This is a genomic window from Streptococcus mitis, from assembly GCF_001074635.1.
In the GTDB taxonomy this organism is placed as follows: Bacteria; Bacillota; Bacilli; order Lactobacillales; family Streptococcaceae; genus Streptococcus; species Streptococcus mitis_E.
Genome location: NZ_JUQO01000195.1, coordinates 1 through 42,559, shown reverse-complemented (window position 1 = coordinate 42,559; position 42,559 = coordinate 1). Strand labels below are relative to the sequence as shown.

The 42,559-nt window shown below is 41.2% G+C and carries 48 protein-coding genes, 1 pseudogene and 1 other annotated feature; of the genes and pseudogenes, 45 read left to right on the top strand and 4 right to left on the bottom strand.

All coding sequences use genetic code 11. The features are described from left to right. Positions 1-378 precede the first annotated feature (378 nt). Together ADI58_RS08355 and ADI58_RS08350 are read right to left on the bottom strand one after the other, a co-directional pair. Entirely contained in the window at positions 379-1,461 is a 1,083-nt protein-coding gene (locus tag ADI58_RS08355; RefSeq protein WP_049522195.1) for a DEAD/DEAH box helicase, read from the bottom strand. Next, positions 1,458-2,435 carry a Gfo/Idh/MocA family protein gene (locus ADI58_RS08350; protein ID WP_049522192.1) on the bottom strand — a complete coding sequence of 326 codons (978 nt, stop codon included), beginning with the start codon at positions 2,433-2,435 and terminating at the stop codon, positions 1,458-1,460. The genes ADI58_RS08355 and ADI58_RS08350 overlap by 4 nt, the downstream gene beginning before the upstream one ends. A 141-nt stretch (positions 2,436-2,576) precedes the next feature. Here ADI58_RS08350 and ADI58_RS08345 point away from each other — a divergent pair, with 141 nt between their 5' ends. The 4 genes from ADI58_RS08345 to rpmA all read left to right on the top strand — a co-directional run bounded on the left by ADI58_RS08345 (position 2,577) and on the right by rpmA (position 4,540). Beyond that, positions 2,577-3,281: a YoaK family protein gene (locus tag ADI58_RS08345; RefSeq protein ID WP_080982513.1), complete on the top strand. Its 705-nt coding sequence runs from the start codon at positions 2,577-2,579 to the stop codon at positions 3,279-3,281. Between the two features lie 274 nt (positions 3,282-3,555). Further along, positions 3,556-3,870 carry a 50S ribosomal protein L21 gene (rplU, locus tag ADI58_RS08340; protein ID WP_000109141.1) on the top strand — a complete coding sequence of 105 codons (315 nt, stop codon included), beginning with the start codon at positions 3,556-3,558 and terminating at the stop codon, positions 3,868-3,870. Between the two features lie 15 nt (positions 3,871-3,885). Continuing rightward, a complete protein-coding gene (locus ADI58_RS08335; RefSeq protein ID WP_000613699.1) occupies positions 3,886-4,230 on the top strand; it encodes a ribosomal-processing cysteine protease Prp in 345 nt (114 codons plus the stop codon). A 16-nt stretch (positions 4,231-4,246) separates the two neighbouring features. Next, entirely contained in the window at positions 4,247-4,540 is a 294-nt protein-coding gene (rpmA, locus tag ADI58_RS08330) for a 50S ribosomal protein L27 (RefSeq protein ID WP_000916509.1), read from the top strand. Positions 4,541-4,707: 167 nt separating this feature from the next. On the opposite strand, the pseudogene ADI58_RS11575 reads toward rpmA, so the two are convergent. Beyond that, positions 4,708-4,779 (bottom strand): annotated as a pseudogene (locus ADI58_RS11575) (AraC family transcriptional regulator); the annotation flags it as partial. On the opposite strand from ADI58_RS11575, the gene ADI58_RS08325 reads away from it, so the two are divergent. The 29 genes from ADI58_RS08325 (at position 4,772) to ADI58_RS08185 (ending at position 31,739) form a co-directional block, all read left to right on the top strand. After that, positions 4,772-5,680, top strand: coding sequence for a LysR family transcriptional regulator (locus ADI58_RS08325; RefSeq protein WP_001025694.1), 909 nt, complete (start codon positions 4,772-4,774; stop codon positions 5,678-5,680). The pseudogene ADI58_RS11575 and the gene ADI58_RS08325 overlap by 8 nt on opposite strands. Further along, positions 5,677-6,138, top strand: a complete 462-nt coding sequence (lspA, locus tag ADI58_RS08320) for a signal peptidase II (protein ID WP_049522191.1) — start codon at positions 5,677-5,679, stop codon at positions 6,136-6,138. The genes ADI58_RS08325 and lspA overlap by 4 nt, the downstream gene beginning before the upstream one ends. After that, positions 6,128-7,015: an RluA family pseudouridine synthase gene (locus tag ADI58_RS08315; protein ID WP_049522190.1), complete on the top strand. Its 888-nt coding sequence runs from the start codon at positions 6,128-6,130 to the stop codon at positions 7,013-7,015. The genes lspA and ADI58_RS08315 overlap by 11 nt, the downstream gene beginning before the upstream one ends. 2 nt (positions 7,016-7,017) lie before the next feature. After that, positions 7,018-8,868 carry a phosphorylcholine esterase CbpE gene (gene cbpE / locus ADI58_RS08310; protein ID WP_049522189.1) on the top strand — a complete coding sequence of 617 codons (1,851 nt, stop codon included), beginning with the start codon at positions 7,018-7,020 and terminating at the stop codon, positions 8,866-8,868. A gap of 133 nt (positions 8,869-9,001) precedes the next feature. After that, positions 9,002-10,111: a glutamate 5-kinase gene (proB, locus tag ADI58_RS08305; protein WP_049522187.1), complete on the top strand. Its 1,110-nt coding sequence runs from the start codon at positions 9,002-9,004 to the stop codon at positions 10,109-10,111. A gap of 9 nt (positions 10,112-10,120) precedes the next feature. Further along, positions 10,121-11,383, top strand: coding sequence for a glutamate-5-semialdehyde dehydrogenase (locus ADI58_RS08300; RefSeq protein ID WP_049522185.1), 1,263 nt, complete (start codon positions 10,121-10,123; stop codon positions 11,381-11,383). Between the two features lie 3 nt (positions 11,384-11,386). After that, positions 11,387-12,184 carry a pyrroline-5-carboxylate reductase gene (proC, locus tag ADI58_RS08295; protein ID WP_049522183.1) on the top strand — a complete coding sequence of 266 codons (798 nt, stop codon included), beginning with the start codon at positions 11,387-11,389 and terminating at the stop codon, positions 12,182-12,184. Between the two features lie 227 nt (positions 12,185-12,411). After that, on the top strand, positions 12,412-13,050 hold the full coding sequence (tmk, locus tag ADI58_RS08290; protein WP_049522181.1) for a dTMP kinase: 639 nt from the start codon (positions 12,412-12,414) through the stop codon (positions 13,048-13,050). Continuing rightward, positions 13,047-13,937 (top strand): DNA polymerase III subunit delta', encoded by an 891-nt coding sequence (locus ADI58_RS08285; protein ID WP_049522179.1) that lies wholly within the window; start codon positions 13,047-13,049, stop codon positions 13,935-13,937. The genes tmk and ADI58_RS08285 overlap by 4 nt, the downstream gene beginning before the upstream one ends. Before the next feature lie 39 nt (positions 13,938-13,976). Beyond that, complete coding sequence (gene yabA / locus ADI58_RS08280) at positions 13,977-14,294, top strand: DNA replication initiation control protein YabA (protein WP_000358228.1); 318 nt, start codon at positions 13,977-13,979, stop codon at positions 14,292-14,294. 2 nt (positions 14,295-14,296) lie between these two features. After that, positions 14,297-15,175, top strand: a complete 879-nt coding sequence (gene rsmI / locus ADI58_RS08275; RefSeq protein ID WP_049522178.1) for a 16S rRNA (cytidine(1402)-2'-O)-methyltransferase — start codon at positions 14,297-14,299, stop codon at positions 15,173-15,175. Between the two features lie 134 nt (positions 15,176-15,309). After that, a complete protein-coding gene (gene trmFO, locus ADI58_RS08270) occupies positions 15,310-16,644 on the top strand; it encodes a methylenetetrahydrofolate--tRNA-(uracil(54)-C(5))-methyltransferase (FADH(2)-oxidizing) TrmFO (protein ID WP_000083712.1) in 1,335 nt (444 codons plus the stop codon). 83 nt (positions 16,645-16,727) lie between these two features. Continuing rightward, positions 16,728-17,453, top strand: a complete 726-nt coding sequence (gene pyrH / locus ADI58_RS08265) for a UMP kinase (RefSeq protein ID WP_000002995.1) — start codon at positions 16,728-16,730, stop codon at positions 17,451-17,453. Positions 17,454-17,473: 20 nt separating this feature from the next. Further along, positions 17,474-18,031, top strand: a complete 558-nt coding sequence (gene frr, locus ADI58_RS08260) for a ribosome recycling factor (RefSeq protein ID WP_001262225.1) — start codon at positions 17,474-17,476, stop codon at positions 18,029-18,031. A gap of 59 nt (positions 18,032-18,090) precedes the next feature. Next, positions 18,091-18,945: an RNA-binding virulence regulatory protein CvfB gene (cvfB, locus tag ADI58_RS08255; protein ID WP_049522177.1), complete on the top strand. Its 855-nt coding sequence runs from the start codon at positions 18,091-18,093 to the stop codon at positions 18,943-18,945. Between the two features lie 8 nt (positions 18,946-18,953). Continuing rightward, the gene (locus ADI58_RS08250; protein ID WP_049522176.1) at positions 18,954-19,169 is read left to right on the top strand and encodes a YozE family protein; all 216 of its coding nucleotides are present in this window, start codon (positions 18,954-18,956) and stop codon (positions 19,167-19,169) included. A gap of 84 nt (positions 19,170-19,253) precedes the next feature. After that, positions 19,254-20,258 (top strand): PhoH family protein, encoded by a 1,005-nt coding sequence (locus ADI58_RS08245; protein WP_049522175.1) that lies wholly within the window; start codon positions 19,254-19,256, stop codon positions 20,256-20,258. 106 nt (positions 20,259-20,364) lie between these two features. Beyond that, positions 20,365-20,934, top strand: coding sequence for a GNAT family N-acetyltransferase (locus ADI58_RS08240; RefSeq protein ID WP_049522174.1), 570 nt, complete (start codon positions 20,365-20,367; stop codon positions 20,932-20,934). Positions 20,935-21,000: 66 nt separating this feature from the next. After that, on the top strand, positions 21,001-21,651 hold the full coding sequence (locus ADI58_RS08235; protein WP_049522173.1) for a helix-hairpin-helix domain-containing protein: 651 nt from the start codon (positions 21,001-21,003) through the stop codon (positions 21,649-21,651). Next, complete coding sequence (locus ADI58_RS08230; RefSeq protein WP_049522172.1) at positions 21,635-23,875, top strand: DNA internalization-related competence protein ComEC/Rec2; 2,241 nt, start codon at positions 21,635-21,637, stop codon at positions 23,873-23,875. Before ADI58_RS08235 ends, ADI58_RS08230 begins: the two co-directional genes overlap by 17 nt. 358 nt (positions 23,876-24,233) lie before the next feature. Beyond that, complete coding sequence (locus tag ADI58_RS08225) at positions 24,234-24,821, top strand: ATP-binding cassette domain-containing protein (RefSeq protein ID WP_049522171.1); 588 nt, start codon at positions 24,234-24,236, stop codon at positions 24,819-24,821. Positions 24,822-24,824: 3 nt separating this feature from the next. Continuing rightward, a complete protein-coding gene (locus ADI58_RS08220) occupies positions 24,825-26,009 on the top strand; it encodes a hypothetical protein (protein WP_049522170.1) in 1,185 nt (394 codons plus the stop codon). Positions 26,010-26,169: 160 nt separating this feature from the next. After that, positions 26,170-26,301, top strand: a sequence feature (ribosomal protein L20 leader region). A gap of 15 nt (positions 26,302-26,316) precedes the next feature. Continuing rightward, positions 26,317-26,847 (top strand): translation initiation factor IF-3, encoded by a 531-nt coding sequence (gene infC / locus ADI58_RS08215; RefSeq protein WP_000848180.1) that lies wholly within the window; start codon positions 26,317-26,319, stop codon positions 26,845-26,847. 32 nt (positions 26,848-26,879) lie between these two features. After that, positions 26,880-27,080, top strand: a complete 201-nt coding sequence (gene rpmI / locus ADI58_RS08210) for a 50S ribosomal protein L35 (protein WP_001125943.1) — start codon at positions 26,880-26,882, stop codon at positions 27,078-27,080. A 51-nt stretch (positions 27,081-27,131) separates the two neighbouring features. Beyond that, complete coding sequence (gene rplT / locus ADI58_RS08205) at positions 27,132-27,491, top strand: 50S ribosomal protein L20 (RefSeq protein ID WP_000124834.1); 360 nt, start codon at positions 27,132-27,134, stop codon at positions 27,489-27,491. 58 nt (positions 27,492-27,549) lie between these two features. Further along, positions 27,550-27,930 (top strand): lactoylglutathione lyase, encoded by a 381-nt coding sequence (gene gloA, locus ADI58_RS08200; RefSeq protein WP_000157153.1) that lies wholly within the window; start codon positions 27,550-27,552, stop codon positions 27,928-27,930. 248 nt (positions 27,931-28,178) lie between these two features. Next, positions 28,179-28,979, top strand: coding sequence for a dihydroorotate dehydrogenase electron transfer subunit (locus ADI58_RS08195; RefSeq protein ID WP_049522169.1), 801 nt, complete (start codon positions 28,179-28,181; stop codon positions 28,977-28,979). Next, positions 28,942-29,928: a dihydroorotate dehydrogenase gene (locus ADI58_RS08190; RefSeq protein WP_161800937.1), complete on the top strand. Its 987-nt coding sequence runs from the start codon at positions 28,942-28,944 to the stop codon at positions 29,926-29,928. The genes ADI58_RS08195 and ADI58_RS08190 overlap by 38 nt, the downstream gene beginning before the upstream one ends. A 98-nt stretch (positions 29,929-30,026) precedes the next feature. Next, positions 30,027-31,739 (top strand): glucosaminidase domain-containing protein, encoded by a 1,713-nt coding sequence (locus tag ADI58_RS08185; protein ID WP_049522166.1) that lies wholly within the window; start codon positions 30,027-30,029, stop codon positions 31,737-31,739. A 60-nt stretch (positions 31,740-31,799) separates the two neighbouring features. Here ADI58_RS08185 and pavA read toward each other — a convergent pair whose 3' ends face one another. Next, complete coding sequence (gene pavA / locus ADI58_RS08180; RefSeq protein ID WP_049522164.1) at positions 31,800-33,455, bottom strand: Rqc2 family fibronectin-binding protein PavA; 1,656 nt, start codon at positions 33,453-33,455, stop codon at positions 31,800-31,802. A 104-nt stretch (positions 33,456-33,559) separates the two neighbouring features. Here pavA and ybeY point away from each other — a divergent pair, with 104 nt between their 5' ends. From ybeY to ADI58_RS08120, 12 genes are all read left to right on the top strand, one after another. After that, on the top strand, positions 33,560-34,057 hold the full coding sequence (ybeY, locus tag ADI58_RS08175) for an rRNA maturation RNase YbeY (RefSeq protein WP_000275156.1): 498 nt from the start codon (positions 33,560-33,562) through the stop codon (positions 34,055-34,057). Beyond that, positions 34,038-34,433 carry a diacylglycerol kinase family protein gene (locus tag ADI58_RS08170; protein WP_049522162.1) on the top strand — a complete coding sequence of 132 codons (396 nt, stop codon included), beginning with the start codon at positions 34,038-34,040 and terminating at the stop codon, positions 34,431-34,433. Before ybeY ends, ADI58_RS08170 begins: the two co-directional genes overlap by 20 nt. 16 nt (positions 34,434-34,449) lie before the next feature. Further along, the gene (era, locus tag ADI58_RS08165) at positions 34,450-35,349 is read left to right on the top strand and encodes a GTPase Era (protein ID WP_000143264.1); all 900 of its coding nucleotides are present in this window, start codon (positions 34,450-34,452) and stop codon (positions 35,347-35,349) included. Positions 35,350-35,397: 48 nt separating this feature from the next. Beyond that, complete coding sequence (gene mutM / locus ADI58_RS08160) at positions 35,398-36,222, top strand: DNA-formamidopyrimidine glycosylase (RefSeq protein ID WP_049522161.1); 825 nt, start codon at positions 35,398-35,400, stop codon at positions 36,220-36,222. Next, positions 36,222-36,827, top strand: coding sequence for a dephospho-CoA kinase (gene coaE / locus ADI58_RS08155; protein WP_049522160.1), 606 nt, complete (start codon positions 36,222-36,224; stop codon positions 36,825-36,827). The genes mutM and coaE overlap by 1 nt, the downstream gene beginning before the upstream one ends. Then, a complete protein-coding gene (pmrA, locus tag ADI58_RS08150; RefSeq protein WP_049522158.1) occupies positions 36,814-38,013 on the top strand; it encodes a multidrug efflux MFS transporter PmrA in 1,200 nt (399 codons plus the stop codon). The genes coaE and pmrA overlap by 14 nt, the downstream gene beginning before the upstream one ends. Next, the gene (gene rpmG, locus ADI58_RS08145) at positions 38,013-38,162 is read left to right on the top strand and encodes a 50S ribosomal protein L33 (RefSeq protein WP_001809104.1); all 150 of its coding nucleotides are present in this window, start codon (positions 38,013-38,015) and stop codon (positions 38,160-38,162) included. Before pmrA ends, rpmG begins: the two co-directional genes overlap by 1 nt. Before the next feature lie 39 nt (positions 38,163-38,201). Next, positions 38,202-38,435, top strand: coding sequence for a preprotein translocase subunit SecG (secG, locus tag ADI58_RS08140; protein WP_000282517.1), 234 nt, complete (start codon positions 38,202-38,204; stop codon positions 38,433-38,435). 100 nt (positions 38,436-38,535) lie between these two features. Then, positions 38,536-40,890: a ribonuclease R gene (rnr, locus tag ADI58_RS08135; RefSeq protein WP_049522156.1), complete on the top strand. Its 2,355-nt coding sequence runs from the start codon at positions 38,536-38,538 to the stop codon at positions 40,888-40,890. Continuing rightward, positions 40,853-41,320 (top strand): SsrA-binding protein SmpB, encoded by a 468-nt coding sequence (smpB, locus tag ADI58_RS08130; protein WP_001051750.1) that lies wholly within the window; start codon positions 40,853-40,855, stop codon positions 41,318-41,320. The genes rnr and smpB overlap by 38 nt, the downstream gene beginning before the upstream one ends. A 14-nt stretch (positions 41,321-41,334) precedes the next feature. Continuing rightward, entirely contained in the window at positions 41,335-42,195 is an 861-nt protein-coding gene (tehB, locus tag ADI58_RS08125; RefSeq protein ID WP_049522155.1) for an SAM-dependent methyltransferase TehB, read from the top strand. A 119-nt stretch (positions 42,196-42,314) separates the two neighbouring features. Next, positions 42,315-42,503 (top strand): type II toxin-antitoxin system HicA family toxin, encoded by a 189-nt coding sequence (locus ADI58_RS08120; protein ID WP_049491803.1) that lies wholly within the window; start codon positions 42,315-42,317, stop codon positions 42,501-42,503. Positions 42,504-42,559 lie beyond the last annotated feature (56 nt).

Genomic DNA, 42,559 nt, shown 5'->3' with positions numbered 1-42,559 from the left:
ATAATAGGGGTTGATGTGAAATAATAAAAAACCAAAACATAAAACTATGATTCCGGTTAAGAATAAAATGTCCTTATTTACTTTCCTCATAAAATCTCCTTTTATTTAATTTTAAGCGTTTTCTATTATTAGTATACGTCAAAAAAATAAAAAAACAAGTCTATTTATTTATTAATTTATATGGTATAATAAAATAGTTGGAGAGTTTTTTTACTACGAATCTTATGTAGTTTTACAAAAAAGAGGCTAGATAAAAACTCAATTTTAGGAGAAAATGAAGTAAAATTTCCCACAATAAAACGCATAATATCAAGGTTCAATACCTGATATTATGCGTTTTTGATTTTAAAGACTTTTTGCCCAGCCTCAATGAGGGCTTTATTTTACATAGAGTTCTTGATTTTTTAGGACAATTTCTCGTACACTTGCAAACTTCTTAAGTTTTTTGATTTCTTCTGGATGAGTGACGAGAGTGATAACGTAACCTTCCTTGCCCATACGACCAGTACGGCCAGCACGGTGAGTGTAGGTTTCGCTATCTCTAGGAACATCAAAGTTTACGACACATTCGAGGCTATCGATATCAATTCCACGAGCCAAAAGGTCAGTTGCAAGAAGCAGGGTTAGTTGCTTGTCTTTAAACTTTTCTAAGATGACTTTTCTAAATTTGACATTGACATCACTAGCGAGGGAAACAGCCAAGATATCCCGATACTGTAGTTTTTCTTCTGCACTTCCAAGGTCTGATAGGCTGTTAAAGAAGACAAGACCTCGGAAATCCTCTACATGAGCCAGTTTTCGTAGCATATCCACTCGGTGACGTTGATCTACCTGCATGTAGAAGTGCTGGATGTTGTCCAATTTTTGGTCAGAGAGATCAATGGTACGTGTGTTAGGCGCAATCTTCTTTTGGTCAAACTTGGTTGTCGCACTCATATAGACAAGTTGGTGGTCACGAGGTGCGTAGTGAGTAATTTTCTCGACAAAGTGTATCTGAGAATCATCTAGTAATTGGTCGAATTCATCCAGGATGATGGTTTCCACATTCATCATCTTGATTTTTTTCAATTTAATCAGTTCAAAGATACGGCCAGGGGTTCCAATCAGAATTTCTGGTCCTTTTTTGAGTCGTTCAATTTGACGTTTTTGACTCGAACCTGATAAGAAGAGTTGGGCTGTCAAGCTGATAGCTTCAGCCCACGTTTTACATACATCAAAAATCTGTCCAGCAAGTTCTGTATTTGGTGCTAGAATCAAGAGTTGTTGGGCTTTTTTCTTTTGTAGTCTGAGAAGACTTGGTAGGAGGTAAGCTAGGGTCTTACCAGTTCCTGTCGGGCTCACTCCTAGGAGGTTTTCTCCAGCAAGAAGGGGCTCAAATAGTTGAGTTTGAATGGGGGTGAATTCTTGGAAACCGAGTTGGTCACTCAGTTCTTGCCATTCAGTCGGTAGTTTGTTTTTCATTTTTCTGCCTCAAATCTAATGCCAGCAGTCTGGCGCATAGTATATAGTAGCTCATGAACTGAACTTGCATCTTCTAGCCAAGTTTGGTAGAGATTCAGATCTGGTTTCTGGATCATGTGTGCAAATGCACCGACTTCCTCAGTCATCGTATGAGGAGCCTGTTGGATAGGGAGTTGGATTTGATTGCCTTGATGGTCGGTAAAAATAGCCGAGCTGACATGTTCGATAGTGTTGAGGGTCAAGGTTCCATCTGTCGTATAAATCTCGCAAGGAAGATTGGAAGTAATGTTTTTCCCAGCCTTGATATGAACTTGATAGTCGGGGTAGAAGAGGATTCCGTCACCATTTAGGTCAATGTTATTGTCAAGCTGTTGAGCCTGATAGGTTGCATCCTTAGCTTTTCCAAAGAGACGAACGGCAGCGTAGAGAGGATAAATCCCCAAATCCATAAGAGCTCCACCAGCAAAATGGTCTGAAAAGACATTTGGTGTCTCCCCAGCCAACAAGTCAGGCATCTTAGAAGAATACTTGGCATAGTTGAGATCTGCTCCTAACACTTGCTTATCTGCTAAAAAGTTTTTGATGATAGTGAAAGCTTTCTCATGGTAATTACGAGCTGCTTCAAAGATAAAACAGTGATTTTTCTTAGCTGTTTGAATTAAATCCAGCCATTCTTGTGGCTGAGTGACAGCTGGCTTTTCAAGAATGACATGTTTACCTGCAGACAATGCAGCTTTTGCCTGAGCAAAATGCAAGGAGTTTGGGCTAGCAATATAGACCACATCAAAGGAGCTCTTGAAGAAGTCCTCTACTTGATCAAAGAGTTGGATATTCTGATAGCGAGAAGCAAAGGTTGCGGCAGTTTCTAGTTTTCTAGAATAGACTGCGACCAGCTGGTATTTTCCACTAGCATGGGCTGCCTCTATGAAGTGGTGGCTGATAGCGCCAGTACCAATGATACCTAATTTAAGCATAGATACTCCTTTTCCGATTTTAAATCCTTCTTTCATTATAACATAGATAGACGAGACTATCCAACAGAGGGTAAAAATTTTAAAATAAGCTACTAGGACTTTCCCAAAGAAAGTGGTACAATAATGAGATGAGTAAATGAAATGGGAGGAAAAATGAGGCTATTACCTATAAGAAAAATATCACGTCAGTCTAAGAGACTAGCGCTTTTTTTGACTTTTTGTGCAGGATATGTAGATGCCTATACGTTTATTGTGCGAGGGAACACTCTTGTGGCTGGACAAACTGGGAATGTCGTCTTTCTATCAGTGGGACTCATTCAACACAATGTGTCAGATGCCAGTGCTAAAGTAATGACCTTGCTAGCTTTTATGATGGGGGTCTTTTTACTAACGATTTATAAGGAAAAATTTAGAATTGTGAAAAAGCCCATTCTGTCATTGATTCCTTTGGCAATCTTATCAATCATTATTGGTTTTGTGCCGCAAACTGTAGATAATATCTATCTAGTGCCGCCCTTGGCTTTCTGTATGGGACTGGTGACAACTGCTTTTGGAGAAGTGTCGGGTATTGCCTATAATAACGCTTTTATGACAGGGAATATCAAACGGACCATGCTGGCTTTTGGAGATTATTTCAGAACCAAGCACACTCCTTTTTTACGTGAAGGGATTATCTTTGTTAGCCTGCTTAGTAGTTTTGTCCTTGGCGTTGTCTTTTCAGCTTATTTGACGATTTTCTATCATGAAAAGACCATTCTTGGTGTTCCTATTATGATGAGCATTTTTTACATTAGCATGCTTTTAGCCTCTTGGCAGAAAAAAGTAAAAGAAAAAGCTTCATTTTAGGTGTTATTACTTGTAAGAAAATAGGAGATATGCTATACTTGAAGAGTTGACTATGCACATTCCTGTGCAACCGCACGAACATCGTCGCTCGTCGTATAACAAATTTAAACTTCGTCATTGTCGCCTTGCCTAACATAAGTTATGCCTTCGGCTCAATTCCTAGTTTATTCTTTCTTATACTTAGAGCTCTTCTTTTAAGTGGTTCGTCCCACGATGCTAGGCGAGTCTTCACAAAAAATTCGGGGAAACCCATAAAAATCATAGGAGGTGCATAATGAGCACATACGCAATTATCAAAACTGGCGGAAAACAAGTTAAAGTTGAAGTTGGTCAAGCAGTTTACGTTGAAAAATTGAACGTTGAAGCTGGTCAAGAAGTTACTTTTAACGAAGTTGTTCTTGTTGGTGGTGAAAACACTGTTGTCGGAACTCCACTTGTTGCTGGAGCTACTGTAGTTGGAACTGTTGAAAAACAAGGAAAACAAAAGAAAGTTGTTACTTACAAGTACAAACCTAAAAAAGGTAGCCACCGTAAACAAGGTCACCGTCAACCATATACAAAAGTTGTCATCAACGCAATTAACGCTTAATTTTAAGGAGAACACATGATACAAGCAGTCTTTGAGAGAGCCGAAGATGGCGAGCTGAGGAGTGCGGAAATTACTGGACACGCCGAGAGTGGCGAATACGGCTTAGATGTCGTGTGTGCATCGGTTTCTACGCTTGCCATTAACTTTATCAATTCAATTGAGAAATTTGCAGGCTATGAACCAATCCTAGAATTAAACGAAGATGAAGGTGGCTATCTGATGGTTGAAATTCCAAAAGATCTTCCTTCACACCAGAGAGAAATGACCCAGTTATTCTTTGAATCATTTTTCTTAGGTATGGCAAACTTATCGGAGAACTCTTCTGAGTTCGTCCAAACCAGAGTTATCACAGAAAACTAACACGGAGGAAAACATTATGTTAAAAATGACTCTTAACAACTTGCAACTTTTCGCCCACAAAAAAGGTGGAGGTTCTACATCAAACGGACGTGATTCACAAGCGAAACGTCTTGGAGCTAAAGCAGCTGACGGACAAACTGTAACAGGTGGATCAATCCTTTACCGTCAACGTGGTACACACATCTATCCAGGTGTAAACGTTGGACGTGGTGGAGACGATACTTTGTTCGCTAAAGTTGAAGGCGTAGTACGCTTTGAACGTAAAGGACGCGATAAAAAACAAGTTTCTGTTTACCCAATCGCTAAATAAAAAGGTCCAGTGAACCTTTTTATCCCGAGCCTTGAAATGTAAAGGCGAGGAAGCTAGAAGTAGCATTAAATAAGGCTTTCCGAGTTTTCGGAGAGCCTGTTTTTTTTGTTTTGGTACCCATGATTTTTTCGTTCTTAGTGTAGATGAATTTTATGAGTGACATTATTTTTCTTCGATGGAAAACTTCTAAAATATGGTATAATAAAAAGATAAAGAAGTTGGGGGTAGAAGATGAACATTCAACAATTACGCTATGTTGTTGCCATTGCCAATAGTGGTACTTTCCGTGAAGCTGCTGAAAAGATGTATGTTAGTCAGCCGAGTCTGTCCATTTCTGTTCGTGATTTGGAAAAAGAGTTGGGCTTTAAGATTTTCCGTCGAACCAGCTCAGGAACTTTCTTGACTCGTCGTGGTATGGAATTCTATGAAAAAGCGCAAGAATTGGTTAAAGGATTTGATATTTTTCAAAATCAGTATGCCAATCCTGAAGAAGAAAAAGATGAATTTTCCATTGCTAGCCAGCACTATGATTTCTTACCACCAACCATTACGGCTTTTTCAGAGCGTTATCCTGACTATAAGAACTTCCGTATTTTTGAATCGACTACTGTTCAAATCTTAGATGAAGTAGCGCAAGGGCATAGTGAGATTGGGATTATCTACCTCAACAATCAAAATAAAAAAGGGATCATGCAACGGGTTGAAAAGCTAGGTCTGGAGGTCATTGAATTAATTCCCTTTCATACCCACATTTATCTTCGTGAAGGGCATCCTTTAGCCCAGAAAGAGGAATTGGTCATGGAGGATTTAGCTGATCTACCAACGGTTCGTTTCACTCAAGAAAAAGACGAGTACCTTTATTATTCAGAGAACTTTGTCGATACCAGTGCTAGTTCACAGATGTTTAATGTGACAGACCGTGCTACTTTGAATGGTATTTTGGAGCGGACGGACGCCTATGCAACAGGTTCCGGATTTTTAGATAGTGATAGTGTTAATGGCATTACAGTTATTCGTCTCAAGGATAACCTAGATAATCGCATGGTCTATGTTAAACGTGAGGAAGTGGAGCTTAGTCAGGCTGGAACTCTTTTCGTAGAAGTCATGCAAGAATATTTTAATCAGAAGAGGAAATCATGAAAAAAAGAGGAATAGTGGCAGTTATTGTATTGCTTTTGATTGCGCTGGATCAGTTGGTAAAATCCTATATCGTCTGGCAGATTCCACTGGGTGAAGTGCGCTCTTGGGTTCCTAATTTCGTTAGCTTGACCTACCTGCAAAATCGAGGGGCAGCCTTTTCGATGTTACAAGATCAGCAGTTGTTATTTGCTATCATTACTCTGGTCGTCGTGGTAGGTGCCATTTGGTATCTACATAAACACATGGAGGACTCACTCTGGATGGTCTTGGGTTTGACCTTGATTATCGCAGGTGGTCTTGGGAACTTTATTGACAGGATCAGTCAGGGCTTTGTTGTGGATATGTTTCACCTTGACTTTATCAACTTTGCAATTTTCAATGTGGCAGATAGCTATCTGACGGTTGGAGTGATTATTTTATTGATTGCAATGCTAAAAGAGGAAATAAATGGAAATTAAAATTGAAACTGGTGGTCTGCGTTTGGATAAGGCTTTGTCGGATTTGACAGAATTATCACGCAGTCTCGCGAATGAACAAATCAAATCAGGTCAGGTCTGGGTCAATGGCCAAGTCAAGAAAGCTAAATACACAGTTCAAGAGGGTGATATCGTCACTTACCATGTACCAGAGCCAGAGGTTTTAGAGTATGTGCCTGAGAATCTTCCACTAGAAATCATCTACCAAGATGAGGATGTGGCCGTTGTTAATAAACCTCAGGGGATGGTTGTGCATCCGAGTGCTGGTCATATTAGTGGAACTCTGGTAAATGCCCTTATGTATCATATTAAGGACTTATCGGGTATCAATGGGGTTCTGCGTCCAGGAATTGTTCACCGTATTGATAAAGATACGTCAGGCCTTCTCATGATTGCTAAAAACGATGAGGCGCATCTAGCACTTGCCCAAGAACTCAAGGATAAAAAGTCTCTCCGTAAATATTGGGCGATTGTTCATGGAAATCTGCCTAATGATCGTGGTGTGATTGAAGCCCCGATTGGCCGTAGTGAAAAAGACCGTAAGAAACAGGCTGTAACGGCTAAAGGGAAGCCTGCAGTGACTCGTTTCCACGTCTTGGAACGCTTTGGCGATTATAGCTTAGTGGAGTTGCAGCTAGAGACAGGGCGTACCCATCAAATCCGTGTCCACATGGCTTATATTGGTCATCCAGTCGCTGGTGATGAAGTCTATGGTCCACGCAAGACTTTGAAAGGGCATGGGCAATTTCTTCATGCCAAGACTCTAGGGTTTACTCATCCGAGAACAGGTGAGACCTTGGAATTTACAGCAGATATCCCAGAGATATTTAAGGAAACTTTGGAGAGATTAAGGAAGTAAGAATGAAAAAGAAATTGATTAGTTTAGCACTTGCAGGCGCTTTTTTAGGTTTGTCATGGTATGGGAATGTTCAAGCTCAAGAAAGTTCAGGAAATAAAATTCACTTTATCAATGTTCAAGAAGGTGGCAGTGATGCGATTATTCTTGAAAGCAATGGACATTTTGCCATGATTGATACAGGAGAAGATTATGATTTCCCAGATGGAAGTGATTCTCGCTATCCATGGAGAGAAGGAATTGAAACGTCTTATAAGCATGTTCTAACAGACCGTGTCTTTCGTCGTTTGAAGGAATTGGGTGTTCAAAAACTTGATTTTATTTTGGTGACCCATACACACAGTGATCATATTGGAAATGTTGATGAATTACTGTCTACCTATCCAGTTGACCGAGTCTATCTTAAAAAATATAGTGATAATCGTATTACTAATTCTGAACGTCTATGGGATAATCTGTATGGCTACGATAAGGTTTTACAGACTGCCGCAGAAAAAGGTGTTTCAGTTATTCAAAATATCACACAAGGGGATGCTCATTTTCAGTTTGGGGACATGGACATTCAGCTCTATAATTATGAAAATGAAACTGATTCGTCGGGTGAATTAAAGAAAATTTGGGATGACAATTCCAATTCCTTGATTAGCGTGGTAAAAGTCAATGGTAAGAAAATTTACCTTGGGGGCGACTTAGATAATGTTCATGGAGCAGAAGACAAGTATGGTCCTCTCATTGGAAAAGTTGATTTGATGAAGTTTAACCATCACCGTGATACCAATAAATCAAACACCAAGGATTTCATTAAACATTTGAGTCCGAGTTTGATTGTTCAAACCTCGGATAGTTTACCTTGGAAAAATGGTGTTGATAGTGAGTATGTCAATTGGCTTAAAGAACGAGGAATTGAGAGAATCAACGCAGCCAGCAAAGACTATGATGCTACAGTTTTTGAGATTCGACAAGATGGGTTTGTCAATATTTCAACATCCTACAAGCCGATTCCAAGTTTTCAAGCTGGTTGGCATAAGAGTGCATATGGGAATTGGTGGTATCAAGCACCTGATTCTACAGGAGAGTATGAAGTAGGTTGGAATGAAATCGAAGGTGAATGGTATTACTTTAACCAAACGGGTATCTTGTTACAGAATCAATGGAAAAAATGGAACAATCATTGGTTCTATTTGACAGACTCTGGTGCTTCTGCTAAAAATTGGAAGAAAATTGATGGAATCTGGTATTATTTCAACAAAGAAAATCAGATGGAAATTGGTTGGGTAAATACTGGAGGTCAGTCCTATTATTTATCAAACGATGGCTCTATGAAGACAGGTTGGCTTCAATATAAGGGGCAATGGTATTATTTTGCTCCATCAGGGGAAATGAAAACGGGCTGGGTAAAAGATAAAGAAACCTGGTACTATATGGATTCTACTGGTATCATGAAGACAGGCGAGATAGAAGTTTCTGGTCATCATTACTATCTAGAAGAATCAGGAGCTATGAAGCAAGGTTGGCTTAAAAAGGCAAATGATTGGTATTTCTACAAGGAAGATGGTTCACGAGCTGTTGGTTGGATTAAAGACAAGGATAAATGGTACTTCTTGAAAGAAAATGGTCAATTGCTTGTGAACGGTAAGACACCAGAAGGCTATACTGTTGATTCAAGTGGTGCCTGGTTAGTGGATGTTCCGGTAGAGAAATCTGCTACAACTAGAGTTACAAGTCATTCAGAAATAAAAAAATCCAATGAAGTAGGGACAAAAAATCTTGAAAATAAAGAAACGAGTCAACATGAAAGTGTTACAAGTTCTTCAACTAGTCAAGATTTGACTTCTTCAACTTCACAAAGCTCTTAAACGAGTGCAAACAAATCGGAATCAGAACAGTAGTAAAAAAGAAGGTTTTAGGGCCTTCTTTTTCCTATCAACTCTTTTCTATTTCCTGCCATTCATGTTATAATGGATAAATATGAAGAATCGGAGTGAGACTATGAAATACAAACGGATTGTCTTTAAGGTGGGGACTTCCTCTCTGACAAATGAGGATGGAAGTTTATCACGTAGTAAGGTAAAGGCTATTACCCAGCAGTTGGCTATGTTACACGAGGCTGGTCATGAATTGATTTTAGTGTCGTCAGGTGCCATTGCTGCAGGTTTTGGGGCCTTAGGATTTAAAAAGCGTCCGACTAAGATTGCTGATAAACAGGCTTCAGCAGCGGTAGGGCAAGGCCTTTTGTTGGAAGAGTACACGACCAACCTTCTCTTGCGCCAAATCGTTTCTGCACAAATCTTGCTGACCCAGGATGATTTTGTGGATAAGCGCCGTTATAAAAATGCCCATCAGGCTTTGTCAGTTCTACTTAGCCGTGGCGCGATTCCTATCATCAATGAGAATGACAGTGTCGTTATTGATGAGCTCAAGGTTGGGGATAATGATACTCTAAGTGCACAGGTAGCTGCCATGGTCCAAGCAGACCTTTTGGTCCTCTTGACAGATGTGGACGGTCTTTATACTGGAAATCCTAATTCAGACCCAAGAGCCAAACGCTTGGAGAAAATCGAGACTATCAATCGTGAGATTATTGATATGGCCGGTGGAGCAGGTTCGTCTAATGGTACAGGGGGCATGTTAACAAAAATCAAGGCTGCAACTATTGCGACAGAATCAGGAGTTCCTGTTTATATTTGCTCATCCTTGAAGGCAGATGCCATGATTGAGGCGGCTGAGGAAACCAAGGATGGTTCCTACTTTGTTGCAGAGGAAAAAGGTCTCCGTACCCAGAAACAATGGCTGGCCTTTTATGCTCAGAGTCAAGGTTCTATTTGGGTTGATAAAGGGGCTGCTGAAGCTCTCTCTCAACATGGAAAGAGTCTTCTCTTATCTGGTGTTGTTGATGCAGAAGGTGCCTTTTCTTACGGTGATATAGTGACAGTATTTGACAAGGAAAGTGGAAAATCACTTGGAAAAGGACGCGTGCAATTTGGAGCATCTGCTTTGGAGGATATGTTGCGTTCTCAAAAAGCCAAGGGTGTCTTGATTCACCGTGATGACTGGATTTCCATTACTCCTGAAATCCAACTACTCTTTACAGAATTTTAGAGGTAAACTATGGTAAGTACACAAGAACAATTTGAACAGGTACAGACTGTTAAAAAATCGATCAATACAGCTAGTGAAGAAGTGAAAAACCAAGCCTTGCTAGCCATGGCTGATCACTTATTAGCAGCTACTGAGGAGATTTTAGCGGCAAATGCCCTCGATATGGAAGCGGCAAAGGGTAAAATCTCAGATGTGATGCTGGATCGTCTTTATTTGGATGCAGGTCGTATAGAAGCGATGGCAACTGGTATTCGTGAAGTGGTTTCTTTACCAGATCCAATCGGTGAAGTTTTAGAAACCAATCAGCTTGAAAATGGCTTGGTTATCACCAAAAAACGTGTGGCTATGGGAGTCATCGGTATTATCTATGAAAGCCGTCCAAATGTGACGTCTGATGCAGCTGCTTTGGCTCTCAAGAGTGGGAATGCGGTTGTTCTTCGTAGTGGTAAGGATGCCTATCAAACAGCTCATGCTATTGTCACAGCTTTGAAGAAGGGCTTGGAGACGACTACTATTCACCCAGATGTGATTCAACTGGTGGAAGATACTAGCCGTGAAAGTAGTTATGCTATGATGAAGGCAAAAGGCTATCTAGACCTTCTCATTCCTCGTGGAGGAGCTGGTTTGATCAATGCAGTTGTTGAAAATGCTATCGTACCTGTTATCGAGACAGGGACTGGGATTGTCCATGTCTATGTAGATAAGGATGCAGACGAAGATAAGGCTCTGTCTATCATCAATAATGCCAAAACCAGTCGTCCTTCTGTCTGCAATGCTATGGAGGTTCTACTTGTTCATGAAGCCAAGGCAGCAAGCTTCCTTCCTCGCTTAGAGCAAGTTCTAGTTGCAGAGCGCAAGGAAGCTGGACTGGAGCCAATTCAATTCCGTGTAGATAGCACAGCAAGTCAGTTTGTTTCAGGTCGAGCGACTGAAGCACAAGACTTTGACACCGAGTTTTTAGACTATGTATTAGCTGTTAAGGTTGTGAGCAGTTTAGAAGAAGCTGTTGCCCATATTGAGGCTCACAGTACCCATCATTCGGATGCCATTGTAACTGAAAATGCTGAAGCTGCAGCTTACTTTACAGATCAAGTGGACTCTGCAGCTGTCTATGTTAATGCCTCAACTCGTTTCACAGATGGTGGCCAATTTGGTCTTGGATGTGAAATGGGAATTTCTACTCAGAAACTGCACGCGCGTGGTCCCATGGGCTTGAAAGAGTTGACTAGCTACAAGTATGTGGTTACGGGTGACGGACAGATAAGGGAGTAAGAGATGAAGATTGGATTTATCGGTTTGGGGAATATGGGTGCTAGCTTGGCCAAGTCTGTTTTGCAGGCTAAGACGGGTGATGACATTCTCCTTGCCAATCGTAGTCAAGCTAAGGTGGATGCTTTCATTGCCGACTTTGGCGGTCAGGCTTCTAGCAATGAAGAAATCTTTGCAGAAGCAGATGTGATTTTTCTAGGTGTTAAGCCAGCTCAGTTCTCAGACTTACTTTCTCAATATCAGACCATCCTTGAAAAAAGAGAAAGTCTTCTTTTGATTTCCATGGCAGCTGGATTGACCTTGGAAAAACTCGCTAGTCTTCTTCCAAATCAACACAGAATTATTCGTATGATGCCAAATACCCCTGCTTCTATCGGACAAGGAGTGATTAGTTATGCCTTGTCTCCTAATTGCAGGGCTGAGGACAGTGAGCTATTTTGTCAGCTTTTATCCAAGGCTGGTCTCTTGGTTGAACTGGGAGAAGGCTTAATCGACGCAGCAACAGGTCTTGCAGGCTGTGGACCGGCCTTTGTCTATCTTTTTATCGAGGCTTTGGCAGATGCGGGCGTTCAGACGGGATTACCAAGAGAAACAGCATTGAAAATGGCGGCTCAAACTGTGGTAGGAGCTGGGCAATTGCTCCTAGAAAGCCAAGAGCATCCTGGGGTCTTAAAAGATCAAGTTTGTAGCCCAGGAGGTTCGACTATTGCTGGTGTAGCAAGCCTAGAAGCGCATGCTTTTCGAGGAACGGTCATGGAGGCAGTCACTAAAGCCTACAAACGAACTAAAAAACTTGGTAAATAAGAGGTGGATTTGTCTGCCTCTTTTATGGTGGTTGATACTCTTCGAAAATCTCTTCAAACTGCGTCAGCTTCCATCTGCAACCTCAAAACAGTGTTTTTAGCAACCTGCGGCTAGCTTCCTAGTTGGCTCTTTGATTTTTATTGAGTATGAAATGAGAAGCAAAAAGATTGTCACAAACCCCTATTTTTTTGATAGAATAGAAGTAGTAAAAAAGAAATGAGTTAGACATGTCAAAAGGATTTTTAGTCTCTCTTGAGGGACCAGAGGGAGCAGGCAAGACCAGTGTTTTAGAGGCTCTGCTCCCAATTTTCGAGGAAAAAGGAGTAGAGGTGCTGACGACCCGTGAACCTGGCGGAGTCTTGATTGGGGAGAAGATTCGGGAAGTGATTCTGGATCCAAGTCATACTCAGATGGATGCGAAGACAGAGTTGCTTCTTTATATTGCTAGTCGCAGACAGCACTTGGTGGAAAAAGTTCTTCCAGCACTTGAAGCTGGCAAGTTGGTCATTATGGACCGCTTCATCGATAGTTCTCTTGCATATCAGGGATTTGGTCGTGGCTTGGATATTGACGCCATTGATTGGCTCAATCACTTTGCGACAGATGGACTCAAACCTGATTTGACACTCTATTTTGACATCGAGGTGGAAGAAGGACTAGCTCGCATTGCTGCTAATAGCAATCGTGAGGTCAATCGTTTGGACTTGGAAGGGTTGGACTTGCATAAAAAAGTTCGTCAAGGCTACCTTTCTCTTCTGGACAAAGAAGGAAATCGCATAGTCAAGATTGATGCGAGTCTTCCATTGGAGCAAGTTGTGGAAACTACCAAGGCTGTCTTGTTTGATAGAATGGGCTTGATTAAATGAAACAAGATCAACTAAAAGATTGGCAACCAGATCAGTTTGACCTCTTTGTCCGTATCCTAGAACAAGACCAGCTCAATCATGCCTACCTCTTTTCAGGTTTCTTTGGAAGCTTGGAAATGGCGCAATTTTTAGCTAAGAGCCTCTTTTGTACAGATAAAGTAGGTGTTTTACCATGTGAGAAATGCCGAAATTGTAAGCTGATTGAACAGGGAGAATTTCCCGATGTCACTTTGATTAAGCCAGTAAATCAGGTCATCAAGACAGAACGCATTCGGGAATTGGTGGGACAGTTTTCTCAAGCAGGGATTGAAAGCCAGCAGCAGGTCTTTATTATCGAGCAAGCTGAGAAGATGCACCCCAACGCAGCCAATTCTCTGCTCAAGGTCATCGAAGAACCCCAGAGTGAGGTTTATATTTTCTTCTTGACAAGCGATGAAGAAAAGATTTTACCGACCATCCGAAGTCGGACCCAGATTTTCCACTTTAAAAAGCAAGAAGAAAAACTCATCCATCAATTAGAACAAGCAGGTCTGGTCAAGAAAAAAGCAACTCTTTTAGCCCAGTTTGCTCAATCGCGAGCTGAAGCAGAAAAGTTGGCTAATCAGGCAGGCTTTTGGACATTGGTCGATGAAAGTGAACGCCTGCTGACTTGGTTAGTAGCTAAGAAAAAAGAAAGTTATTTGCAAGTAGCCAAATTAGCTAGCTTGGCAGATGACAAGGAAAAACAAGATCAGGTTTTACGGATTCTTGAAGTCCTCTGTGGGCAAGATATCCTACAAGCAAGAGTAAGAGTGATTTTACAAGATTTGCTAGAAGCTAGAAAAATGTGGCAAGCCAATGTTAGCTTTCAAAATGCCATGGAATATCTGGCTTTGAAAGAAATATAAACTCAAAAATGAATGATAAAGAAAGGAAAGGGCTGTTTTATGGACAAAAAAGAATTATTTGACGCGCTGGATGATTTTTCCCAACAGTTATTGGTAACCTTGGCCGATGTGGAAGCCATCAAGAAAAATCTCAAGAGCCTAGTAGAAGAAAATACAGCTCTTCGCTTGGAAAATAGTAAGTTGCGAGAACGCTTGGGTGAGGTGGAAGCAGATGCTCCTGTCAAGGCTAAGCATGTTCGTGAAAGTGTCCGTCGCATTTACCGGGATGGATTTCACGTATGTAATGATTTTTATGGACAACGTCGAGAGCAGGACGAGGAGTGTATGTTCTGTGATGAGTTGTTGTACAGGGAGTAGGCATGCAGATTCAAAAAAGTTTTAAGGGGCAGTCTCCCTATGGCAAGCTGTACCTAGTGGCAACGCCGATTGGCAATCTAGATGATATGACCTTTCGAGCTATCCAGACCTTGAAAGAAGCTGACTGGATTGCTGCTGAGGACACGCGCAATACAGGGCTTTTGCTCAAGCATTTTGATATTTCCACCAAGCAGATTAGTTTTCATGAGCACAATGCCAAGGAAAAAATTTCTGATTTGATTGGTTTCCTGAAAGCAGGACAAAGTATTGCTCAGGTCTCTGATGCAGGTCTGCCTAGCATCTCAGACCCTGGGCATGATTTAGTCAAGGCAGCGATTGAGGAAGAGATTGCAGTTGTCACCGTTCCGGGTGCCTCTGCAGGGATTTCTGCCTTGATTGCCAGTGGTTTAGCGCCACAGCCACATATCTTTTACGGCTTTTTACCGAGAAAATCAGGTCAGCAAAAGCAATTTTTCGACTCGAAAAAAGACTATCCTGAAACTCAGATTTTCTATGAATCGCCCCATCGTGTGGCAGATACGTTAGAAAATATGCTAGAAGTCTATGGTGACCGCTCGGTCGTCTTGGTCAGGGAATTGACTAAAATCTATGAAGAATACCAACGCGGTATCATTTCCGAGTTATTAGAAAGCATTGCTGAAACGCCACTTAAGGGTGAATGCCTTCTCATCGTTGAAGGTGCCAGTCAGGATGTGGAAGAAAAGGACGAGGAGGACTTGTTTTTAGAAATCCAAGCCCGTATTCAGCAAGGTATGAAGAAAAATCAAGCTATCAAGGAAGTCGCTAAGATTTACCAGTGGAATAAAAGTCAGCTTTACGCAGCCTACCATGAATGGGAAGAAAACCAAGAAAATGACTAAACAGGGAAGTTTGCCTTCTTCCCTTTTTTTGTTATACTAGTAGAAGAAAAAAATAGAAAGATTTGTGGGTGTCAAACAGTCCAGTAGCTTGTTTGAATACGGACTGAGGTTCCACCCAAAGAGGTATTAGTGTCGTGTCTCAATCTTATATCAATGTTATCGGTGCTGGTTTGGCAGGTTCTGAAGCAGCCTACCAAATTGCAGAACGTGGTATTCCAGTTAAACTTTATGAAATGCGTGGTGTCAAGTCAACACCTCAGCACAAAACAGACAATTTTGCAGAGTTAGTTTGTTCCAATTCTCTTCGTGGGGATGCCCTGACAAATGCTGTTGGGCTCCTCAAGGAAGAAATGCGTCGCTTGGGTTCTGTTATCTTGGAATCTGCTGAAGCTACCCGTGTTCCTGCAGGTGGTGCGCTTGCGGTGGACCGTGATGGTTTCTCCCAAATGGTAACCGAAAAAGTTGCCAACCATCCCTTGATTGAAGTCGTTCGTGATGAAATTACAGAATTACCAACTGATGTAATCACAGTTGTCGCTACTGGTCCTTTGACTAGCGATGCCTTGGCTGAAAAGATTCATGCCCTTAATGACGGTGATGGTTTCTATTTCTACGATGCGGCAGCCCCTATTATCGACGTCAACACTATCGATATGAGCAAGGTCTATCTCAAATCTCGTTATGATAAGGGAGAAGCAGCCTACCTCAATGCTCCAATGACCAAGCAAGAATTTATGGATTTCCATGAAGCCTTGGTTAATGCGGAAGAAGCACCGCTCAATTCTTTCGAAAAAGAAAAGTACTTTGAAGGTTGTATGCCTATCGAAGTTATGGCCAAACGTGGCATTAAAACTATGCTTTATGGTCCTATGAAACCAGTCGGTTTGGAGTATCCGGACGACTACACAGGACCTCGTGATGGAGAATTCAAAACACCTTATGCGGTGGTTCAGCTTCGTCAGGACAATGCAGCTGGTAGCCTCTATAATATTGTTGGTTTCCAGACCCACCTCAAATGGGGAGAACAAAAGCGTGTCTTCCAAATGATTCCAGGTCTTGAAAACGCTGAGTTTGTTCGCTATGGTGTCATGCACCGCAATTCTTATATGGATTCACCAAATCTTCTTGAACAGACTTACCGTTCTAAGAAACAACCAAATCTCTTCTTTGCTGGTCAGATGACGGGTGTAGAAGGCTATGTAGAGTCAGCTGCTTCAGGCTTGGTTGCGGGAATTAACGCAGCTCGTCTTTTCAAGGGAGAAAGCCAAGCTATTTTCCCAGAGACGACGGCGATTGGAAGTCTAGCTCATTACATCACCCATGCTGACAGCAAACATTTCCAACCAATGAATGTCAATTTCGGAATTATCAAGGAGTTGGAAGGCGAGCGTATTCGTGATAAGAAGGCTCGTTATGAAAAAATTGCAGAGCGTGCCCTTTCTGACTTAGAGGAATTTTTAACGGTCTAATTTTTTTCAAAGAATTGCTCATGATACTATAAAAATCTTAGAATTTGTGATAAAATAGGTAGGATAAAAGAAGGAGAGTGAAAATGGCGAATCCCAAGTATAAACGTATTTTAATCAAGTTATCAGGTGAAGCCCTTGCCGGTGAACGTGGCGTAGGGATTGATATCCAAACAGTTCAAACAATCGCAAAAGAGATTCAAGAAGTTCATAGCTTAGGTATCGAAATTGCCCTTGTTATTGGTGGAGGAAATCTCTGGCGTGGAGAACCTGCTGCAGAAGCAGGTATGGACCGCGTTCAGGCAGATTACACAGGAATGCTTGGGACTGTTATGAATGCTCTTGTGATGGCAGATTCATTGCAACAAGTTGGGGTTGATACACGTGTGCAAACAGCTATTGCTATGCAACAAGTGGCAGAGCCTTATGTCCGTGGACGTGCCCTTCGTCACCTTGAAAAAGGCCGTATCGTTATCTTTGGTGCTGGAATTGGTTCACCTTACTTCTCAACCGATACAACAGCGGCCCTTCGTGCAGCTGAAATCGAAGCAGACGCCATCCTCATGGCTAAAAATGGCGTAGATGGTGTTTACAATGCTGATCCTAAGAAGGACAAGACAGCTGTTAAATTTGAAGAATTGACCCACCGTGACGTTATCAATAAAGGTCTTCGTATCATGGACTCAACAGCTTCAACCCTCTCAATGGATAACGACATTGACTTGGTTGTCTTCAACATGAACCAACCAGGCAACATCAAACGTGTCGTATTTGGTGAAAATATCGGAACAACAGTTTCAAATAATATCTAAGAAAAGGAATAAGAAAGATTATGGCTAACGCAATTATTGAAAAAGCTAAAGAGAGAATGACCCAGTCTCACCAATCACTTGCTCGTGAATTTGGTGGTATCCGTGCTGGCCGTGCCAATGCAAGCTTGCTTGACCGTGTACATGTAGAATACTACGGAGTAGAAACTCCTCTTAACCAAATCGCTTCAATTACGATTCCAGAAGCGCGTGTTTTGTTGGTGACACCATTTGACAAATCTTCATTGAAAGACATCGAACGTGCCTTGAACGCTTCTGATCTTGGTATCACACCAGCTAATGACGGTTCTGTGATTCGCTTGGTTATCCCAGCTCTTACAGAAGAAACTCGTCGTGACCTTGCTAAAGAAGTGAAGAAGGTCGGTGAGAATGCTAAAGTGGCTGTCCGCAATATCCGTCGCGATGCTATGGACGAAGCTAAGAAACAAGAAAAAGCAAAAGAAATCACTGAAGACGAATTGAAGACTCTTGAAAAAGATATTCAAAAAGTAACAGACGATGCTGTTAAACACATCGACGACATGACTGCCAACAAAGAGAAAGAACTTTTGGAAGTCTAAAAATAAACAGAAAAACTCAGTTGGCATTGCTGGCTGAGTTTTATTCGAAAGAAGGAAATATGAATACAAATCTTGCAAGTTTTATCGTTGGACTGATCATCGATGAAAACGACCGTTTTTACTTTGTGCAAAAGGATGGTCAAACCTATGCTCTTGCTAAGGAAGAAGGTCAACATACAGTAGGGGATACGGTCAAAGGTTTTGCCTACACGGATATGAAGCAAAAACTCCGCCTGACAACCTTACAAGTGAGTGCCACTCAGGACCAATTTGGTTGGGGAACTGTAACGGAAGTTCGTAAAGACTTGGGTGTCTTTGTGGATACAGGCCTTCCTGACAAGGAAATCGTTGTGTCACTCGATATTCTCCCTGAACTCAAGGAACTCTGGCCTAAGAAGGGCGACCAACTCTACATCCGTCTTGAAGTGGACAAGAAAGACCGTATCTGGGGCCTCTTGGCTTATCAAGAAGACTTCCAACGTCTGGCTCGTCCTGCCTACAACAACATGCAGAACCAAAACTGGCCAGCCATTGTTTACCGCCTCAAGCTGTCAGGGACTTTTGTTTACCTGCCAGAAAATAACATGCTTGGCTTTATCCATCCTAGCGAGCGCTATGCAGAACCACGTTTGGGTCAAGTTCTAGATGCGCGTGTCATTGGTTTTCGTGAAGTGGACCGTACCTTGAACCTCTCCCTCAAACCACGTTCTTTTGAAATGTTGGAAAATGATGCCCAGATGATTTTGACTTATTTGGAAAGCAATGGCGGTTTCATGACCTTAAATGATAAGTCATCTCCAGACGATATCAAGGCAACCTTTGGCATTTCTAAAGGTCAGTTCAAGAAAGCACTTGGTGGCTTGATGAAGGCTGGTAAAATCAAGCAAGACCAGTTTGGGACAGAGTTGATCTAGGGTGACTTATGAGAAAATCATTTTACACTTGGCTCATGACCGAGCGCAATCCTAAAAGTAACAGTCCCAAAGCTTTCCTAGCAGACCTAGCCTTTGAAGAATCAACTTTCCCAAAACATACAGATGATTTTGATGAGGTCAGTCGCTTTTTGGAGGAGCACGCTAGTTTCTCTTTCAACCTAGGGGAATTTGACGCTATCTGGCAAGAATACTTAGAACACTAGCATGATTCACTGGGTTTGGGCTAGTAATTTCTCCACCCCTTTGCTATAATAAAAAGAAATAAAAGGATTAGAGAGGTTCTTTATTTGAAGGAACATTCAATAGACATTCAACTGAGTCATCCAGATGATCTGTTTCATCTTTTTGGTTCCAATGAACGCCATCTTCGTTTGATGGAAGAAGAGCTCGATGTGGTGATTCATGCTCGTACGGAGATTGTCCAGGTTTTGGGAGAAGAGTCTGCTTGCGAGGAAGCTCGTCAGGTTATCCAAGCTTTGATGGTCTTGGTGAACCGTGGGATGACCGTTGGTACGCCAGATGTGGTGACTGCAATTAGCATGGTCAAAAACGATGAAATTGATAAGTTTGTCGCCCTTTACGAAGAAGAAATTATCAAGGACAATACAGGGAAGCCTATCCGTGTCAAAACACTGGGTCAAAAACTTTATGTGGACAGTGTTAAACAGCACGATGTGACCTTTGGAATTGGGCCAGCAGGTACAGGGAAGACCTTCCTTGCAGTGACATTGGCAGTGACTGCCCTTAAACGTGGGCAGGTCAAGCGGATTATCTTGACACGTCCAGCGGTGGAAGCAGGAGAGAGTCTAGGTTTTCTTCCGGGTGATCTCAAGGAGAAGGTAGATCCTTACCTTCGACCTGTTTATGATGCCTTGTATCAGATTCTGGGAAAAGACCAAACGACTCGTCTCATGGAGCGAGAAATCATTGAGATTGCACCTCTTGCCTACATGCGTGGACGAACCTTGGATGATGCCTTTGTCATTCTCGATGAGGCGCAAAATACGACCATCATGCAGATGAAGATGTTCTTGACTCGTTTAGGTTTTCATTCTAAGATGATTGTCAATGGAGATATCAGTCAGATTGACCTTCCACGTAACGTCAAGTCAGGTTTGATTGATGCTCAAGAGAAACTCAAGAATATCCATCAGATTGACTTTGTTCATTTTTCAGCCAAGGATGTGGTTCGCCATCCTGTTGTCGCTCAGATTATCCGAGCTTATGAACCAGCTCCAGTGAAAAAGGCAGAGAGTGAAGAATTAGAGTCTCAACCTCTGTCTGAAGGATAGTTCTTTTGTACTTAAAATTATCTCAATACCAAGTATAAATTTGCTTTTTAAATATTTCATTCAATATCCTTATCTTGGTTAGAAACTTTTCAAGTGGTGGAATCCTATGGAATCAATCTTTTTAAAACTAGCTCAGTATCCAATAGTGGAGACAGAGCGTTTATTGCTTAGACCTGTAACCTTGGATGATGCGGAAGCAATGTTTGACTATGCCTCGGACAAGGATAATACACGTTACACTTTTCTAACCAATCAAAGCTTGGAAGAAACCAAGAATAACATTGCTCAGTTCTACTTGACCAATCCCTTGGGACGCTGGGGAATAGAACTAAAAAGCAATGGCAAATTTATTGGAACCATTGACTTGCACAAGATTGATCCTGTTCTTAAGAAGGCAGCTATTGGCTACATTATCAATAAAAAGTATTGGAATCAAGGATTGACGACAGAAGCTAATCGTGCCGTAATTAAGCTAGTTTTTGAGAAAATAGGAATGAACAAGTTAGTTGCTCTTCACGATAAGGATAATCCTGCGTCAGGAAAGGTCATGGAGAAATCAGGAATGCGTTTTTCCCACGAAGAAGCTTATGCTTGTATGGACCAGCATGAAGAAGGCCGAATCGTGACAAGAGTTCATTATGTCTTGACCAAGGAAGACTATTTTGCAAATAAATAAGCAGTTGAAAAGAAATTTTCGACTGTTTTTTCTTCCTCTTACGAATAATCTAAGAGAGGAGAAAATATGGAAGCAATTATCGAGAAAATTAAAGAGTATAAAATCATTGTCATCTGTACTTGTCTGGGCTTGCTTGTCGGCGGATTTTTCCTGCTAAAACCAGCTCCACAAACACCTGTCAAGGAAACGAATTTGCAGGCAGAAGTTGCAGCAGTTTCCAAGGATTCGGTATCCGAAAAGGATGTGAAGAAGGAAGAAAAGGAAGAATCCCTTGAACAAGATCTAATCACAGTAGATGTGAAAGGTGCTGTCAAATCACCAGGGATTTATGATTTGCCTGTAGGTAGTCGGGTCAATGATGCTGTTCAGAAGGCTGGTGGCTTGACAGAGCAAGCAGATAGCAAGTCGCTCAATCTAGCTCAGAAAGTTAATGACGAGGCTCTGGTTTACGTTCCTACTAAGGGAGAAGAATCAGCTAGTCAACATACTGGTTCTGGAGCGGCTTCTTCAACAAGCAAGGACAAGAAGGTCAATCTCAACAAGGCCAGTCTGGAAGAACTCAAGCAGGTCAAGGGACTGGGAGGAAAACGAGCTCAGGACATTATCGACCATCGTGAGGCAAATGGGAAATTTAAGTCGGTTGATGAACTCAAGAAAGTCTCTGGTATTGGTGCCAAGACCATAGAAAAGCTAAAAGACTATGTTACAGTGGATTAAGAATTTCCCCCTTCCCCTAATTTACCTGAGTTTTCTGTTACTTTGGCTTTACTACGCTATTTTCTCAGCATCCTATCTTGCTTTGTTGGGCTTTGTTTTTCTGCTAGTCTGTCTCTTTTTCCAATTTCCTTGGAAATCGGCTGGTAAAGTTCTAATGATTTGCGGAGTCTTTGGCTTTTGGTTTCTGTTTCAAAATTGGCAACAGAGTCAAGCAAGTCAAAATTTGGCGGATTCTGTTGAAAGGGTACGGATTTTACCAGATACCATCAAAGTTAATGGTGATAGTCTATCCTTTCGTGGCAAGGCTGATGGACGCATTTTTCAAGTCTATTATAAACTCCAGTCCGAGGAGGAGAAAGAACAATTTCAAGCTTTAACAGCCCTTCATGATTTGGAACTAGAAGGAAAACTTTCAGAGCCAGAAAGGCAGAGAAATTTTGGTGGCTTTGACTATCAAGCCTATCTGAAGACTCAGGGAATTTACCAGACTCTCAATATCAAAAAAATCCAGTCACTTCAAAAGGTTAGCAGTTGGGATATAGGTGAAAACCTGTCCAGTTTACGCCGTAAGGCTGTAGTTTGGATTAAGACGCATTTTCCAGCCCCTATGCGCAATTACATGACAGGGATTTTGCTAGGACATCTGGACACAGATTTTGAGGAGATGAATGAGCTTTATTCTAGTCTAGGAATTATCCACCTCTTTGCCCTGTCTGGCATGCAGGTAGGTTTTTTCATGGATGGATTTAAGAAACTTCTCTTACGATTGGGCTTGACCCAAGAAAAGTTGAAATGGCTGACCTATCCCTTTTCCCTTATCTATGCAGGGCTGACAGGATTTTCAGCATCGGTTATTCGCAGTCTCTTACAAAAGTTACTGGCTCAACATGGTGTTAAGGGTTTGGATAATTTTGCCTTGACGGTCCTTATCCTCTTTATCATCATGCCCAACTTTTTCTTGACAGCAGGAGGAGTCTTGTCCTGCGCTTATGCTTTTATCTTGACCATGACTAGTAAAGAAGGAGAGGGGCTCAAGGCTGTTGCTAGAGAAAGTCTAGTCATCTCCTTGGGCATATTGCCCATTCTGTCCGTCTATTTTGCGGAATTTCAACCTTGGTCCATCCTTTTGACCTTCGTCTTTTCCTTTCTATTTGACTTGGTCTTCTTACCGCTCTTGTCTATCTTATTTGCCCTTTCCTTTCTCTATCCAGTCATTCAGCTGAATTTTATTTTTGAATGGTTGGAGGGCATTATTCGCCTGGTATCGCAGGTGGCAAGTAGGCCTCTAGTCTTTGGACAACCCAATGCATGGCTTTTAATTTTATTGTTAATTTCCTTGGCTTTAGTTTATGATTTGAGGAAAAACATTAAAAGGATAATAGTATTGAGTTTATTGATTACAGGTCTCTTTTTCCTTACCAAGCATCCACTGGAAAATGAAATTACCATGCTGGATGTGGGGCAAGGCGAAAGTATTTTCCTAAGGGATGTAACTGGTAAGACTATTCTCATAGATGTGGGCGGTAAGGCAGAATCTGATAAGAAAATTGAAAAATGGCAAGAAAAGGCGATAACCAGCAATGCCCAGCGAACCTTGATTCCTTATCTAAAAAGTAGAGGAGTAGCCAAAATTGACCAGCTGATTTTGACAAATACGGACAAGGAGCATGTTGGAGATTTGTTGGAGGTGACCAAGGCTTTCCATGTAGGCGAAATTTTAGTGTCCAAAGGCAGTTTGAAACAGAAGGAATTTGTGGCAGAACTACAAGAAACTCAAATCAAGGTGCGTAGTGTGGCAGAAGGGGAAAATGTGCTAATTTTCGGAAGTCAGATAGAAGTACTATCTCCAAGGAAAATTGGAGATGGAGGTCATGAGGATTCCCTGGTTCTTTATGGGAAACTATTGGATAAGCACTTCCTCTTCACTGGAAATTTGGAGGAAAAAGGAGAGAAGGACTTGCTGAAGCACTATCCAGACTTGAAAGTGGATGTTTTGAAAGCTAGCCAACATGGCTCTAAAAAATCATTAAGTTCAGCCTTTCTAGAAAAACTCAAACCAGAGTTCACTCTCATTTCAGTTGGAAAGAATAATCGAACGAAACTCCCCCATCAGGAAACCTTGATACGACTGGAAACTATCAATAGCAAAGTTTACCGAACTGACCAGCAAGGAGCTATACGCTTTAAGGGGTGGAATAGTTGGAAAATCGAAAGTGTTCGATAGGAAGGACAAATATTATATATTAGTAAAATAAACTAGAAATCTGTTGCATAATAATGATAAAAACGATATAATGAAAGCGTCTTCAATATTAATGATATAAAACCATTAAAAATTAGCAAAAACCGTTTAATTAGTTAGTTTATGATCTATTGGTCCTTTTCAGTCCAGTATGTCTGCTGTGAGCGTTCTTAAAACTTATCGGTATGATTGGAAAGTATAGTACGAACTATCACAGTCTCGTTATGATAGATATGATGAGTATAGCGTTGATGGTGGTTAAATTACGATTTTTTAGAGATATAAATTATTACAACGGTAGTTGTTAATCTTTCAAGAGTGATAAAAAGGAGGGCTAGGTATGTTGCAGCTTACTCATGTGACCTTAAAAACGCGACAAGTCATCTTACAAGATGTTGATTTTACATTTGAAAAGGGTAGTATTTATGGTATTCTTGCTATCAATGGCTCTGGAAAGACGACCCTGTTCCGCGCCATTAGCAATTTAATTCCTATAAGTAGTGGAAATATCGCAGTCCCTCCTTCTTTATTTTATTATGAAAGCATTGAATGGCTGGATGAAAATTTAAGTGGGATGGACTATCTTCGCCTCATAAAAAACATCTGGAAGTCAGACCTAAACTTGAGGGATGAAATTGATTACTGGGAAATGTCGGACTATGTCAGACTTCCCATTCGCAAGTATTCCTTAGGCATGAAGCAACGCTTGGTGATTGCCATGTATTTCCTCAGTCAGGCGAAATGCTGGCTCATGGATGAGATTACAAATGGCTTAGATGAGTATTATCGACAGAAGTTTTTTGATAGGCTGGCACAAATAAATAGGCAAGAGCAGCTGGTTCTTTTGAGTTCCCACTACAAAGAGGAGTTGGTGGAGATTTGCGATAGCATGGTAACCATTCGTCAGGGGCAGATAGAAGAGGCTTAGTTTATGAAAGATGTTATTCAATTTTTATTAAAAAAAGTTTTCAAAAGTCGCTTAAACTGGATTGTCTTAGCTTTATTTGTTTTAGCTCTTGGTATTAGCTTTTATTTCAATAGTCGGACTGCAAACTCAGTCAGTTTGGAGAGCAGGTTGGAAACTCATATTGCAGCCAACGAGAGAGCTATCAATGAAAATGAAGAGAAGTTCTCCCAAATGTCTGATACCAGCTCGGAAGAATACCAGTTTGCAAAAAGTAATTTAGACTTGCAAAAAAATCTTTTGACGCAAAAGAAAGAAATTCTAACTTTACTAAAAGAAGGGCGCTGGAAAGAAGCCTACTATTTGCAGTGGCAAGATGAAGAGAAGAATTATGAATTTGTATCAAATAACTCGACTTCTAGCTCTGACTTAAAAATGGCGGTTGACCGCGAACGAAAGATTTACCAAGCGCTATATCTCTTGAACATAAAAGCCCACAATTTAGATTATCCGACTTACGGGATTGATCAGATTGTCTGGATTTTAGAAGCTATCATCCCAAGCTTGTTTGTGGTTGCTATTATTTTTATGCTAACACAACTATTTGCAGAAAGATATCAAAATCATCTGGATACAGCTCAATTATATCCTTTTTCAAAAGTGACATTTGCAATGTCTTCTCTTGGAGTTGGGGTGGGCTATGTAACTGTGCTGTTTATTGGAATCTGTGGTTTTTCTTTTCTAGTGGGAAGTCTGATAAGTGGTTTTGGACAGTTAGATTATCCCTACCCGATATATAGCTTAGTGAATCAAGAGGTAACTATTGGGAAAATACAAGATGTGTTATTTCCTGGCTTGTTCTTAGCTTTCTTAGCCTTTATCGTCATTGTGGAAGTAGTGTACTTGATTGCTTACTTTTTCAAGCAAAAAATGCCTGTTCTTTTTCTTTCACTTATTGGGATTGTTGGCTTATTGTTTGGCATCCAAACAATTCAGCCTCTTCAAAGGATTGCACATCTGATTCCCTTTACTTACTTGCGTTCAGTGGAGATTTTGTCTGGAAGATTACCTAAGCAAATTGATAATGTCAATCTGAATTGGAGCATGGGGATGGTCTTACTTCCTTGCCTGATTATCCTTTTGTTAGTGGGAATTCTATTTATTGAAAGATGGGGAAGTTCACAGAAAAAAGAATTTTTTAATAGATCCTAGCTTTCCTATAGGGAAAATAAGTAAAAACTAACATAGAGAGGGAATCAACTTGGTTCTCTCTTTTTGATGCGAAAACCAATCCAAAATACAAACACAAACTTTTCAAAAAAATAACTTTTTATCTTGACAAGGGCTAGAAAACTTGGTATCATATAAAAGTTGAGAAAAGCAGAAGTGAGAGCTTCTCGCCTTGTGACATCAAGTTGCCTGGCCCTACGGATGAAAAGTTTCTAAGAAACGCTATCATAACGTGCGGGCTTGTATATTTACGAGTCCGCTATTGTTTTTCTCTAATAAAACAAAAGAGGTGAAAACCATAGCAAAGCAAGACTTATTCATCAATGATGAGATTCGTGTACGTGAAGTTCGCTTGATTGGTCTTGAAGGAGAACAGCTAGGCATCAAGCCACTCAGTGAAGCGCAAGCTTTGGCTGATAACGCCAATGTTGACCTAGTATTGATTCAACCCCAAGCCAAACCGCCTGTTGCAAAAATTATGGACTACGGTAAGTTCAAATTTGAGTACCAGAAGAAGCAAAAAGAACAACGTAAAAAACAAAGTGTTGTTACTGTGAAAGAAGTTCGTCTAAGTCCAACTATTGACAAGGGTGACTTTGATACAAAACTTCGCAATGCACGCAAATTCCTTGAAAAAGGAAATAAAGTTAAGGTATCTATTCGCTTTAAGGGTCGTATGATTACCCATAAAGAGATTGGTGCAAAAGTTTTAGCCGAGTTTGCTGAAGCAACTCAAGATATTGCCATCATCGAACAACGTGCTAAAATGGATGGACGTCAAATGTTCATGCAATTGGCGCCAGCGACTGACAAAAAATAATTGTCAGAAAGTTAAATAAAGGAGAAAAAATCATGCCAAAACAAAAAACACACCGCGCATCAGCTAAACGTTTCAAACGTACAGGTTCTGGTGGACTTAAACGTTTCCGTGCTTACACTTCTCACCGTTTCCACGGAAAAACTAAAAAACAACGTCGTCATCTTCGTAAAGCATCTATGGTGCATTCAGGAGATTACAAACGTATCAAAGCAATGCTTACTCGCTTGAAATAATAGCTTGACTGTAAGTAAACAATTCTAGGAAATATTTGGAGGAAATAAAACATGGCACGTGTTAAAGGTGGCGTTGTATCACGCAAACGTCGTAAACGTATTCTTAAATTAGCAAAAGGTTACTATGGAGCTAAACACATCTTGTTCCGTACTGCAAAAGAACAAGTAATGAACTCTTACTACTATGCATACCGTGACCGTCGTCAGAAAAAACGTGACTTCCGCAAATTGTGGATCACTCGTATCAATGCGGCAGCTCGTATGAACGGACTTTCATACTCACAATTGATGCATGGTTTGAAATTGGCTGAGATCGAAGTTAACCGTAAAATGCTTGCTGACTTGGCTGTTAACGATGCAGCAGCTTTCACAGCTCTTGCAGATGCAGCTAAAGCAAAACTTGGTAAATAATAACAGATAAGACTGGAACAGGATTGTCCCAGTCTTTTTAAAAATAAAGGAGAAAAATATGGCTTCAAAAATGCTACACACTTGCTTACGCGTAGAAAATCTTGAAAAATCAATTGCATTCTATCAAGATGCTTTTGGATTTAAAGAATTGCGTCGCAGAGATTTTCCAGACCATGCCTTCACGATTGTCTATCTAGGTCTTGAGGGTGACGACTATGAGTTGGAATTGACTTATAACTACGATCACGGTCCTTATGTGGTTGGAGATGGATTTGCCCATATCGCCCTCAGTACACCTGATCTTGAGGCGCTTCATCAAGAGCATAGTGCCAAAGGCTATGAAGTGACTGAGCCAAATGGTCTACCAGGAACTGCACCTAACTATTACTTTGTTAAAGACCCTGATGGATACAAGGTTGAAGTCATTCGTGAAAAATAATCCCGTGAAGTCAAGTAGAATCTTCGTTTTCTACTTGACTTTTTTTAGCTGAAAGAGTATACTAGTAAAAATTTAACCTTTAAGGGGAGTCCAGAGAGACTCACAAGGTGTCAGATAAAAGAATAGTACAATTTTCTAGAGGAGACTTTTTGAGTGTGCTCTCTTCTGTTGTACGATTTTAACTGAGGCCTTGCACTAGCAAGGTCTTTTCTTTGTCTGGTCCCCTTAAAATTTAAGGAGGAAAAGTCATGAATCCTACATGTAAGAAACGTTTGGGTGCGATTCGATTGGAAACCATGAAGGTGGTTGCACAGGAGGAAATCGCGCCAGCAATCTTTGAATTAGTCCTAGAAGGGGAAATGGTTGAAGCCATGCGAGCAGGCCAATTTCTTCATCTGCGTGTGCCTGATGATGCCCATCTTTTGCGTCGTCCTATTTCAATTTCGTCTATTGATAAGGCTAACAAGCAGTGTCATCTTATTTATCGGATTGAGGGAGCTGGGACAGCTATTTTCTCAACCTTAAGTCAGGGAGATACTCTTGATGTGATGGGGCCTCAGGGGAATGGTTTTGACTTGTCTGACCTTGATGAGCAGAGTAAGGTTCTCCTTGTTGGTGGGGGGATTGGTGTTCCGCCCTTACTTGAAGTAGCCAAGGAATTGCATGCGCGTGGTGTGAAAGTAGTGACAGTTCTCGGTTTTGCGAACAAGGATGCTGTTATTTTAGAGACGGAATTGGCTCAATATGGTCAAGTATTCGTAACGACAGATGATGGTTCTTATGGTATCAAGGGAAATGTTTCAGTTGTTATCAAGGATTTAGACAGTCAGTTTGATGCTGTTTACTCATGTGGGGCGCCTGGAATGATGAAGTATATCAATCAAACCTTTTATGACCACCCAAGAGCCTATCTATCTCTGGAATCTCGTATGGCTTGTGGAATGGGGGCCTGCTATGCCTGCGTCCTAAAAGTGCCAGAAAGCGAGACAGTCAGCCAACGCGTCTGTGAAGATGGCCCTGTTTTCCGCACAGGAACAGTTGTATTATAAGGAGAAAATTATGACTAGAAATCGTTTACAAGTTTCTCTACCAGGCTTGGATTTGAAAAATCCGATTATTCCAGCATCGGGCTGTTTTGGCTTTGGTCAAGAGTATGCCAAGTACTATGATTTAGACCTTTTAGGTTCTATTATGATCAAGGCGACAACCCTTGAACCCCGTTTTGGCAATCCAACTCCAAGGGTGGCAGAAACACCTGCTGGCATGCTCAATGCAATCGGTTTGCAAAATCCTGGTTTGGAAGTTGTTTTGGCTGAAAAGTTACCTTGGCTGGAAAGAGAATATCCAAATCTTCCTATTATTGCCAATGTAGCTGGTTTTTCAAAACAAGAGTATGCAGCTGTTTCTAGTGGTATTTCCAAGGCAGCTAATGTAAAGGCAATTGAGCTTAATATCTCTTGTCCTAACGTAGACCACTGTAATCATGGACTTTTGATTGGTCAAGATCCAGATTTGGCTTATGATGTAGTGAAAGCAGCTGTGGAAGCCTCTGATGTACCAGTTTATGTCAAACTAACTCCTAGTGTGACCGATATCGTTACTGTCGCAAAGGCAGCAGAGGATGCAGGAGCAAGTGGATTAACCATGATTAATACTCTAGTTGGAATGCGCTTTGACCTCAAAACCAGAAAACCAATCTTGGCCAATGGAACAGGTGGAATGTCTGGTCCAGCAGTCTTTCCAGTAGCTCTCAAACTCATCCGCCAAGTCGCCCAAACAACAGACCTGCCTATCATTGGAATGGGAGGAGTGGATTCGGCTGAAGCTGCCCTAGAAATGTATCTGGCTGGAGCATCGGCTATTGGAGTTGGAACAGGCAACTTTACCAATCCATATGCCTGTCCTGATATCATCGAAAATTTACCAAAAGTCATGGATAAATACGGTATTAGCAGTCTAGAAGATCTACGCAAAGAAGTAAAAGAGTCTTTGAGGTAAACTGCAATCAATCTGTTCTTGATTTTTTATGAGTTTGTAATGTTGATTATAGAGAATTTTGATATAATGAAATGAGTAAGAACAGAGGAAGAAGGTTAATGAAGAAAGTAAGATTTATTTTTTTAGCCCTGCTATTTTTCTTAGCTAGTCCAGAGGGTGTAATGGCCAGTGATGGTACTTGGCAAGGAAAACAATACCTGAAAGCAGATGACAGTCAAGCAGCCAATGAGTGGGTTTTTGATGCTCATTATCAATCTTGGTTTTATATAAAAGCAGATGCCAACTATGCTGAAAATGAATGGCTGAAACAAGGTGACGACTATTTTTACCTCAAATCTGGTGGCTATATGGCAAAATCAGAATGGGTAGAAGACAAGGGAGCCTTCTATTATCTTGACCAAGATGGAAAGATGAAAAGAAATGCGTGGGTAGGAACTTCCTATGTTGGTGCAACAGGTGCCAAGGTAATAGAAGATTGGGTCTATGATTCTCGATACGATGCTTGGTTTTATATCAAAGCAGATGGACAACACGCAGAGAAAGAATGGCTCCAAATTAAGGGTAAGGACTATTATTTCAAATCTGGCGGTTATTTGCTAACAAGTCAGTGGATTGATCAGGCTTATGTGAATGCTAGTGGTGCCAAAGTACAGCAAGGTTGGCTTTATGACAAACAATACCAATCTTGGTTTTACATCAAAGAAAATGGAAATCATGCTGATAAAGAATGGATTTTCGAAAATGGTCACTATTATTATCTAAAATCTGGTGGCTATATGGCAGCCAATGAATGGATTTGGGATAAGGAGTCATGGTTTTATCTCAAATCTGATGGCAAAATGACTGAGAAAGAATGGCTATACGATTCTAAAAGTCAAGCCTGGTACTACTTCAAATCTGGTGGCTACATGGCGAAAAATGAGACAGTAGATGGTTATCAGCTTGGAAGCGATGGAAAGTGGCTTGGAGAAAAAGCTACAAACGAAAATGCTGCTTACTATCAAGTAGTGCCTGTCACAGCAAATGTTTATAATGCAGATGGTGAAAAGCTGTCCTATATATCACAAGGTAGTGTTGTCTGGCTAGACAAGGATAGAAAAAGTGATGACAAGCGCTTGGCTATTACTATTTCTGGTTTGTCAGGTTATATGAAAATAGAAGATTTACAAGCACTAGATGCTAGCAAGGATTTTATCCCTTATTATGAGAGCGATGGGCATCGTTTTTATCACTATGTGGCTCAGAATGCTAGTATCCCAGTAGCTTCTCATCTTTCTGATATGGAAGTAGGCAAGAAATATTATTCGGCAGATGGGCTGCATTTTGATGGTTTTAACCTTGAAAATCCCTTCCTTTTCAAAGATTTGACAGAGACTACAAACTATAGTGCTGAAGACTTGGATAAGGTATTTAGTCTGTTAAATATTGACAATAGTCTCTTGGAAAATAAGGGAGCTACTTTTAAGGAAGCCGAAGAACATTACCATATCAATGCCCTCTACCTCTTTGCCCATAGTGCTTTAGAAAGTGATTGGGGACGAAGTAAAATTGCCAAAGATAAGAATAATTTCTTTGGAATTACAGCCTATGATACGACCCCTTACCTTTCTGCCAAGACATTTGATGATGTGGATAAGGGAATTTTAGGTGCAACCAAGTGGATTAAGGAAAATTATATAGATAGGGGTAGAACTTTCCTTGGAAACAAGGCATCTGGTATGAATGTGGAATATGCGTCAGACCCTTATTGGGGCGAAAAAATTGCTAGTGTGATGATGAAAATCAATGAGAAACTAGGTGGCAAAGATTAGTCCTATAATTGGATATGATTTGATTAAATAGTATGTTAAAAATCCTGATTTCAAATAAAATCAGGATTTTTTCATGGATGCAATTTTTTCTGGGTCTGGTGTGACACGGAGGGTCTTTTGTCCTGTGTAAGTGACAAAGCCAGGTTTTCCACCAGTTGGTTTGTTGAGTTTTTTGACTTCAATCATATCCACCTGCACCAGATTCGACAGGCGCCCTTGAGAGAAGTAGGCAGCTAACTCTGCTGCGTCTGTTTTGACTTCATCAGATGGGTCTAGGTTGCCTGAGATGATAACGTGGCTTCCAGGAATGTCCTTGGCATGGAACCAAAGTTCCTCTTTGCGGGCCATTTTAAAGGTTAGCTCCTCGTTTTGTAGGTTGTTTCGGCCGACATAGATGATGGTTTTGCCATCGCTTGCTAGATATTGTTCTGGTTTTTTGCGTTTCTGGATTTTCTCCCGTTGTCTTCTGCGGATAAAACCTGTTTGAATCAATTCTTCACGGATTTCAGCGATTTCTTCTAGTCCAGCTTGGTTGAGGACGGTTTCTACACTTTCCAGATAGAGAATGGTTGCCTTGGTTTCCTCAATCAGCTCAGTCAAGTATTTGACAGCTTCTTTGAGTTTCTGATACCGTTTAAAATAGCGTTGGGCATTCTGGTTGGGAGTCAAGGCCTTATCAAGCGCAATTGTGATAGGTTGATTAGTATAGTAGTTGTCTAGGATAACCTGATCTTGGTCATTAGGAACTTGATGGAGGAAGGTTGTCAGTAATTCCCCCTTTTGACGAAATTCTTCAGCGTTGTCTGTCGCCAGTAACTCTTTTTCTTGTTTTTTAAGCTTATGACGATTTTTTTGAAGTTCATTTTCAACACGGCGAATGAGTTCACTGGCTTGCTGTTTGACACGGTCGCGCTCAGCCTTGTCCTTATAGTAGGTGTCCAACAAATCAGAAAGACTGGCAAAAGGCTCTCCTATCTGATTTTCAAAAGGAACTGGACTGAAGGAAGTCTTAGTCAAGCATGGTTTGGTTTCTTGATTGAAAAAGTTTCGGAAAGTGGAAAGTTTTTCACTAACCAGTATCCTTTCCAATTCATTTGCCGTATCGCGTCCCAGACCTTGAAAGAGGCTTTGAAGATTTTTAGCTGTCGTTTCCTGTGTTTGCAGGATTTCAAATAGTTTTTCATCCTTGATAGTAAAAGGATTGAGTGATTCCGTACTCGGAGGAGCAATATAGGTCGATCCAGGCAGCAAGGTACGGTAGCTATTTTGTGAAAAGCCGACGTGTTTAATGACTTCGAGGATTTTATGACTGCTTTTATCAACCAGTAGAATATTACTGTGTTTACCCATGATTTCGATAATCAAGGTAGCCTGAATATGGTCGCCAATCTCGTTTTTATTGGAAACTGTCATTTCCACAATTCGGTCATTTTCCACTTGCTCAATCGACTCAATTAGGGCACCCTGCAAATACTTTCTCAAAACCATGATAAAGGTTGAAGGTTGGGCTGGATTTTCAAAAGTCGTTTGGGTCAGCTGAATGCGTCCAAAAACTGGATGTGCAGAAAGGAGCAGGCGATGACTTTGGCGATTGCTACGGATTTGCAAGACCAACTCTTGTTCAAAAGGCTGATTGATTTTCTGAATGCGTCCATTCACTAACTCTCTTCGCAATTCCTCAACCATGTGGTGTAAAAAAAATCCGTCAAATGACATCGTTCTCTCCTTGTGATTGTATTCCATAGTATTATATCAAAAAGGTAGAATAAAATCATGGAAATGTGGTATAATAAAGCCAAGTAAAGAGAAACGAGAAGCACATGTATATTGAAATGGTAGATGAAACTGGTCAAGTTTCAAAAGAAATGTTGCAACAAACCCAAGAAATTTTGGAATTTGCAGCCCAAAAATTAGGCAAAGAAGACAAGGAGATGGCAGTTACCTTTGTGACCAATGAACGTAGTCATGAACTCAATCTGGAGTACCGTGACACGGACCGTCCGACAGATGTTATCAGCCTTGAGTATAAACCAGAGTTGGAAATTGCCTTTGACGAAGAGGATTTACTTGAAAATCCGGAATTGGCAGAGATGATGTCTGAGTTTGATGCCTATATTGGGGAACTGTTCATCTCTATTGATAAGGCTCATGAGCAGGCCGAGGAATACGGTCACAGCTTTGAGCGTGAGATGGGCTTCTTGGCAGTGCACGGCTTTTTACATATCAACGGCTATGATCACTACACTCCGGAAGAAGAAGCGGAGATGTTCGGTTTACAAGAAGAAATTTTGACAGCCTATGGACTCACAAGACAATAAACGAAAATGGAAAAATCGTGACCTGATATCCAGTTTAGAATTTGCTCTAACAGGAATTTTTACTGCCATCAAGGAAGAACGCAATATGCGAAAACATGCAGTGACGGCTCTTATAGTCATTCTTGCAGGTTTTGTTTTTCAGGTGTCACGAATCGAATGGCTCTTTCTCCTATTGAGCATTTTCTTGGTAGTAGCCTTTGAAATTATCAATTCTGCTATCGAAAATGTGGTGGATTTGGCCAGTCACTATCACTTTTCTATGCTGGCTAAAAATGCCAAGGATATGGCGGCTGGCGCGGTATTAGTGGTCTCTCTTTTCGCAGCCTTAACAGGCGCATTGATTTTTCTCCCACGAATCTGGGATTTATTATTTTAAACAGTAAGAGGAAATTATGACATTTAAATCAGGCTTTGTAGCCATTTTAGGACGTCCCAATGTTGGGAAGTCAACTTTTTTAAATCACGTTATGGGGCAAAAGATTGCCATCATGAGTGACAAGGCGCAGACAACGCGCAACAAAATCATGGGAATTTACACGACTGATAAGGAGCAAATTGTCTTTATCGATACCCCAGGGATTCACAAACCTAAAACAGCTCTCGGAGATTTCATGGTCGAATCTGCCTATAGTACCCTTCGTGAAGTGGATACCGTCCTTTTTATGGTACCTGCTGATGAGGCGCGTGGTAAGGGCGATGATATGATTATCGAGCGTCTCAAGGCTGCTAAGGTTCCTGTTATTCTGGTGGTGAATAAGATCGATAAGGTTCATCCAGACCAGCTTTTGTCTCAGATTGATGATTTCCGAAATCAGATGGACTTCAAGGAAATTGTTCCTATCTCAGCCCTTCAGGGCAATAACGTGTCTCGTCTAGTGGATATTTTGAGTGAAAATCTGGATGAAGGATTCCAGTATTTCCCGTCTGATCAAATCACAGACCATCCAGAACGTTTCTTGGTTTCAGAAATGGTTCGCGAGAAAGTCTTGCACCTAACTCGTGAAGAGATTCCGCATTCTGTTGCAGTAGTAGTGGATTCTATGAAACGAGATGAAGAGACAGACAAGGTTCATATCCGTGCAACCATCATGGTCGAGCGCGATAGCCAAAAAGGGATTATCATCGGTAAAGGTGGCGCTATGCTTAAGAAAATCGGTAGTATGGCCCGTCGTGATATTGAACTCATGCTAGGAGACAAGGTTTTCCTAGAAACATGGGTCAAGGTCAAGAAAAACTGGCGCGATAAAAAGCTAGATTTAGCTGACTTTGGCTATAATGAAAAAGAATACTAAGTAGAGGTGGGCTCATGCCTGCTTCTTGTTTTTACAGAAGGAGGACTTATGCCTGAATTACCTGAGGTTGAAACCGTTCGTCGTGGCTTGGAAAAATTGATTTTGGGTAAGAAGATTTCGAGTGTAGAAATTCGTTATCCCAAGATGATTAAGACGGATTTGGATGAGTTTCGAAAGGAAGTGCCTGGTCAAGTTGTTGAGTCAATAGGACGTCGTGGTAAATATTTGATTTTCTACCTGACAGACAAGATTTTGATTTCTCATCTGCGAATGGAGGGCAAGTATTTTTACTATCCAGAGCAAGCACCTGAACGCAAGCATGCCCATGTTTTCTTCCAGTTTGAGGATGGTGGCACGCTTGTTTATGAGGATGTTCGCAAGTTTGGTACTATGGAACTCTTGGCGCCTGACCTTTTGGAAGCCTACTTTCTTTCTAAAAAACTAGGACCTGAACCAAGCGAACAAGACTTTGATTTACAGGTCTTTCAATCTGCCCTTGCCAAGTCCAAAAAGCCTATCAAATCCCATCTCCTAGACCAGACCTTGGTAGCTGGACTTGGCAATATCTACGTGGATGAGGTTCTCTGGCGAGCTCAGGTTCATCCAGCTAGACCTTCCCAGACTTTGACAGCAAAAGAAGCGACTGCCATTCATGACCAGACCATTGCTGTATTGGGACAGGCTGTTGAAAAAGGTGGTTCCACCATTCGGACCTATACCAATGCCTTTGGGGAAGATGGAACCATGCAGGATTTTCATCAGGTCTATGACAAGGCTGGTCAAGAATGTGTACGCTGTGGTACCATCATTGAGAAAATCCAACTAGGTGGACGTGGAACCCACTTTTGTCCTCAGTGCCAAAGGAGGAATTGATGGGAAAAATCATTGGAATCACTGGGGGAATTGCCTCTGGTAAGTCAACCGTGACAAATTTTCTAAGAAAGCAAGGTTTTCAAGTGGTTGATGCCGACGCTCTTGTCCACCAGTTACAGAAACCTGGTGGTCGTCTGTTTGAGGCTCTAGTCCAGCACTTTGGTCAAGAAATTATATTAGAAAACGGAGAACTTAATCGCCCTATCCTAGCTAGTCTTATCTTTTCAAATCCTGAAGAACAGGAATGGTCTAAGCAAATCCAAGGAAAGATTATCCGTGAGGAGCTAGCTACGTTAAGAGACCAATCGGCTCAGACAGAAGAGATTTTCTTCATGGATATTCCCCTACTTTTTGAGCAGGACTACGTCTCTTGGTTTGATGAGACTTGGTTGGTCTATGTGGACCGAGATGTCCAAGTAGAACGCTTAATGAAAAGGGACCAGTTGTCCAAAGATGAAGCTGAGTCGCGTCTGGCAGCCCAGTGGCCTTTAGAAAAAAAGAAAGATTTAGCCAGCCATATTCTTGACAACAATAGCAATCAGAATCAGCTTCTTAATCAAGTGCATATCCTTCTTGAGGGAGGTAAGCAAGATGACAGAGATTAACTGGAAGGATAATCTGCGCATTGCCTGGTTTGGTAATTTTCTGACAGGAGCCAGTATTTCTTTGGTTGTGCCCTTTATGCCTATCTTTGTGGAAAATCTAGGTGTAGGGAGTGAGCAAGTCGCTTTTTATGCAGGATTAGCTATTTCTGTCTCTGCTATTTCCGCGGCGCTCTTTTCTCCTATCTGGGGAATCCTTGCTGATAAATACGGCAGAAAACCCATGATGATTCGTGCTGGTCTGGCCATGACTATCACTATGGGGGGATTGGCTTTTGTGCCAAATATTTATTGGCTAATCTTTCTTCGGTTATTAAACGGTGTATTTGCGGGTTTTGTTCCTAATGCCACAGCTTTGATAGCCAGTCAGGTTCCCAAGGAGAAATCAGGAACTGCCTTAGGTACTTTGTCTACAGGCGTAGTTGCAGGTACTCTAACTGGTCCCTTTATCGGGGGATTTATTGCAGAATTATTTGGCATTCGTACTGTTTTCTTACTGGTTGGTAGTTTTCTATTCTTAGCTGCTGTTTTGACTATTTTATTTATTAAGGAAGATTTTCAACCAGTAGCTAAGGAAAAGGCCATCCCAACAAAGGAATTATTTACCTCAGTTAAATATCCCTATCTTTTGGTCAATCTCTTTCTAACCAGTTTTGTCATCCAATTTTCTGCCCAATCGATTGGCCCTATCTTAGCTCTGTATGTGCGTGACTTAGGCCAGACAGAGAATCTTCTTTTTGTCTCTGGTTTGATTGTGTCCAGTATGGGCTTTTCCAGCATGATGAGTGCAGGAGTCATGGGCAAGCTAGGTGACAAGGTGGGCAACCATCGCCTCTTGGTTGTAGCCCAGTTTTATTCAGTTATCATCTATCTCCTCTGTGCCAATGCCTCTAGCCCCCTTCAACTAGGACTTTATCGTTTCCTCTTTGGATTGGGAACCGGTGCCTTGATTCCCGGGGTTAATGCGCTACTCAGCAAAATGACTCCCAAAGCCGGTATTTCAAGGGTCTTTGCCTTCAATCAGGTATTCTTTTATCTGGGAGGTGTCGTTGGACCTATGGCAGGTTCTGCAGTAGCAGGTCAATTTGGCTACCATGCTGTCTTTTATGCGACAAGCCTTTGTGTTGCCTTTAGTTGTCTCTTTAACCTGCTTCAATTTCGAACATTATTAAAAGTAAAGGAAATCTAGTGCGAGTAAAAATTAATCTCAAATGCTCCTCTTGTGGCAGTATCAATTACCTAACCAGTAAAAATTCAAAAACCCATCCAGACAAGATTGAGGTTTTAAAGTATTGTCCCAAGGAAAGAAAAGTAACCCTACATCTTGAATCTAAGTAGATTTTATGGTAAAATAATAGGGATTTTAAGGAGTTTGATATGTATAACCTATTATTAACCATTTTATTAGTATTATCTGTTGTGATTGTGATTGCGATTTTCATGCAACCAACTAAAAACCAATCCAGCAATGTATTTGATGCCAGCTCAGGTGATTTGTTTGAACGCAGTAAAGCACGCGGTTTTGAAGCTGTAATGCAGCGTTTGACAGGGATTTTAGTCTTTTTCTGGCTAGCCATTGCCTTAGCATTGACGGTATTATCAAGTAGATAAGAAAATAATGGGCAGGACTAGGTCTTTGCCTCTTTTTATTTTTAAATGATATTTGAGAAGGTTTTACAGAAAAAGAAAATAAAAAATCTAGAAAGAAAATATGAAAGATAGAATAAAAGAATATTTACAAGATAAGGGAAAGGTAACTGTCAATGACTTGGCTCAGGCTTTGGGAAAAGACGGTTCCAAGGATTTTCGTGAGTTGATTAAAACCTTGTCCCTAATGGAAAGAAAGCATCAGATACGCTTTGAAGAAGATGGAACTTTGACTTTGGAAGTCAAGAAAAAACATGAGATTACTCTCAAGGGGATTTTTCATGCTCATAAAAATGGCTTTGGCTTTGTTAGTCTAGAAGGCGAGGAGGACGACCTTTTTGTAGGTAAAAACGATGTTAACTATGCTATTGATGGTGATACCGTTGAGGTCGTCATCAAGAAAGTCGCTGACCGCAATAAGGGAACAGCAGCAGAAGCAAAAATTATTGATATCTTAGAACACAGTTTGACAACTGTTGTCGGTCAAATCGTTCTAGATCAGGAAAAACCCAAGTATGCTGGATACATCCGTTCGAAAAACCAGAAAATCAGCCAACCAATTTATGTTAAGAAACCAGCTCTTAAACTAGAAGGAACAGAAGTTCTCAAGGTCTTTATCGACAAATACCCAAGCAAGAAACATGATTTCTTTGTTGCTAGTGTCCTTGATGTGGTGGGGCACTCGACGGATGTTGGGATTGATGTCCTTGAGGTTTTGGAGTCTATGGACATTGTATCCGAGTTTCCAGAAGCTGTTGTCAAGGAAGCAGAAAGTGTGCCTGATGCTCCGTCTCAAAAGGATATGGAAGGTCGTCTGGATCTAAGAGATGAGATTACCTTTACCATTGACGGTGCTGATGCCAAGGACTTGGACGATGCGGTACATATCAAGGCTCTGAAAAATGGAAATCTGGAGCTTGGTGTTCACATCGCAGATGTTTCCTACTATATAACCGAGGGTTCTGCCCTTGACAAGGAAGCCCTTAACCGCGCGACTTCAGTCTATGTAACAGACCGAGTGGTTCCAATGCTTCCAGAACGACTGTCAAATGGCATCTGTTCTCTCAATCCTCAAGTTGACCGCCTGACACAATCTGCCATCATGGAGATTGATAAACATGGTCGTGTGGTTAATTACACTATTACACAAACAGTTATCAAGACAAGCTATCGGATGACATATAGTGATGTCAATGACATCCTAGCTGGAGACAAGGAAAAGAGACAAGAATATCAGAAAATTGTTCCAAGTATCGAACTCATGGCCAAGCTCCATGAAAGGCTAGAAAACATGCGTGTGAAACGTGGAGCCCTCAATTTCGATACCAACGAAGCCAAGATTTTAGTGGATAAACAGGGCAAGCCTGTTGATATCGTTCTTCGTCAGCGTGGTGTTGCTGAGCGCATGATTGAGTCCTTTATGTTGATGGCCAATGAAACAGTTGCCGAGCATTTTAGCAAGCTGGATTTGCCTTTCATCTATCGAATTCACGAGGAGCCAAAGGCTGAAAAAGTTCAGAAGTTTATTGATTATGCTTCGAGTTTTGGCTTGCGCATTTATGGGACTGCCAGTGAGATTAGCCAGGAGGCCCTTCAAGACATCATGCGTACTGTTGAGGGAGAACCTTATGCAGATGTATTGTCCATGATGCTTCTTCGATCCATGCAGCAGGCTCGCTATTCAGAGCACAATCACGGCCACTATGGATTAGCGGCTGATTATTATACTCACTTTACTAGTCCGATTCGTCGTTATCCAGACCTTCTTGTTCACCGTATGATTCGGGATTACGGCCGTTCTAAGGAAATAGCAGAGCATTTTGAGCAAGTGATTCCAGAGATTGCTACCCAGTCTTCCAACCGTGAGCGTCGTGCCATCGAGGCTGAGCGTGAAGTCGAAGCCATGAAAAAGGCTGAGTACATGGAAGAATACGTAGGTGAAGAATACGATGCGGTTGTATCAAGTATTGTCAAATTCGGTCTCTTTGTTGAATTGCCAAATACGGTTGAAGGCTTGATTCACATCACAAATCTACCTGAATTTTATCATTTCAACGAACGTGATTTGACTCTTCGTGGGGAGAAATCAGGAACAACTTTCCGTGTAGGTCAGCAAATCCGTATCCGAGTTGAAAGAGCTGACAAGATGACGGGGGAAATTGATTTCTCATATATCCCAAGTGAGTTTGATGTGATTGAAAAAGGCTTGAAACAGTCTAGTCGAAATGACAGAGGGCGTGGTTCAAATCGTCGTTCAGATAAGAAAGAAGACAAGAGAAAATCAGGACGCTCAAATGATAAGCGCAAGCATTCACAAAAAGACAAGAAGAAAAAAGGAAAGAAACCTTTTTATAAGGAAGTAGCTAAGAAAGGAGCCAAACATGGCAAAGGGCGAGGGAAAGGTCGTCGCACAAAATAAAAAGGCGCGCCACGACTATACAATCGTAGATACGCTAGAGGCAGGGATGGTCCTGACTGGAACTGAAATCAAGAGTGTACGAGCAGCTCGAATCAATCTCAAGGATGGCTTTGCTCAAGTGAAAAATGGAGAAGTTTGGTTGAGCAATGTTCATATCGCTCCTTACGAAGAGGGCAATATCTGGAACCAAGAACCAGAACGGCGTCGTAAACTCCTGCTCCATAAGAAACAAATCCAAAAATTAGAACAGGAGACTAAAGGAACAGGAATGACCCTTGTTCCTCTTAAAGTCTATATCAAAGATGGTTACGCTAAACTCCTTTTAGGTCTAGCTAAAGGGAAGCATGACTATGATAAACGGGAGTCTATCAAACGACGTGAACAAAATCGCGACATCGCGCGTGTTATGAAAGCTGTTAATCAGCGATAAAAAGAGGAATGAAAATGGAAAAACTAGTTGCCTATAAACGCATGCCTTTGTGGACTAAAGAAACTATGCCAGAGGCTGTTCAGCAGAAACACAATACCAAGGTTGGGACTTGGGGGAAAATTACTGTCTTGAAGGGAGCTCTCAAGTTTATTGAATTGACAGAGGATGGGGAAGTTCTATCTGAACACCTCTTTGAAGCAGGAGCTGACAATCCCATGGCACAACCACAAGCCTGGCACCGAGTGGAGGCTGTAACAGACGATGTGGAATGGTATTTGGAATTTTATTGTAAACCTGAGGATTATTTTCCTAAGAAATACAATACCAATCCGGTTCATTCAGAGGTCCTAGAGGCAATGCAGACAGTAAAACCAGGGAAAGCCTTGGATTTGGGCTGTGGTCAAGGCCGGAATGCACTCTTTCTAGCACAGAATGGTTTTGATGTCACAGCTGTGGATCAAAATGAACTGGCCCTTGAAATCTTGCAAAGCATTGTGGAACAGGAAGATCTTGACATGCCTGTAGGTCTTTACGATATCAATTCAGCCAGCATTGGGCAAGAATATGATTTTATCGTATCAACTGTTGTTCTCATGTTTCTACAAGCGGACCGCATTCCAGCTATTATCCGAAACATGCAGGAGCACACCACGGTAGGTGGCTACAACCTTATCGTCTGTGCCATGGACACGGAGGATTACCCTTGCTCAGTTAACTTCCCATTCACCTTTAAAGAAGGGGAATTGGCAGACTACTACAAGGACTGGGAATTGGTTAAGTACAATGAAAATCAAGGCCATTTGCACCGTCGTGATGAGAATGGCAATCGTATACAACTACGCTTTGCGACCATGCTAGCTAAGAAAATCAAATAAACATGAATGAAGATTGGGAAATTTCCTGATCTTTTTTCTTTTTTTACGAATAGATAAGATAGAAGAATTGACAAAAATACGCATTATAAGTATAATTTTAGCTAGAAAGGTGACCATACATGCCAATCACAGGTAAGGAAATGGTTAAATTAGCTCTTGCAAATGGATGGATTGAAGTTCGTAAGAGAGGAAGTCATCATCATTTTAAGAAAGAAGGGGTTCCCTATCTTGTCACTATTCCAGTTCACGGTAATGAGGATCTAGGAAAAGGTTTAGAGAGAAAAATATTAAAAGATTTGGGATTATAGTTGATTTGGAAATTGTGGAGGTGTATTATGCTAAAATCTTATCCTGCTATTTTTCA

Coding starts and splice junctions, on each gene's coding strand:
- ADI58_RS08355 (WP_049522195.1), bottom strand. CDS start 1,461: ATGAAAAACAAACTACCGACTGAATGGCAAGAACTGAGTGACCAACTC.
- ADI58_RS08350 (WP_049522192.1), bottom strand. CDS start 2,435: ATGCTTAAATTAGGTATCATTGGTACTGGCGCTATCAGCCACCACTTC.
- ADI58_RS08345 (WP_080982513.1), top strand. CDS start 2,577: ATGGGAGGAAAAATGAGGCTATTACCTATAAGAAAAATATCACGTCAG.
- rplU (WP_000109141.1), top strand. CDS start 3,556: ATGAGCACATACGCAATTATCAAAACTGGCGGAAAACAAGTTAAAGTT.
- ADI58_RS08335 (WP_000613699.1), top strand. CDS start 3,886: ATGATACAAGCAGTCTTTGAGAGAGCCGAAGATGGCGAGCTGAGGAGT.
- rpmA (WP_000916509.1), top strand. CDS start 4,247: ATGTTAAAAATGACTCTTAACAACTTGCAACTTTTCGCCCACAAAAAA.
- ADI58_RS08325 (WP_001025694.1), top strand. CDS start 4,772: ATGAACATTCAACAATTACGCTATGTTGTTGCCATTGCCAATAGTGGT.
- lspA (WP_049522191.1), top strand. CDS start 5,677: ATGAAAAAAAGAGGAATAGTGGCAGTTATTGTATTGCTTTTGATTGCG.
- ADI58_RS08315 (WP_049522190.1), top strand. CDS start 6,128: ATGGAAATTAAAATTGAAACTGGTGGTCTGCGTTTGGATAAGGCTTTG.
- cbpE (WP_049522189.1), top strand. CDS start 7,018: ATGAAAAAGAAATTGATTAGTTTAGCACTTGCAGGCGCTTTTTTAGGT.
- proB (WP_049522187.1), top strand. CDS start 9,002: ATGAAATACAAACGGATTGTCTTTAAGGTGGGGACTTCCTCTCTGACA.
- ADI58_RS08300 (WP_049522185.1), top strand. CDS start 10,121: ATGGTAAGTACACAAGAACAATTTGAACAGGTACAGACTGTTAAAAAA.
- proC (WP_049522183.1), top strand. CDS start 11,387: ATGAAGATTGGATTTATCGGTTTGGGGAATATGGGTGCTAGCTTGGCC.
- tmk (WP_049522181.1), top strand. CDS start 12,412: ATGTCAAAAGGATTTTTAGTCTCTCTTGAGGGACCAGAGGGAGCAGGC.
- ADI58_RS08285 (WP_049522179.1), top strand. CDS start 13,047: ATGAAACAAGATCAACTAAAAGATTGGCAACCAGATCAGTTTGACCTC.
- yabA (WP_000358228.1), top strand. CDS start 13,977: ATGGACAAAAAAGAATTATTTGACGCGCTGGATGATTTTTCCCAACAG.
- rsmI (WP_049522178.1), top strand. CDS start 14,297: ATGCAGATTCAAAAAAGTTTTAAGGGGCAGTCTCCCTATGGCAAGCTG.
- pyrH (WP_000002995.1), top strand. CDS start 16,728: ATGGCGAATCCCAAGTATAAACGTATTTTAATCAAGTTATCAGGTGAA.
- frr (WP_001262225.1), top strand. CDS start 17,474: ATGGCTAACGCAATTATTGAAAAAGCTAAAGAGAGAATGACCCAGTCT.
- cvfB (WP_049522177.1), top strand. CDS start 18,091: ATGAATACAAATCTTGCAAGTTTTATCGTTGGACTGATCATCGATGAA.
- ADI58_RS08250 (WP_049522176.1), top strand. CDS start 18,954: ATGAGAAAATCATTTTACACTTGGCTCATGACCGAGCGCAATCCTAAA.
- ADI58_RS08240 (WP_049522174.1), top strand. CDS start 20,365: ATGGAATCAATCTTTTTAAAACTAGCTCAGTATCCAATAGTGGAGACA.
- ADI58_RS08235 (WP_049522173.1), top strand. CDS start 21,001: ATGGAAGCAATTATCGAGAAAATTAAAGAGTATAAAATCATTGTCATC.
- ADI58_RS08230 (WP_049522172.1), top strand. CDS start 21,635: ATGTTACAGTGGATTAAGAATTTCCCCCTTCCCCTAATTTACCTGAGT.
- ADI58_RS08225 (WP_049522171.1), top strand. CDS start 24,234: ATGTTGCAGCTTACTCATGTGACCTTAAAAACGCGACAAGTCATCTTA.
- ADI58_RS08220 (WP_049522170.1), top strand. CDS start 24,825: ATGAAAGATGTTATTCAATTTTTATTAAAAAAAGTTTTCAAAAGTCGC.
- rpmI (WP_001125943.1), top strand. CDS start 26,880: ATGCCAAAACAAAAAACACACCGCGCATCAGCTAAACGTTTCAAACGT.
- rplT (WP_000124834.1), top strand. CDS start 27,132: ATGGCACGTGTTAAAGGTGGCGTTGTATCACGCAAACGTCGTAAACGT.
- gloA (WP_000157153.1), top strand. CDS start 27,550: ATGGCTTCAAAAATGCTACACACTTGCTTACGCGTAGAAAATCTTGAA.
- ADI58_RS08195 (WP_049522169.1), top strand. CDS start 28,179: ATGAATCCTACATGTAAGAAACGTTTGGGTGCGATTCGATTGGAAACC.
- ADI58_RS08190 (WP_161800937.1), top strand. CDS start 28,942: ATGGCCCTGTTTTCCGCACAGGAACAGTTGTATTATAAGGAGAAAATT.
- ADI58_RS08185 (WP_049522166.1), top strand. CDS start 30,027: ATGAAGAAAGTAAGATTTATTTTTTTAGCCCTGCTATTTTTCTTAGCT.
- pavA (WP_049522164.1), bottom strand. CDS start 33,455: ATGTCATTTGACGGATTTTTTTTACACCACATGGTTGAGGAATTGCGA.
- ybeY (WP_000275156.1), top strand. CDS start 33,560: ATGTATATTGAAATGGTAGATGAAACTGGTCAAGTTTCAAAAGAAATG.
- ADI58_RS08170 (WP_049522162.1), top strand. CDS start 34,038: ATGGACTCACAAGACAATAAACGAAAATGGAAAAATCGTGACCTGATA.
- era (WP_000143264.1), top strand. CDS start 34,450: ATGACATTTAAATCAGGCTTTGTAGCCATTTTAGGACGTCCCAATGTT.
- mutM (WP_049522161.1), top strand. CDS start 35,398: ATGCCTGAATTACCTGAGGTTGAAACCGTTCGTCGTGGCTTGGAAAAA.
- coaE (WP_049522160.1), top strand. CDS start 36,222: ATGGGAAAAATCATTGGAATCACTGGGGGAATTGCCTCTGGTAAGTCA.
- pmrA (WP_049522158.1), top strand. CDS start 36,814: ATGACAGAGATTAACTGGAAGGATAATCTGCGCATTGCCTGGTTTGGT.
- secG (WP_000282517.1), top strand. CDS start 38,202: ATGTATAACCTATTATTAACCATTTTATTAGTATTATCTGTTGTGATT.
- rnr (WP_049522156.1), top strand. CDS start 38,536: ATGAAAGATAGAATAAAAGAATATTTACAAGATAAGGGAAAGGTAACT.
- smpB (WP_001051750.1), top strand. CDS start 40,853: ATGGCAAAGGGCGAGGGAAAGGTCGTCGCACAAAATAAAAAGGCGCGC.
- tehB (WP_049522155.1), top strand. CDS start 41,335: ATGGAAAAACTAGTTGCCTATAAACGCATGCCTTTGTGGACTAAAGAA.
- ADI58_RS08120 (WP_049491803.1), top strand. CDS start 42,315: ATGCCAATCACAGGTAAGGAAATGGTTAAATTAGCTCTTGCAAATGGA.